Raw genomic sequence first — 57,671 nt, 5'->3', positions numbered from 1 at the left:
AACTCAGCTACTATTTCTGCAGATAAAATGAATGTAGTTTACAGAGGAGTTGTTAACCCAATTTCAGTATCATTTGCAGGTGTTGCAGATAATAAAGTTGTAGTAAGTGCTCCAGGATTATCTTCTGCGGGTAAAGCAGGAAAATACAATATGAGCCCGGGTACAGGAACTGAAACAACTATTGTTGTAACTGGAACATTGCCTAATGGTTCTACTGTTTCTGATAAGAAAACTTTTAGAATTAAAGGTATTCCAAGTCCAACTGGAACTATTAGAGGAGAAATGGGTGTTGTAAAAGGACCTAAATCAAATCTAGAAGTAGCAACGGTTGGCGCTAAATTAGTTGATTTTGATTTCGAAGTTGGATTAGATGTTGTTGGATTTAATTTAAAAGTTACCGGACAACCTACAATTGTTGTTTCTGGCAATAAATTAAATGCACAATGTAAATCTGTACTTTCAAAAGCAGGCAGAGGTGATCAAGTTACTATCTCGGAGATTAATACTAAACTCGTTGGAGCGGGTAGTTATTTATTACCAAGAACAGCTCCGGTAATTTTTGAAATACAATAAGTAAGTAGCTTTGATTTACATGTAACTCATTAATAGCTATAAAAAAACTCCAATTTTCATTGGAGTTTTTTTGTGCTTTTATTTAAGCTCTTTGCGTCTGCAACGCACTCTTTTTCCTTTGTATAAATATAAAAGTAAAGAGTATTCCCAAAATCGCCATTCCTACTCCTATTAAATTTGGAGAAGCATAATTATATCCTGCAATTAAAGGTAATCCCCCTAAAAAAGCACCTAACGCATTTCCTATATTAAAGCTTGCCTGAATTGCCGCCGAAGCAATCATTTCGGCGCCAGTTGCTGTTTGAATCATTAACATTTGGATTGGTGCTACAATCGAAAACGAAACACAACCCGTTAAAAACGTCAGAAATAAAGAAGCGTATTGATTATACGAGAAAGAATAAACCAAAAGTAAATCTATCGCCATAACAAAAAGCAACGTTATTATTATTGTAGCCGGAGAGAATTTATCGGCTAGTTTACCTCCAATAAAATTTCCGATTACCATTCCCAATCCTGCCAAAATTAAAATATAAGGAACACTTTCTGATGAAAATTTAGAAACATTCGTAAGCAAAGGTGCGATGTAACTAATCCACGCAAACAAACCTCCGGAACCAATTCCTGTTATTGCAATAATTAACCATGCTTCGGTTTTCTTAAAAAACTGTAATTGAATTTTTATACTACCATTTTTATTAGACTCTAAATTTGGCATCCATAAATAAATAAAAAGAAACGTAAGTAATCCAATTATAGCAATAAGCACAAATGTATAACGCCATAAAAAATGATGACCTATATAGGTACCAATTGGAACTCCGATTAAATTAGCCAGTGTTAACCCGGCAAACATTATAGAAACTGCTTGTGCTTCTTTACCTTTATCGGCTAAACGACTTGCAACAACTGCTCCAACTCCAAAAAAGGCACCATGAGGTAACCCCGAGAGTAATCTCGAAGCAAATAATATTTCGTAAGTAGGTGCAATAATAGAAAGTGCATTAAATGCAGCAAGCATAATTGCTAGAATTAAAAGCATTTTTTTTGGTGGATAATTTCTGCCAAGAATTACTAATAATGGAGCACCAATTACAACTCCTAAAGCATATGCCGAAATTAAATATCCAGCCACAGGAATTGTAACTTTCATATCCAAGGCAATGTCTGGCAACAAGCCCATCATCACAAACTCTGTAATCCCAATAGTTAAACCGCCCAATGAGAGCGCAATAAGACTTTTTTTCATTTGATTTTTTAAAGAAAAGGAATAAATTTTCTATGGGACAAATTTACTTCTGATGAACACAAAATAAATTGTATATTTACGACATAAACTTGTACATATAAAGCAATGCCGAAATTAAATCAATTCAAAACTCTTGTCATAGATGAATTTGAAGAAGAAAAATTTCATCTTCCTTTTCATAGTCATACCTATTATGAGATTATTTACATCATGAAAGGCTCTGGAATCCATCATATAAACAAAAATTTACTTCCTTACAAATCAGGTGATTTATTTGTAATATCTCCAGACGACGAGCATTATTTTGATATAAAAAAATGCACCCGATTTGTATATATAAAATTTACCGATAATTATTTTAATTCTAATAAAAGTCTTTTCTGCGATGATTTATTACTCAATACACCCGAAGGATTTATGCGGGACAAACTACTTAAAGAAACAGTCCTGAAATTAGACGAGCCTTGTAAAACAATTCTAAAAAATACTATAGAAAACATTACAGCTTATAACAGTAGAATTGACGTAACAACATCGCCAATTGTATTTTATCAAATTCTTTCCATTTTTGGGTTAATCAAGGAAACAATACGCGGCATGAACCTACAGATTAAAGGAAATCATATCGATAATGAACAAATTACATCCTATATTCATCAGAATATCTATTATCCAAAATTAGTTCAGATAAAAACAATTTCGGCTCATTTTAATATAGCCCAAACCTATTTTAGTGCCTATTTTAAAAGAACATTCTCCATTAGTTATCGTGACTACATTAATAATTTAAGAACAACATTAATTGAGAAAAGAATATCCAATAACCAAATGCCTATCAAGCAAATTGCCTACGAATTTGGTTTTACCGATGAAAGTCATTTATCAAATTACTTTAAGAAAAGAAAAAACATGAAGCCTACCGATTTCAAAAAGTTGTAGAGTTATTTTTTTTACTATTTTTGTTTAAAATTTTTCAGATATGAACAGAAAGGGCTGTCTTCCTCCACCAAGAATTTAATAACTAACATATGTTGTAAACTATGTAGTCTTTGGCCGATTTATTTATTGGCAGTTTGGCTATGCTTACAACTCACTTTATTTATTAATTCTTAATCCTCGTCTTTAGAGACAGGTAGACAATTCTTATGAAAAAATCATATTTGGTATTACACTTCGCTGTAATGCTCGCTGGCTTTACTGGTATATTCGGTAAGCTTATATCCCTTAATGAAGGGCTCCTAGTTTGGTATAGAGTATTTTTCTCTTCTATTATTTTATTACTAATTGTAAAATTATTCCGGATATCAACGAATATTAAGTTGAAAGAAAAAATTGATATCGCAAAAATCGGGATACTTATCGCAATACATTGGGTATTTTTCTATGCCAGTATCAAGTACTCAAACATTTCTGTGGGTGTAGTTTGTTATTGTTTGACTAGTTTTTTCACAGCTATTTTTGGCCCTTTAATTAATAGACATAAATTTAGTATGTCAGAATTAATGTTAAGCGTAATTACATTATTGGGTATCGCCTTAATTTTCCATTTTGATTCATCGTATCAATTAGGAATAATGCTGGGTGTAATATCATCGGCTCTAGCGGCGCTTTACACCATATACAATGAGAAACTGGTAAAGAGCTATGACAGCAGACTCGTTAATTATTATCAAATGATTGGAGGAACGATAGGTCTGGGGATTTTACTTCCCTTTTATCTTCATTTTTTTCCTGTACATAGTATAATCCCAAGTTTAAAAGATACTTATTACCTCATCTTACTAGCGTCCTTTTGCACCGTTGGACTCTACGTATTGTTTGCTGAATCTTTAAAACACATAGCAGCATTTACTGTGAATTTAAGCTTTAATCTTGAACCTGTATATGCAATTATACTGGCATTTATATTCTTTAATGAAAGTAAGGAACTGAATTTATCTTTTTATATTGGTTTATCATTTGTTATGATATCTGTATTATTACAAACCTTGATTTCTTTTAGAAAATAAATTAAAGATTCTTATAATTTATTCTAATTATCATTTCAGTAAAATCCCTTTCGGCGTAGTTCGAAAGGGGTTTTTAGTATAAACTAATTCAATTTATTTTTTAATAAATGCTATTAACATTTAACTAAGCAAAAAAAGCGAATAACCATTATGGTCATTCACTTTTTAAGTAACGTGGATTGATATTTTTTTTGCTAATGTATTGAATATTAAAAGACATAAAAATCCCTTTCAAGCTTAATTTTGTGATTTTACAAACAGTACACTAAACGATTATATTTAGGTAACATTCTCTTAAAAAAAAACTGCCCTCTATTACCTATACTTGCAACTTCTTATTTAATCCCAAAAGCATAATGAAGAAGTCCTTGGTTTATTTTTTAATCCTATTATATGGAATTTCAGTTCGGTTGACTGCTCAAAACGAATTAAAAGGATTACAAATTGCTTTTCTTGCCGATGTTCATTTACAAGATTTATATGGAACATTATCCAATACTGATTACAAAGGATTACTAAATCCTAAGAATGGCAAATACACACTTATACGAACCATGGATGCGCAACTGCATTCTACACGAATTTTTAACGAGAATTATTATGCTTTCATAGCTGCACTGGATGATATTGCAAAGCGAAACATAAAACTTGTAGCACTTCCCGGCGATTATAGCGACGATGGACAACCAATTCACGTAAAAGGTTTACAAAAAATCCTCGATCAATACACCGCCAAATATGGTATTGAATTCTTTATTACAACTGGAAACCATGATCCTGTTGGTCCATTTGCACAAGAATCGGGTAAGAATGATTTTCTAGGAAACGGTGGGAAATCGCAACCTATTTTTAGCCAAAGAGATTTATATCAATCCAATAATACACTGGAACTTCCTGTTGTTATAAGTCCGGATATTGCCAAAATGGGATATCTCGGTATCACCAATTATCTTAAAGATTTTGGTTTCTTCCCTAAGAAAAATTATAAATTTTGGGCAACACCATTTACAACCTATTCACTAGAGAATTATAGCTATGATAAAGCTGTTGAAGCTGCTGTGTTATCCAATAGAAACTATGAAGTCGCACCTGGCTATACTGTTCCCGATGTAAGTTATGTGGTCGAACCTATAGAAGGACTTTGGTTATTGGCAATTGATGGGAATGTATATATTCCAAAGGAAAATGCTACGGCTGATCCTAAAGATTCCAAAAATTATTCGGAAGCCAGTATGGGATATAACAATGTTCTTTCTCATAAAAAACATTTGGTAACATGGATACAGAAAATAGCAGAAGAGGCCAAAAAAAAAGGCAAAACTTTAATAGCTTTTAGTCATTTCCCAATGATTGACTTTAATGATGATGCCTCTGCAGAAATAAAACAATTTATGGGGGCAGATAAATTTCAATTAAACCGGGTACCACAAGAAGAAGTTGCGCAAACATTTGCAAATGCTGGGCTTAAGATTCACTTTGGAGGACATATGCATATTAATGATACGGGATTACGCAAAACAGAAAAAGGCAATACACTTGTAAATATACAAACGCCTTCACTGGCTGCATATATCCCAGCTTACAAATTACTCACCATAAAATCATCCGATAAAATCGAAATAGAAACTATACCCATCAATAATGTCCCACGTTATGATGAACTCTTTGATTTGTATAAAATGGAATATAATTTTTTAAAGAGTCAAAACAAAAAAGATATTTGGAATTATGATATTCTAAAAACAAAAAACTACCATGATTTTACCGATTTTCATTTGAAAGAGTTAGTTCGTTTGCGTTTTCTATCGGATGATTGGCCAATTCCTTTCAAAGATTTTCTTCTTTCTACTTCAGGCAATGAGTTGCTGATTTTGGCAAATATCGAATCGAATAAAGATTATGATTATATCCTTAAAAACAGAAATGAGTTCAAGAAAGAATGGGCTTCCGCCAAAATAAAAATGAATGCTTTTTTAAAGAAAAATAATCTGAAAGAAAGTGATTTTAAAAAATGGACTGGTTTTGATTTTATTGTAGATTTTTACCGCATTCGTAGTGCCGACCAATTGGCATTTATCGATATCGGAAAAGAGAGAATGAAACAATATCAATTACTATCGAGAACTTTTTTTGAAAACCATAAAGACGAAAATCAAATAAGTGAAAATTCAATTCAGCAAAAATTGAGTCTTTTCTTGATCATCTTTAATAAGTTTTCTAATAGTGATCCTGCCAATCATTTTCTCATCGATTTACAATCAGGCACACTACAGGACTTGAAATAGTTTTATCATTGGCATTAAAAAAAATTAAGTTTTTATACTTAAATCTTAATGATGAAAACAAATTTATTTTATAGCATTTTTAAAAATAGAATCCAATATGTGTTGGCATACAGAGTTACTTTCTATTTTATCAACTAGAACTGTTTTACTCACGAATATGGGCTTATCTGCATCATTTTCGGGAATACATCCGTGAGAGCCATTAACCAATGTAGCGTCAAGCGGAATGACATTCATAAGGGTACGGAATCCAAGTTTTTTTCTAATTAATTTTAAAATAATTCGCGGCAAGATAAATTTCTTTTTAGGGTCAAGAAATAGCTCCACAGGGTCGTAACCCGTTTTTTTATGAATTTCTACAGTCCGTGCAAAATCGGGGGCAGCATTATCGTCCAACCAATAATAATAAGTAAACCAACTATCCTGATTCGCAACAAGTACAAGATCGCCTGCGCGCTCATGGTTGAGATGATGTACTGTTTTTCCTGCGTCATCCAATACTTTTGCTACTCCGGGAATTTTTTCAAGTAACTCTTTGAGCTTTGGAAGATCATTTTTATCTTTTACATAAATATGTGTTATCTGATGATCAGCGAGTGCAAAAGCGCGACACTCGCCTGTATCTAATAATTCTAATCCCCGTTCTTCCCTTATTTGCAAATATCCCAGCGTGCGCAGCAATCTATTAATATGGATCGGATTTGTAACCTTAGTAATACCATACTCGGATAAGACAATAATCTGGACTCCATTACTTTCATAAAATTCAATTAAATCCTTACATACTTTATCTAAGGCTTTTACATCTTTATCTATTTCAAGTGATTTAGGAGTGTACTTTTGGCAGCAATAATCTAAATGAGGTAAATAAATTAAAGTAAGCGTAGGATTATACCATTCATAAACCAGTTTTGATGCTTTGGCAATCCATTGACTGGAACGTATTGTTGTTTTTGGACCCCAAAAATCAAATAGCGGAAATACCCCTAGTTCGCCTTGTAAGCGATCTCTTAAATTGGCAGGTTTCGAGTAGGAATCTGGTTTTTTCTGTCCATCAGCCCAATATTGTGGACGTGGCGTTACTGTATAATCGGCATCTGAATACATATTGTACCACCAAAACATATTGGCACAAGTAAAAGTGGAATCCATTTTCTTTGCCAGATCCCATATTCGTGGTGATTGTATTAGTTTATTTGACTGTTTCCACATTTTTACTTCGGCATCACTCCTATCGTACCATCCATTACCTACAATACCATGTTCTGAAGGCCATTTCCCGGTTAAATAAGTAGTTTGAGCCGAACAGGTAAGAGCAGGAAGTACAGGTTCAATAATACTTAAATGCGCATTTTTTTTTAGCCATTGGTGCAAAAAAAGTTCTGAATCCTGAAGTAAAGTAGTCGTAAGTCCCACTACATTAATAACGACTGTTTGTTGCATTTTTTTGGTATTAATATGTCTTTATTTTTATTTTGTGATAACCTCAACTCCTTTTAGACAACACTTACTTCATCGGTTACTTTATCCATAACCCATTTTAATTCCCTCTCGATCGATTCGGTTAAATCTGCTTGCAAATGAGCAGGGAGAACTTGCCATGTATAGGTTTCTATTTCTAAGTGCTGCGTAAACTCTTTTTTGCGCCAGCTTTTCAAAATATCAGTAATATCATTTTGCGTAGATTGTAATAGTTGGTAATCTTCTATAAATATTGGTACGTGAAAATGTGTACGAAGCTCCTTAAAATCGGTACGTTTCATTGCTTCTATTCCTTTATTTAAATCATTAAACTTGAGCAATTCCCCACTTGTGGTTTTAATTACTGCCTGATGTAAATAAGTAGGCTCATCAAAAGTACGCAGACATTGCTGAAGTTCATCAATAGATATAGTTGCAGAAGTAACGCATTTAAGAGCAGCACTAATTTGTAATTTTCCAATCTTTAAACCGTGGTCTTCCATTTTTTGAAGTACTTCTTCGCTCTTTTCAAAACCTATTGCAAAATGGCAAACATCATAACAAAGCTGTATATGATTACGCATATACTCTCTGGCTTGCAATAAGCTACAAGTAAGAGTAGAAGCCAATAATGTAGCTCCTTCTCTGAGTAAATAATCTTCAAAAAAAGCAATATATTCATCACTGTTTTCGATTATACCATCGGGTTCCGGTTCAATATCAAGATGCATTATTATATCTTTGAATTCATAAAACCCTACCAACTGCGCAACAACAGCTACTAATTGTTTTGTTGCTATTTGCTTGGCTTTTATCAGGCTATCTTCTGTTATGTACCAATGTTTATAAGAAAGTGGTGAAGTCGAAATTCCCCCTTCTATACCTGCTGGCAGGAGTTCTCCCAGAATAGTAAAAAGTAACTGAGTATACTTTAATCTATCACTACTTGTCCAGTCCGGCAAATGAACTTTATCCTTTACTGGCTCATTATGAAAATTCCCGTATGGAAATCCATTTAGAGTAAACACATACATTTCATTGCGCAACAACCACTTTTTAAAAATCAAAAGGTTATTATTCTGTATTAATTCTGTTGCTGCTTGGTACGAAAGACGCAAGCCAATACCAAAAGGTTTATCCGGTGATACTTCTTTCTTGAGAGGAATGCAATAAGTTACAATACTTTCAAAAACAGCTTGCCAAGATTCACCTGCATGAATATTGGTACAATAACTTAGATGACAATTTTCACTAATTAACATACTTCTGTATTTAGTAAACAAAATGAATAAAGATATTGAACCGATTCGGCAATTAATTCATTACTAAGCGAATGTACTTCTTCGCCTGTACCAATATCACTTAACAACATAATTGTAAGCTGACCGCCAAGATGTTCTCTAAACTCATCTAATCCTTTTATAACGGCATCAAGATGAGTATCAAGAATAGGATGGGTTATGGCAAAACCTAACGCTAAGAAACATTTTAAGATTCGATCCAGACTCGGTTTATCAATTTTATGGGATAAAAAAGAATAAGTCACATCTAGCGCTATACCTATTGCTACGGCTTCTCCATGCGTAATTTCATAATTCGTAAGTTGTTCCATTTTATGTGCAGCCCAATGTCCAAAATCTAGAGGGCGCGAAGAACCTTTCTCGAATGGATCTCCTTTTTTAGAGATATGGTCGGTGTGTAAAGCGGCACAACGAATAATGAGTGTTTCCATGACCAGAACATCTCTATTATTGAGTGCTTGCGTATTGTTTTCTATCCAATCGAAGAAAGATACATCCTTAATAAGAGCTACTTTTATGGCTTCGGATATACCTGATCTCCAATTGCGTTCATTTAAAGTAGTCAAAAAATCAGAATCATTGAGTACAGCATATGGTGGAGCAAATGTGCCCAGAAAGTTTTTTTTGCCAAAATAATTCATACTATTCTTCACCCCGACTCCCGAATCATTTTGAGATAAAACTGTCGTAGGTATTCGGATAAGGCGCACTCCACGATGCGCAATTGCAGCAGCATAACCCACTGCATCGAGTACAGCCCCTCCTCCAATTGCTATAAGAAAAGAATGCCTGTCTATCTTGTTATTATTTATTAATTGCAATACTGCTTCGATATAATCCGGATCATTCTTAACTTCCTCTCCTCCCTGAATTATAATCAGATTGGCTTCGGTAACTTCAAATTGATACTGATTAAAATAATTAATAATCTTACTAATTAATTGATTTGTACAATCAACAACTCCGCTGTCAATTACAATTGCTATTTTGGGTTGTTGAAAACCAGGTTCCTTTTTAATCACATCAATAAGTGATGAATTGGTTACATCGAATATCGAACGACTAAAAATAATGTCATAATTAAATGACACTTGGAAATTTTGCTGAAGTAGGTGTTGGTATTTCATTTTCGGGGAGGTTTAATCAGGTGACTGCAAATTTTTTGGATAATAGAATGGATAATGGCAATAAAGCCAATACTAATAGCGCGAAAAATAATCCTGCTGAACCTGCTACATAACTAGCATTAAGCGGAATTAATGACAATACTCCTGTCTTAACAGCCTTTTGTATTGTAGCTGGTTGGTTGTAGATGAAAGCTTTGTATTTTGCAAAAAAATTAATTCCGTACCAAAAAAGAAGAAAGGGTAATAAAATCCAAAATCTAAATCCTAGTAAGTGTCCTATATAAACAAATAAAACAACTACTATAGCATCTAGCAGTAAAGCAACTAGTATAGCTGCTTTGTTATTTCCGGATGCCTCCTTTTTGGCAGTAAGTGTAATTGCTGCAATAAATAAAATGGGAATAATACCAATGTACCAATAATTAAAAACAGCATCATTGCTAATACTCATCCCTAAAAGCAAATTACCTCCTCTGCAAAGTCCCATATTTAAAGGTCCTACAATTGGATAATGTTTACTTATCTTATCATAACTAAGGGCCAAAAAACTAATCATAAGTGCCAAAATACCACTAAGAACTGATACTATAAAGGCAAGTCCAATTCCCATTATCAGCATGAAACATCCTAGCAAAATTGCTTCTTTTTTACCAACCAAACCGCGAGGAAGTACTCTTTCGGGACGGTTTATAGTATCTGATTCTAAATCGAAAATATCATTAAATACAATCCCTCCGCCATATAAACCAATGGTAGAAAGTACTAATAATAAAAGATCAAGTATAAAATGACTACTATTAGTATCAAAAATTAAGACTCCCGAAATAGCAATACCCGCAAGAATATCTGTCACTGCAGTAACGATATTTGCAGGACGCAATAAGGTTAATAAATAAAATAATTTGCTGGACATTTAGTTTTCGATAATAATATTCGGATATACAATTTCCTTGGCTTCTTGACCTCTAAGAACACTACTTCCTTCAAAGAGTGAATCTTGTGTAACTGTCATTTCATTTTTCCAATCTTCTTCATGCATTTGACCGCTTTGAGAATAAGCTGTAAGTGCATTTTTATAACAGGTTAAATGCACATCTTCTTTGGTAATTCCTCTTTCCAGCATTAAGGCAGCTGTTTTAGGAACAGATAAAGGATCGCTTACACCCCAATCGGCAGAACTATCTACAATAATACGCTCGGAGCCATATTGTTTTACAACCTCAACCATACGTTCATTACCCATCTTGGTATTTGGGTAAATTGTAAAAGCTGCCCAATATCCCCTATCCAAAACTTGTTTGGCGGTTTCTTCGTTATTGTGATCTATTACTACCATATGAGGAGCAATTCCATGTTCTTCCAACACATCCATGCTCCTAATGGTTCCATTTTTTTTATCACGGTGCGGTGTATGAACCATTACCGGTAAATTAAATTTTAGTGCCAGCTCAATCTGTAATCTAAAATATTTATCCTCGGCTGGTGTTTGATCATCATAACCGATCTCGCCAATGGCTACAACTCCTTCTTTTGCCGCAAATAGAGGTAATAAATCCATTACCTTTTCTGCAAGAGCTTCATTGTTTGCTTCTTTAGAATTTAAACCTATCGTACAATAATGCTTAATCCCAAATTGTGAAGCCCTAAATCTTTCCCAACCTACCAAAGTGCTAAAATAATCCTTGAATGAGGAAGCTTCTGTACGGGCTTGCCCTAACCAAAAAGCAGGTTCAATAACTGCCACAATACCAGCGGCACGCATAGCTTGGTAATCATCAGTTGTTCTGGATACCATGTGAATATGTGGATCTATATAATACATAATATTAAATTTTTAATTGTGAATAATATTGTCTTCCTATTTCATCCCATGAGATGTACTTATCAAGTAATGCTTCATTGGGAATTTCATTCTCATTATAAAACGAACTTTCTTTTAACGTTTTTATAGCAGCTTGCTTTGTTAATGTATCTCCGTTATGTATAGCATTTACTAAATCGGCTGCTATTTCCTGATTTACATAACCAGCAACCAATCTCCATATTTCGGGTGATACTAATCTCCCTGCCGACCAACGCTCGTGGATGTAATCGTGTACTATTAAGGCTAATTTCTCGTTTTTTCGTAAGTCTAAATCAATGATTTGATACAATGGACGTCCCATAAAAACAGCTTTTAAAATCAATTGATTCCAAGGGTCAATCGGCAAATATTTTGCTGCAAAAGGATTTGCTAATGCGATAGCATCAAAAACAGCAACCATATTGGTTCTTATTCCTTCCTGAACCATCAAGACAAAATCAGGAGCATTCTTTAAGAAAAACAATCCTTTATAAAGACATACAAGCTCTTTAATAGCTGCCATCTCTGCCAGGTTTTTTAATATTTCAATATTTTGATGTGCTGGGAGATGGATCATTAGTAAGCAGCGACAAAGTTGCTGTAAGTCCCAATTACTCTGCGTAAAACCAGGATATAATTCTTCAAGTACTACCTTTTCCTGCGAGGTCCATTCGGGAATAATGAGAGAGATATTTCTGGAGATTAATCCAAACGTCTGGAAAAACTGTGTATTGTTTTCAAAGGCAATATTGCTTTCAAACCAATCCAATTCGGATCCAGAAAGCTTACTCTGGATTACTGTTTTGATTATTTCTCCAGAATCTGTTTTGATTGATGTTTCTATCATTGCTCTTATAACTTTACTAATTACACTTTCATAATATTTTACTTCAAAATATTTTACTTCAAAATATTCTCTCGAATTACCAAAGAATTATTATCCAGATCTCTAAAAAAGAAAAACTGGTCAACATATCCTTTATCGGAAATATTAGAAATAATTATTTCTCCATCTATTACATCAATTACTACATTCTGGCTTTTAAAATAATCCAGCGTTGCTTCGATATCATCTACAATAAAAGTAGGTGCAGTTCCAGTTTCCGGCAATGGATAAAAAGGCACATCAATATCTTTATACAAGCCCAGCATAAAACTATTCTTGTCTTTGGGATCTAAATACAATTGTATAAAAGACTCTGTTCCGTAATTTCCGTCTGAATTAAGTGTGTATTTTTCATCAACCTTAAATCCTAGAATTTCCTCGTAGAATTTTTGAGATTTAAGGATATCGCTCACCGATAATTTAATGACTACTGTTTTTGACTTGAATTTCATATAAGTTAAATAATTACTGATTTTTATGCTGTTGTGATAAATTCGTATGTTGGCCCAATAGTATATCCTTCTTTTCCTGGAAATGGTGTTTCAGCTAGTTTTTGACACGTTAATCTTAAATCAAACATAACACCGATTGTATTATTAATATAATCAGGCTCACCATTAAAAGTTCGGTGCAATCCATTTAGTAAATCACTATAAGAATTATTAAATATATCCACCTGCCTTCTTTCTTCTGAACCTTCAGGCAACATGTGGGATTTAGTATTAGGAAACATAGGTTGTACGTTATTTGCATCAAATGGTATAGCTGGACCGCTATAGGAATAACCATGTGGAGCATTTGGATCTATTACTAATTTTTTACGAAGGTATAACTCCTGAAATCTATAATAATGGGCTATTTCTCCTTCTTCATCTACTGGTGAAGTTGATGTTCCTTCTCCTTGTTCAATAATAATATTGATGGCGTTTATTGCATCTTCCTTGGTATGTATAGGATATAATAAATTTGAGTCGAAAAAATTAGAAGTAACTTGTCTTTTTGGATCGCCAGGCAATATTTCCGGAGCTATTTCTTCTATTTTTTGTTGTATAGCCTGATAAAATTCTCCAATAGTTCTAAACGTTGGCAAAGCATTAGCTTTAAAACTTTTACTAAGATCTAATGGGTCTTCTGGTTCTTCTATTTCCATAAAGACATTCTTCACCAAATCGGGAGAATATTTCTCTATACCGACAATTAAGCCTTTACTTATACCCATAGGTAAATGTGTCGGGTAATCTGGTACAAAATTAGGGTTTGATATATGAGGTTCTCCTCCCAATGCATTCAATATATTTGCTGCTATGCTCATGTGCAGCATTTCTTCAATAACAATAGAGTGAATAACACTTCTAATAGCAGTTTCGGTGTTGGGTTTAAACGAAAACAATGCTGTTAGATAAGGAGGAATAGTAGCGTGTTCTAGTTCGATTGCATTTTGTAACAATGGAAAAAGATCTTCTAACTTTTCAGCATTGATTACAGCATTTACAAATTTAGGGCTTATTTTTAGCATGATTTTATAGTTTAAAATTCAAATAGGTTCTTAATTTCAGGGCTACTAAAGTTTGAACCATTTTTGGCTCTTACTGCGTCTTTTAATTGTTTTTGATAATCCGTTAAAGGAGTAGCTTTGGCTTGCAAAAGTTCTTCTGCAAGATTTGCATCGACCACCTTTTTTTCTGTTGATAAAACAATCTGTTCATCAATTATGGGATTATTAAGCCATTTTAAAATAGTCAATCTCTTATTTTCTGATAAATCACGGGTTACAGGCATATAAATAGGGTCATGAATATCTCTATCAAATGCAAAAATTAAGAGATCTTTTTTAGCTATAAGCGCATCTGGATCGCTAAAATCGATGAAAAACTTACTCATGATTGGATATAAATTTGCAAACTGAATCATTGTAGGCTTAATATCTGACCAAACAGGGGTATTCGGAATTTCATAATGATCCCTTAGATGTATCGCTATAAAATTGTCTGGCATTACAGACCCCGAAGCTGCATCTATTGGTACGTTAGTTAGCTGATAATCTAAAGTATAAATCTGGCCATCAAGATATTCTCTAGGACAATTAATACTATTTCCAGTTAATTTTAATATTGCTAGACCATTATTATCGGTGACAATAGTCGTGTCAAAGGTCAAACCTGCTGCAGGATAGTTATTACCTGGTATATCGCAAATAGGTGGTTGATTATCCTTTTTTGGAGATACTGCCGTAGGTGGTTCCTGAGTAATAGTTATGTTTTTATTTTGCAGAGGTACCCCAAACTGATAGGCATATAATCTCACTTCATTTGTTTGGTTTGTATCTAAACGCTGTACAAAATTATCGGCTCTTATGACTATACCATCAATGGCTTCTCTTGCAATAATTGAATACATATTATTTATAGAAGCTCTTCCTAGTAATAATAATTGATTATCTTCTAGCGCAGAAACAACGTCATTAGATAGATTATTAAAATCTAAAATAGCACTAGTGGTATTAATCCAGTCAGCTCCTTTTTCATACTCAACTTCACCAATAAATAGAACGTCATTACCAGTTACCAGATTAATTGAATCACTAGCAGAAAAAGTAATACTTTTTTTACTAACTGCTAAAACTAAATTAGTATTTAGAGAAATATTCCCCATTGAATCTGATATAGGAAACGAACTTCCCAGATCAATAGAGAGTCTTGCATTTTTCTTATCAAATAGAAAATTTGAGGCCCCAAAGAAAATAGGCTGTTGTGTTTTTGGATTATCATTTGGTGCATCCCCAATAATACCATATAATCTTCTAGCAGGAGCAAAAAGTTTAGGTTCATTTGTAAACCAAGGTCCTAGACCTCCTAATATGCGCCCCAAAGAAAATCGACCATCCTTAGCATGATTGTAATAATATCCAAATGCATTTAAATTGATACTTAGTTTATTTTCTTGAGTTTTACTTTTTAATGCCATCAAAAAAGGTGAGCTATGTGCCAAATCACCCCAAACTACATCTTCAATAACAGATGTCCATGTACCTCCAAAAGGTTGTCCATTAACTTTGCCTCCTGTTTGCTGACGCATTTGCAAATTTCTAAAACCTGTAGGGTCAATTTTTCCTTCAAGTAGTAATTCATTCTTGGCAGTAAGTATTCTAAATGTTACTCCCCAAAGTTGTGAAACCATCTGTTGTTGTGGGTCTAAATCGACCATTTTTCCAGAATTTCTTCCTTCAGCACCACAAACTATTTGACCAATAATATCATCCAACAAAGGATCTGATGTACTAGTACCATCTTCTCCAATAATTTGTTTTACATGACAATCCTGAAAACCAAAAGTAGCACCACCTTCAGGGTTCCACCAACCGTTAGCTGCTATTTCTGTCTTCGGTTTTTGGTATTTTGATTGAAAGGTACTATTGTTGTAATGCTGTGTATCATTGTTGACCGTGGAGACATCTGAAATAAAATCTCCTGAAAATGTAAGACGAGGGACGTTTAGATATGACATATTAATATTTTAAGTTTATAAATAATTCGGTAGTTTCTTTGCGGGGGCAATTATGTAAAAAATATAATTTCTTATTTAACACTTTACACAACTCAAAATTAACAAGTTAAATATTAAGAAAAACAAGTACAAATACCTGTTTTTAAGTCACTCAAGAATATTTATTTGTAAAATACAAAAGGGGCTTGTTCGTAAACAGCCCCTTTATTTAATATCAAAAAAAGTCATCTCCTATTTTTACTGTGAGACGACTTCTATATTTTTATTGCTTTTTTTCTTCAAAGTTCTCCAATTCTTTTTTAACCTCTTCCAATAGTTGTTTTTCAGATGGAAGATATAGCCCATACTGACTCGCTACTATATTTTTTTCATTTTCCGGCAGTGTGAATTTAACCACCCCATCATTTTTATTTGCGCAAAGTAAAATCCCGATAGTTGGGTTTTCATGTGGTAGTTTTTCTACCCTGTCGTAATAATTCACATACATCTGTAATTGTCCAATATCCTGATGAGTGAGTTTATGTGTTTTTATCTCTATGATTACAAAACATTGTAGTATTCGGTTGTAAAAAACCAAGTCTGCAAAAAACTCATCACCCTCAATATGAATTCGTTTTTGCCTTGTTACAAAAGAAAAACCATTACCCAACTCTAATAAAAAATCTTGCAAGTGTGTTATAATAGCTTGTTCTAAATCTTTTTCATAATATGATGATTCCCTTTTTAGCCCTAGAAATTCCAAATACATTGGATCTTTTATAATATCTCTCGCATCAGATGGTTGTTTCTCATTTCTGGCAACTGCCAAAACATCATCTCTATCACTACTCATTAAAAGACGTTCATATAAACTACTATTTATCTGACGTTCCAATTGTCTTGAAGTCCAATTATTCTTCACACTTTCAGCAATATAAAACTCTCTTTTATCATGATTATCAATCACTAAAAGCATTTTATACTGTGTCCAACTCAATTGCGTCCGCAGTGCGGACGCAATTGAAAATATACGGTAAAATTGTCTGTAACGTTCTAATTGTCTTATTGAAAAACCACTCCCATACTCTGGTTGCAATTGTTCTGCAAGAAATTTTATTAGATATGTTCCGTAATCTGCTCTGTCTTTTCCTTGTTGTTCCTCTTCAAAAATGCGCTTGCCAATATTCCAATACATTATAGTCCGCTCATTATCAACAACTCTAATTGCTTTATCTCTCGCAGTAGCAATAATAGATTTTATATCGGGTATTAAGGATTGATTTTGAAGCATATTGAAAATGTAATTATAGATTAATAATATAATCTACAAACATAGTCAAAACCCATAAAAAGAAAGAATAAAACTACAAATAATACGTCTTATTTTCCATGACCATTTATAGGATTTATCCTTTCATAACTATCGTCATCAAACCTTATTTGGTAAGGAGAATCAAAGAATGTACTTGGCAAATAATAATCTGTAGTAATAATTTGTGCTCCAGAATTTTTTGCAGCATTAAAGCGGGTATAATCATTGGCACGAGCTTCTTTGGTATCACCATCGGCACGCGTACGAATTATGTATCCTTTCTTTACTAATTCTGGAATCATTTTGTCTTCAGGGTCATTCCTGAACATTGCAGCAGCTTCCGGCTTACCAGGATCGGCATTTATAAAAGCGACACGCCCTTTTAAAAAGGGGTGATTTTGTGCATACAAATCTCTTTTATTATTACTGTCATCCAATAGAAACATAAACCTACCCTTTCCCTCTTTTAATGTTGGCCAGTTATTATGCAAAACAGCTTTTTCTAATGTTTTGTATTTACCTCTCACCATATCCGGAGTAATTACTTTATCTGCTCCTAGAACACTTAAAATTACTTTATCCAGTTCATCAAATAATTGTGGAGTAAACATTTCCGGTTCCGTTCCAAATAGATTTACTTTTCCATCCTTAGGCTCTAAAGTTATAAAAACAGGAACATGATTAGGATTTTCATCGGACCATTTTTTTAATTCCTGCAAGCAAATTACAAATGTAAAACACGAAGTTCTAAAGTCTATATCCATCATGTGAAAAACCTTAAAACCAGGTTGTTGCATTACTCCATCAGGATCATAAGGTGAAGTAGATTTTGCTATATCCAAACCTTTGGGATGTGCATACTTACCACCTTTACTATCTGCATAAACATCTATTTCTAAGTTTCGTAACCCTTTATTCAATTGTTCTGTAATAGAGATATGTTCATATTCTAAACCGTTCAAGGCATGTGTGGAATCTTTGCTTTGCAAGACCTTAAATAAATCTGGTTCGATAGCTTTTCGGTAACTATTATGAGATCCTATTACCTGTAATTTATTAATTGTTAAGTTATCATTTTGGGCATTGACTTGAGAAATTGCAGTAAAGCAAATTAAGAATAGAAATGTAGAAATTGATTTCATGAGAAATTATCGTTTTTTGGAATAATTTGAAGTTGGTATTAATCGGCTAAATTAAATTCTGCTAATTATAAGTGTGTTATTGCAAAAAAAAGAAATCGCAACCGCAGTATCATATTTACACAAAAATATTTTTATTAAGCTATTACTTAATTTAAAAATAACTTTTAGGAAAAATACAATCGATCTACATTTCATTCTTTTACATTTAATAATACCATGCTTCTGTAGAATGAAAGACCCTAAAAAATTTGAAAAAACATATACCGAATATTGGGAAAAGCTAAATTCTTTTTCATACAAAATGACTCAGGATAAGGACCTAGCGCAAAATATTGTTCAGGATGTTTTTATTGATCTTTGGGAAAGGAAACAAGAACTCGATATAATCTCCATTGAAAATTATTTGTTCCGCGCTGTAAAAAACCAAATTTTCAAACATTATCAAAATAATCGATTTGATAAAACCATCCTCGAAGACAAATTCGAAAATTATCTTATCGAAAACATTACTTCTACAGATCCCGAATTAATCGATTTACTCCATATTCTTTTGGATAAACTACCCGAAAAAAGAAAGCAAATTTTGCTAATGTACAAACTTCAGGACATGAATATTGATCAGATAGCAACTGAACTTCAATTATCTAAGCAAACCGTAAAAAATCAAATTTCGGTAGCATTAAAGCAATTGCGTTTTGAGTTAAAAGATTTAACCTGGTTAGTGATTTACCTCCTGTTTTCGGCTTAATCTTTAGTATAACCTTCTGTTAACATTATCATAATATTTTACGATAGTACGATTTCATATTTCTGGTACTTATAGATAATAAGACCAATTATGATCAAGAAAACAAAACACAGTTTAGAATATCTTATAGATAAAAGTTCCAAAAAAGAAACTACAACTGCCGAAGAAAACCTGTTACATAATTTTGCACAATCAGAATATGATAATTCCGAATGGGAAACTTCTGTTATGGGAATTAAAGAGCAAGTTTCAGAAAAAATATATGATAACATCAAGAATCATATCAATCAAGATAAAACGTTCAGTATATATCTTAAATATGCTATTGCGGCAAGTATAGCATTGCTAATAGGTTTAGGAGTCTATTTTAAGCCTTCTCTGGAAAATGAAAAATTACTTACACTTGAGACTACTACAGTTTCAGATTCTATTAAATTAAAAGATGGTTCTATCGTTTATCTGGCAGCCAATTCTATTTTAGAATATCCGGTTCAATTTAATGGAAGTCAAAGAAAAGTATCCTTACTAAAAGGAAATGCATTTTTTAATGTTGCAAAAGATCACAAACATCCTTTTATAATTAGCTCCGGTGAAATTACAACGAGAGTTGTTGGAACATCATTTCACATTCAGTTATCCCAAGACAAATGCAGTGTGATTGTGGTTACAGGAAAAGTAAATGTAACATCCAAGAATCAGAGCGTTGATTTAAAACCTAGCGAAGAAGCATTATTTGTCGCAAATAACCTCACTAAACATCAAGCAAATTCTTCTTTATTAATTAATTGGTACAAGGAAGATGTTACTCTAGACAATGTAACATTAAACGAGGTAATTACTTTACTGCAATACAAATACGGAGTAGTATTTAACCTGAAAAAAGGAGTCTCAATAAATACAAAATTAACGGTATATGTAGAGAAAGAAGCTTCTCTGGAGGATGTCCTTAAGCAAATTAATTATATAACAAACCTAAAACTAGAACAACATGACAGAACTGTAACAGTAAATTAAAAACAAAAAACGCAGTTGCTGGAACAACTGCGAAACAATTATTAAGTATCCTTAAACAAATAACTTAAATCATGTATTTTAAATTTACACTAAAAAAAATCTTCTTTTTAGTCCTGGCATTATTGTGCTTTCAAACGGGACAAAGTAAAGAAAAGTTGCTTACAAATTCAAAAATAAAAAATAATTTAGAGAAGGCAACACTTGTTTCTATTTTTTCAAAATTAAGCCAGAAAACCAATTATAAATTTAGTTATGGTGAAGCAATAATAGCCGATCAAACTATTTATACAATATCCTACAACAAAGAATCTCTTGAAGTCGTTTTGAAAGATTTATCTCAAAAAGCCGATTTTAGCTATAGCATTATTAATAAATTGGTATTAGTTAAAAAAGCAGCAATTACTACTAAACACGCATTTATAGACCAACCTGTAAAAGGAAAAATAACCGATGAAAAAGGATTGCCAATTCCTGGTGTATCTATTCTCGAAACTGGAACAAAAAATGCTGTATTAACCAATTTTGATGGTGGCTTCGAGATCAATGCCAATACTGGAAATACTCTTACGATTACTTGTATGGGGTATAAAACCAAAATTGTACCGGTTGCCAGCATTATAAATATTCAATTAGTCCCAGATGCTGCCGAGCTTAACGAAGTTTTAATTGTAGGTTATGGAAAACAAGCCAAAACGGATGTTACTGGTGCTGTTACCCAACTTACCGCACAAAGCTTTAAGCAAGGTGTTAATATATCAGCAGATAATTTACTACAAGGAAAAGTAGCTGGTGTGCGTGTAGTTAATTCTAGTGGTGAACCTGGAGCAGGTATAAATGTTACGATTCGTGGAGTTGGTTCTATCCGAAGCGGAAGCACACCTCTTTTTGTTGTAGATGGCGTACCATTGTCGAATGATGATGTAAGTCCATCGGGAACAAATGTTGGATTTGGAAGTTCTGCTCCCAAAAATCCTTTAAACTTTCTTAACACAAGTGATATCGAATCGATCACAGTTTTAAAAGATGCTTCGGCTTCGGCAATATATGGAGCAAGAGGATCAAATGGAGTTGTTATCATCACAACCAAAAAAGGAGCTAAGGGTGATGCTACTTTTACTGTAGATTCATACATGGGAGTTTCAAGTGTAATCAAAAAATTAAATGTGTTATCGGCAGATCAATATAGAGGAGCAATTAAAGATCCTGCATTTGATCATGGCGGAAACACCGATTGGCAGGATGTAATATTTAGAAGCGCAATTACAAGTAATAATTCATTGGCATTTTCTAAACAATCCGAAACAGGAAATTATTATGTTTCTCTTGCCAAAATGGACCAACAAGGTATTATCAATCAAAGTAATTTTGCACGTGTATCGGGTAGAATTAACGCAGCCGAATCGTTTCTGGACAACAAACGTTTAAAAGTAAAAGTAAATCTTACTGCCAGCCAAACCACCGATAATGGGGTTCCTACAAGTGATGATGGAGGTTCTAATGGGCAATTGGTTATCCATACATTAATGGCAAATCCTACCAGACCCGTTTTTGATAAAGATGGAAAATATACCAATTTTAATATGAATGCACATTATAATCCTGCTTATTTATTGAGTATTTATAATGATGAAACACGTACTTTACGTGTACTTGGAAACTTAGAAACATCTTTTAGAATTGTTAATGGATTGGAATACAAATTAAATCTAGGTGTAGATCGTTCCATGTCCGAAAGAAATACAACCATCTTCCCTAACTTAACCGATTTAAATCCAAAAGGAAAATACGTTCAGAGTAATCTGGAATCTAAGAACTCACTTATCGAGCATTATTTAACCTATAATCTATACGCCGAAAAACATAAATTAGAAGTACTTGGAGGTTTCTCTTATCAAAAATTTGAAAGATCCGGAACTAGTTTTAGTATTGATGGAATTGCCGATAAAAACTCTGGAGTATTACCCGAAAACAATCCAGGTTTTGCAGGAACCCAAACCGGAGTTACTGGTTATGCTCAGGAAAATGAACTTCAATCTTATTTTGGAAGAGTAAATTATACTTTTAATGAAAAATATCTTTTAACAGCCTCGATGAGAGCCGATGGTTCTACGCGTTTTGGCGATAATAATAAATATGGTTATTTCCCATCATTTGCATTGGGATGGAACATCTCCAAAGAAGGTTTCCTTAAAGAATCTGCAACTATCGAAAACTTAAAACTAAGAGCGAGCTGGGGACAAACAGGAAACCAGGAAGTAGAAAATAAAATTACAAAGGCGAGTTATGCTTTATCTCCTGGAGATGGATATTACCTTTATAATGATTTAGCATTAGTAAATGGTGTTTCGGTTAGTCGTACTCCAAATCCGGATCTAAAATGGGAAGTGGTAACACAACTTAATCTTGGAATTGATTTTAGTTTATGGAAAGGAAAATTATACGGAACTCTGGATTATTTTAATAAAACCACAACCGATGCAATTCTTAATATCCCTTCTCAGGCATTAAGCCCTACAACAACTGTTTGGGTAAACATAGATGGAAAAATCGTTAATAAAGGTTTTGAATTTATGTTAGGATCTAAAATTGTCGACACCAAAAATTTTTCCTGGTCGATAGATGCCAATGGTGCAACTCTTAATAATAAAATTAAAGATTTACCCGTTTCCGAAATTTTATCCGGTACAATCTCTGGTCCTGGACAATCGGGTGTAAACGCGAATATTTACAAAAGTGGTTATGCTGCCGGATCATTCTACTTATTAGAGCATATTGGATTTGATGATAAAGGCGGAAACATTTTTAGAGATACCAATGGAGATGGGGTTATTAATAGTAGTGACCGTGTTATTATCGAAGGGGCATTACCTACTTTTTATTATGGTTTTAACAGTCAGATGAGCTATAAGAATTTTGATTTTTCATTTTCTATTATCGGTCAAACCGGAGGTTATTTATTAAACAATACAGGATTAAATGCTTTGAATATAAACAACCTTGCTTCGGACAGAAACGTGGCTACAGGATATTATCAATCTGGTGCAAATCCTGCAAACTCACCTCAATTATCGACGCTTTTCTTAGAGAAATCGGACTTTTTACGACTTAATACTGCTCGCATAGGATATAATATCAATACCAAGCAAATGAGTTGGCTACAAGGATTAACGCTTTATGCTACAGGTCAAAATCTATTTACAATTACAAATTATACAGGTTATGATCCATTAATCAATAGTCCAAAATCGAATGGTGGAAACCAATCTATAGGAATTGATTACTCTAGTTATCCTAGTTCCAGAACTTTTAGCCTTGGTGCAACTTTAAAATTATAAATCATGAAATTAAATAAATTTTTCAGTATCAAAATTCTTACTGTAATTTCTTTTGCCTTATTATTCTCTAATTGTACCAATCTGGACGAAGTTGTACTTGATGAAGTACTTGGAGACGATGCATCAAATCCTGCCGGAGCACTTGCTGCGGCATATGATCGTTTAGGCGACGGAACATTTGTAGACCACGGAAACGTATTTGCTCTACAAGAATACACTACCGATGAAGCCATGTTGCCTACACGCGGAAGCGACTGGGGCGATGGAGGAAAATGGCGTTCTATGCATGAATTTACGTGGGCTCCCGATAATGCAATTGTTACCGATAACTGGAACAATATTACCAATGGTATTACAAGATCTCTTACTGCAATTAAGTCAATTAGTGCCAGTAATATACCGCAAAAAGAGCTTTTTCTTGCTGAAGCAAAAGGGCTTTTGGCTTACTATACTTACACAACCCTAGACCTATTCGGGCAAGCACCATACAGAGATCCTTTTACTCTTAATGCTCCGTTACAAATATTTAAAGCAGATACAGAGATCGATAAATTAATTACTCAGGTAGAAGCACTTATTCCTAATCTTGCCGATTTAGGTCAACAATCTACTCATAACGGACGTTTTACAAAACAAGCCGCTTATGGATTATTAAGTACCATGTATTTAAACAGAGCTGTTTTAAAAGATCGTTATAATACTGGCTCAAGCTTTAATTTTATGGAACCAGCTGTTAGTGGAACCGGAACCGATATGGATCGGGTAATTTACTACACCTCATTATTAATCGACTCTGGGAGATTTAAACTACAAAGCAATTATTTCAAGAATTTCTCTATGGATAACTCCAATAGTTCAGAGTTGATTTTTGCCGTAATCCAGAAAATAGATTATATCCGTAACGGAAGTAACTCCTTTGCTTATGTATCGATGGAACGTAACCAAAGAACTTCTCCTGCCAACAGAGGAACTAATGCTGCATGTATGACTCCTGAGTTTTATTACAGCTGGAATAACAATCATGATGACCCAAGATACCACCGATATGTACAATACAGTGATGGGACATGGTTCATGAACGATGCTACAACAACTAGCGTACCGGCATCCGATTTTGTTCCTAAAAGCGCAGCATTACCTTGGTTTCATTTTAATTTTGGAATTATGGAAGGACCACAATATGGACCTAAACTTTTATCAAATGGAAAATTCGAAATGACTGCCGATAATCGCATCAAAGTATCTCCTTTGGTTATGGAAAAAAGTACTACTACCCCAATGAATTTTACACCCGAACTTAACTTTGATAATGCTTCACTGGCAATCCTGGCACAAAATCAAATCAATCGCGGAGTTCGTGTGTTTAAATACGAATTTGATCCTGAGGAAGGAAATAGCACCAGTAATGTTGATATTCCATTGTTTCGTTTAGGAGGAATTTACACCATGCGTGCCGAGGCATATTTCCGTAAAGGAGCAACAGGTCAAGCCCTTTCAGATATTAATACATTGCGTACCAGTAGAACAAGAGAAGCATTATTTGGTAATGTTGCAGGAAAGGCAATTACAGCGCTGGATGCAACAATTTTATTCAATGAGTTAGGTTACGAAAACTATTGGGAATTAAACCGTCGTCCACAAATGATTCGTTTTGGACAATATGATAAACCTCGTACTGCAAAACCTACCACTTTACCATTCCGTAGAGTATTCCCTATTCCACAATCGACTATGGATGTAACCAAAGAATTCACACAAAACTTTGGATATATAAATTAGTCAATAGTATATATCCCCCAAATACTACTTATGCCTGTTCATTATTTTGAACAGGTTTTTTTATTAAAAACAATTTAGCAAAAGCCGAAATCGTTAAATTTGACAAACTATATTTAATAAAAGCAGTATGAACATAGACGGACTTAATTCCTTGATTATAATTTTGATTTTTGGTTCGCTTATTTTGCTTTCTTTTCTTAAAATTAGTAATCCGTTAAACGTAAATAAAAAAGCCAATTTTTATTTCGGAATCTTTCTGTTTCTATGGGCAACTTTTTGGATTGATGAAATAACAGTATTAATAGATTATCCTAAAATTAGTGAAACAGTAAATCTATTACTGCGATTTATTCAATTTTTCACCCCACTTTTATTTTATTTTAGCATTGTAAACTTTACAACCCCAAATTACAAATTCGGTAAATCCGATTTTAAATACCTCATTTTACCCATTCTGTTTTTGGTGATTTTGCTTTTGCAAACAGCAGACAACCAAGACGATTTATCTTTATTCCGCCTTATTTCGATACTGCTTATGCTTGTACAATCCCTTTTTTATGCGATTGCCTCTTATTTAAAAATTAGAAAACACCAAAAAAATATTCTCCTATTTTCATCAAATGCAAATGAAATAGACCTCAGCTGGTTGGAATATATTATTCTGTCTATTCTAGTGATGAGCATAATTATTAGTGTCTATAATATATTTTTCTACTCGCTGTCCCTAAATATTTTTATAAATAGTACTTCCCTAATTATAATTCTTTTTATTGCCTATTATTCTTTAAAACAAAAAGAGATTTTCCCATTCGATAAAAAACAATTGTCCGAGATAATTGCAATAAATGAACAAGAAGAATTAATAGAAATAAAGAGAAAAGTCGTTTCCGATGGAGAATTAATACAACTAAAAATGCAACTTAATAAATTAATGCTGGAGCAAAAGCCTTATTTGGATAGTGAACTAAATCTTATAAAATTGGCTAAATTGGTAAATAGTACGCCACACCAAATATCGTATGCGATAAACTCTGGCTTTAATGAAAACTTCTTCCAGTTTATCAATAAATACCGCGTAGAAGAAGCAAAAGAATTATTGGTAAAAAAAGAGATGAATAACTATTCCATTTTAGGGATAGCCTATGAATCTGGTTTTAACTCTAAAACTTCATTTAATAATACTTTCAAAAAAATTACCAACCAAACTCCGTCTGAATTCAAGAAGAATAGTTCCGGTTTATAATAACGAACGTAAAACCATTATTTCAAGACTAATTATCAATCAATTACACAAAAAAAAACTAGTTCTTGTTTATAAACACGAACATTTACAACTCTGATCAAATCTACATTTGCTTTGTAAATTATAGATTATGACAACCAAAAAAAAATCAGACAGACAATTTGTAGTAATCACAGGAGCAAGTCAGGGATTGGGAAAAGAATTTGCCTTGGAATTTGCCAAAAGAAAAATGAATCTCATATTGGTAAGTTTACCCAATCAGGGACTCTTGGATTTATCCAATGAAATAGCCCAAAAATATGACGTTAAAACAGCTACTTTCGAAACCGATTTAGCAGTTCCGGATAATGTCATCCTCTTATCAAACTGGATAAATGCAAACTTTAATGTCCATATTTTAATTAATAATGCAGGAACAGGTGGTACTAAAAAATTTATCGATGCCAAAGTAGATTACATCAATACCATTATGCAACTTAATGTGGTTGCCACATCTATCCTAACCCATCAATTATTACCTAATTTAATGGAACAAAACCAATCCTATATTCTTAATGTTTCGAGTATGGCAGCTTTTTCGCCTATTGGTTACAAGACAGTTTATCCCGCATCCAAAACCTTTATTCATTCTTTTTCAAGAGGATTATATCAGGAATTAAAAGATACCAATGTATTTGTAAGCGTTGTAAATCCTGGTGCTATGAAAACCAGTGATGAAATTACAGCTCGAATCAATAAACAAGGATTCTTAGGAAAACTAACCTTGCTGGATCCCAAAAAAGTAGCACAATACTGTATCAAACAATTATTAAAAAAAGATACCGTAATTATGGTAAACCCCATTAGCTGGGCAATATTGAGAATTTTACCAATCGGAATAAGATTACCATTAATGACACGAGCAATAAAAAGAGAAATTGGACAATGAAAAAAGTATTTGTAACTGGAATCAATGGCTTACTAGGTGCCAATTTAATAGAAAGTTTACTCAGTAATGGATTTTTTGTAAAAGGATTAATACGCGATAAAGCTAAGTTTAAGGGAAAAAATCATGCTAATTTACAAATTCATCAAGGCAATTTATTCAATGATTTAACTCCACTATTAAGTGATATTGATTTTGTAATTCATATCGCAGCCGAAACAAGTCAGGACTTAATCCAGTATACCGATTATCAGAAAATAAATTATAATGCTACTGTTCAATTATTCAATGCTGCTGTTTACTGCAACGTAAAAAAGTTTGTTTTTGTAAGCACAGCAAATACTTTAGGCTATGGTTCATTAAATGATTTAGGAAATGAGCAAAAAGAAATAAAGCTCCCTTTTACAAATTCATTTTATGCCAAAAGCAAACTGGAAGCTGAAGAATATTTACTTCAAAATAAAGATAAAATCGAAGTACTAATAATTAACCCGACTTTTATGATTGGCGCTTATGACTCAAAACCTAGTTCAGGAAAAATCATTTTGATGGGATGGAAAAAGAAAATCATATTTTACCCTGCCGGAGGGAAAAATTTTGTTCATGTAAAAGATGTTTCATCTGGAATCATAAAAAGTTTAGAGAAAGGAAAAAATGGAGAAAAATACCTTCTGGCAAATAAAAACCTTAGCTACCTGGAGTTCTTCACGAAACTAAATTTCATTACAGATCAAAATCCAATTATGATCCGAATTCCAAGACCAATCTTAATCGCATCAGGTTATTTGGGAGATTTTATCCGATTATTCAAAATAAAAACCAGTATCAGCTCTACAAACATGAAAGCTCTTTGCATCAATAATTTTTACTCAAATGAAAAATCAATAAATGAATTAGAAATAAAATACCAGCATACTGAAGTAGCTATTAATGATGCCGTGAAATATTTTGAAAAGAAAAAAATGGAACACAGGTAATACTAGACAGTTATAGTTTACAGTTACAGTCTTTCATCTTGCTTCTTTTATCTTGCTTCTTTTATCTTGCTTCTTTCATCTTTCATCTTTCATCTTTTTCCAATCTCAGAACCTTTGTACCTTTACACCTTTACACTTTAAAAAAAATCATGGAAAAACATTATTCGGTAGCAATATATCCCCCAGAACTTATTATTACTTTGGTGAAATCCATGAAAGAACAATTGGCTAATGAAATAAAATGGTTCAATAGTAAAAATTCTGTTGCTCATATTACCATCTGCGAATTTAAGGTTTCGGATACAGAAATTGAAATTATAAAAAAGAAACTAAGCCGCTTGTGTGATGCTTTGGAACCTGTAGAAGTACATCTGGAAAAATTTGACTCATATCCCAATGGTGCCTTTTTCATAACTCCTAATGAAATTTCTAAAAGCAAATTAAAACCAATTATGAAAAGGATTCAGCAATCACTTGCTATCCGAAACATGAAAAAAAGTGATGATCCCCATATCTCGATTGCAAGAAGATTACCCCCGGAAAATATAGTCATTGCAAACCAAATGTTTACCTCAATCAATATTAATTTTATATGTAATAGTATTGTTTTGAGACAATTTGATGAAGTCATAAAACAGTTCTCGGTAATCGATACATTTAAGTTCAATAGTAATACACAATCAGAATTAATACAAGGAACACTTTTTTAGTTTAATTTTTTTTTCAAACCTAAAACTCATTTATATAAATTAACTAACAACTATCAAGCAATAACCATTAACAAAATTTCGTATATTTGATTTTTACAAATCATTCTAATGAAAACAACATCAATAGACGAGTTTTACAAAAACATTACCGAAGGTTCGGATATTGAGCCTGGCTCGTTATTACCAAATGATATAAAAAAAGAAATTGGTCACTTTAATGTTTTCAATATAAAAGAACTCTGGGAAAAACTTCGTGAAAAACCTGTTATGCCTTATGATCGCAGAGCTTATTACAAAATAAGTTTGATAAGAGGGAAAAACAAAGCCGAATATGCCGATAAAGTAATTGATATTGAAAAGAATGCTATTTTATTTGCAACACCCAAGATTCCCTATCATTATGTTCCGCAGGACATCTATCAATCGGGGCATTTTTGTGTTTTTACATCCGAATTTATAACAGGAAATAAAAACGGAATAGAACTCGACGATCTTCCTATATTTAAATCAGATGGCTATCCTATTTTTCAACTTACGGATGAAGAAACATTAGAAATTGAATCGATATTCCAAAAAATACACAAAGAAATCAACTCCGATTATATCTATAAGTACGATTTAATTCGAAATTATGTGTCTGAGTTAATACATTTTGGACAAAAACTACAACCACTTACTGCCCTATATTCCAAACACAATTCAGCAGCCAGAGTTTCTTCATTATTTATAGAATTATTGGAGAGACAATTCCCTATAGAATCTCCACATCAAAGATTGGAATTAAAAACTGCCAAAGATTTTGCGACTCGTTTGTCCATTCATGTAAACCATCTTAATAAAGTACTTAAAGAAAATACAGGTAAAACTACCACCGAATTAATAAGTAGCCGATTAACACAGGAGGCCAAGATTCTACTAAAAGAAACCGATTGGAATGTGTCTGAAATTGCATACTCTCTTGGTTTTGAAGAATTAGCACATTTTTCTAATTTTTTCAAAAAACAAACTACACTTACACCATTATCTTTTCGAACATAATTTGTCATATTTGAATTTCGCAAGCATCTGATTGATATTTGCAATAAGCCCCCTTTACTTCGCTCCTACCTTTGTCTTATCAATTTAAAATAAATTTAGAGATGGAATTACAGAATAATAAAATATTAATTACTGGTGGCGCAAGCGGAATTGGCTTGGGACTTACCGAAAGATTTATTCAGGAAAACAATACTGTAATCATTTGCGGAAGACGTGAATCGGTTTTAAAAGAAGTTGCCGATAAGTTCCCCACAGTAATTACCAGAGTATGTGATTTATCAATTGAATCGGAACGAATAGAACTTTATGAATGGGTATCCAAAAATCATAGTGACTTAAATGTACTTGTAAATAATGCTGGCATACAGCAATGGATGAATGTTTCGGACGAAGATTTTTTTGAACGTGCAAAAAATGAAATAGCGACTAATATTGAAGCTCCTCTCCATTTAATCTCTCTTTTCATCAATTTAAAATCACTTACAACGATTATGAATGTAACCTCGGGGTTATCATTTTCTCCTTTTGCAAAAGTGCCTGTTTACTCGGCCACCAAATCCTTCTTCCACTCATTTACACTATCACTTCGTCATTTACTAAAATCAAAAAATATAGAGGTAGTAGAAATTGTTCCGCCAGCGCTTAATACCGATCTCGGTGGTATCGGCTTACATAACGCAGCGCCAAGCGTAGCAAGTTTTATCGAATCCATTTTCGAACAATTAAAACAAGGAAAAGACCAACTTACATTTGGATCCAGCGAAACAAGAGCCAATGCAAGTGCTGCCGATTTAAAAAAAGTATTCGATCAAATGAATGTTAATCAATAAAAATATTAAAATGACAACAAATAATAAAATAGCTTTAGTAACCGGAGGCAGCAGAGGATTAGGAAAAAACATGGCATTGAGTATTGCCAAAAAAGGAATTAATGTAATACTTACTTATAACAGTAATGAAAAGGAAGCAAAAGCTGTTGTTGCCGAAATTGAACAATTGGGGCAAAAAGCAGTTGCATTGCAGCTTAATACTGGTGGTAATATAAAAAGTTTTGACATTTTTTATGACCGAATTGCTGCTGTTCTAAAAGACACTTTCCATACAGAACGTTTTGATTTCCTAATTAATAATGCGGGAATTGGAATAAATGTGCCTTTCTCGGAAACTACCGAAGAGCAGTTTGATCAATTAATGAACATCAATTTCAAAGGAGTATATTTTTTAACCCAGAAAGCATTGCCTTATTTACAAGATGGTGGACGAATAATTAATATCTCTACGGGATTGGCGCGTTTTACAGGGCCAGGGTATTCTGCTTATGCATCGATGAAAGGAGCTATAGAAACCTTGACAAAGTATCTTGCCAAAGAACTAGGCAGTCGTAAAATCACCGTTAATGTTGTAGCTCCGGGAGCAATAGAAACCGATTTTGGTGGTGGAGCAGTTAGAGATATCCAGCAATATAATGATTATGTAAAATCGGTTACTGCCTTAGGTCGCGCAGGATTACCTGATGATATTGGTGGCGTTGTAGCATTTTTATGTACCGAAGATGCGCGATGGATTAATGCACAACGCATTGAAGTTTCGGGAGGAATGAATCTGTAATTTATTTAGCATTAGAGATTAAGTTTCTTTAAGAATAAATGCTTAGTTTTTCTTAATCTCTTAATGGTTAAAAATGCAATATATACTTTGATCTTATTTAGAAACCTCTAATCCTTCTTTAATCGTTTCCTCTTCAACAAGCGCAGATAGTTTACCTATTTTATCAGTAAGTTTTCTTTTTTTCCAATCCCCTTTTGTATAAATATATAAAGTGATTAGAGCGGTAATAATTGTAGAAGCCGGAAATGCAATCCATATTCCTATTTTGCCCAAAGTTGTATGGTGAGATAAAATATATGCCAATGGAAATTGCAATACCCATTGTGAGACCAAAGTAAGCACCATTGGTAATGTAGTATTTCCTGTAGCGCGTAATACTCCAGTTAAGCATAGCTGCAAACCAAGAAAACCCCAGGAAAGACATCCAATACGTAAATAAATGGTTCCTCCTTCTATTACTGCAGCATCATTAGGAACAAAAAAAGCGATAAGTTCAGGTGCAAAAATATAAGCGATAATTCCTAAAATAGTTAATGATACAAATCCTACCAGCGCTCCAAGTTTTGCTATCTTCCCGGCGCGAACCATATTTCCGGCACCAATATTCTGCCCTACCAATGTAGATATTGCCATAGATAAACCAAGTGCTGGTATTAATATTAATTGCACCAGATTTGAGCCTGCACCATAAGAAGCTACGGTAACAGTACCAAAATGAACTATTAAAAAAGTTATAGCAGTTATGCCCAATGCTCTCATAGATTGTTCTATAGATGAAGGAAAACCTATTTTAAAGGCTTTTTTAATATGAGGATAATCCGGTTTAAAATCTTTTAAACGCAAATGGATTCCATGGTTACCCCGAAGCAAGATTGCAAAACCTATTACGATTGCTATACTCTGGGTAAATAATGTTGCAAGGGCAGCACCTTTTACCCCAAGTGCGGGAATCCATCTCCATCCAAATATAAACAAAGGATCGAGAGCAAAATTTAGGATGACCGTAGCCAATACAATATATACAGGCAATGTTACTCGCCCTACACCTCGCATTATCGATTGAAAAATCATAAAGCTAAAGCTAAAAACCATTCCGATAAATGCAATACGCATAAATCCTAGTGCATTAACATATACATCGGGCGCTACACCTAACAAACGTAAAAAATAGGGGCTCATCCAAAAACCAATTGCTGCCAATACTATTGAAACACTTATTACCATTAATAGGGTTTGTGCTGCTACATGGTTTACCATTTTTTGATTTCCGGCACCATAATATTGTGCAATAAGTATCGACCCCGCAATTGCCAAACCAGTTCCTAATGCAATCATCAAGAAGATTACTGGAGTGCTTACCGAAACTGATGCTACTGCAGCTCCCCCCAAGCGCCCTACCCAAAAAGCATCTACAAGTTGATAAGCTGCCTGCAAAAGATTGGCAATCATTATAGGCACAGCTAATTTTAATAATGAAGTAAGTATTGGACCTTCTAATAAGGGGTTCTTTTCCATTTTATTTTATTTCTTTATATTTATAAATCTTTCGTTTTCATAGTTAACATGTCAACTAAATTAAATTAAAAAAATTACAATTTTTCTAATCGATCCGCATATCCTCTCAAAGTTTTAAGCGCTAAAGCCCGTTCTTTATTAGTAAAAACAGAAAGTACTTCATCTTCAGATTTTTTCATTAAAGCTCTAATATTTTTTGCCAGATTCATTCCATCTAAACTCAAATTAAGAATGTTTTTCCTCTTATCGGAAGTATCTTTTCTTACTTCCACAATTCCTTTCTTTTCAAGTGCATTTACACTACGCAAAATCGAAGATTTATCCCGCATTGTAATATCCGAAAGTTCGCGCTGAGATAAATTTCTTCTTTGGAGAATCATAATAATAGGAAGTTGTTCCAATTGCAAATTGACACCGGCATCATTCATTAAAAAATTGCTGTGTTTAAATATTGCACGCTTCATACGATGAATCTGAAAAACAAAACTTTCCGAAATATCATCATATGTAGGAGCCTCATCCTCTAATATAACTTTTGTATCCTTTAGCATTCAACAAATTTAATAAAAAGAGTGACATGTCAACTAATTTAATATGTTTTTCACATAGATCTGGCAAAATAAATCTAAAGTAAAAACCCGAAAATAATTCTCATTTGATAAAATCTAAAACGCTTTTAATTTAACTCAAAAGAAAGCTATTAAATAGCCTAAAAAAGTTATATAAATAATAAAATAAGCCACATTACACAAGCCTATTTAGTTCATTTTTAAATAGTTAAAACAAATTCACTTATTTTAGTTTTCATTAGGTAATTTATCTAACTTTGATTAATTTCATAAAATTTTTAACTTTTTTCTTACAAAAAAAATGAAGTATAATACACCCGAGGAAAAACTTAATGAAAGAATTAAAGAACTTTCTTGCCTTTATGATATTACCAAAACAATAGCACAATGTAACGGAATAGAAAAAGGTATTTTAGAAAAGATAATTTTGACATTAAAAAAAGCCTGGAGATTTCCAGAAGATTGTATAGTCGAAATTCAGATTAATGGATACATATTAACAACAGCTACAATCCCAAAAAAGACTGTTTCACAATACAGTCCAATATATATTAATAATGTAATTACAGGATTCATAAAAGTACATTATCCTCAACCTAAATACTTGGTTACGCAATTTCTAAAAGACGAGCAAGATCTTTTGGATACTGTTTCTTTGGAAGTTACAAACTACATAGAGAAATATAAAAATCTGGAAAGGAAAGACCTCCTAAGAAGGGCTGTAGAGAGAAAAGACCGCCTTGCGATTCTGGGAGAAATGACTGCCGGCATTGCGCATGAGCTCAATACCCCTCTTGGTAATATCCTGGGATTTGCAGAACTTATAAATGACCATACTAACGATACACAGGTTAAGGAAGATATAACCCGAATTATAAACTCGGCTATCTATTCGCGTGAAATCGTAAAGAAACTAATGTATTTTTCCTGTGAAGTCCCGCAGCAATTACAATTGCAAAAAATAAAACCTATCGTAACTGATGCACTATCTTTTCTTAAACAAAACTTTCAGAAGAAAGAAATACAATCTCAACTTGATTTTGAAGATGAAGATATCATCGCAAAAATTGATTCTATTCAGCTTACCCAAGTACTTTTTAATATACTTATAAATGCTATACATGCCGTTCCTAAAAAAAGTGTTATAAAAACAATCGTAAAAAGTGATACTAAAAATCTCTTAATAACCATTAAAGACAATGGATCCGGAATACCAAATGCAATTAAGCAAAGAATATTTCATCCTTTTTTTACCACAAAAAATATTAAAGAAGGTAGTGGTCTCGGTCTTAGCGTCGTACATAGAATAGTAAAGAATCATAAAGGAGAAATCAATGTAACGGATAATATTCCCACAGGTGCCATATTTTTAATAAAACTTCCATTATACCAATAAAATGAGCTTAAAAAAAGAAAAAATATTGATTGTTGATGATAATTATGATATGCTTAATCTTCTTCAGCGTAATTTAAAAACATTTAATTATCACACCTATAAAGCATCCTCGGTAAATGAAGCTTTGGAAGTTTTAAAACATAATACGATTGATTTATTAATAACCGATCTCAATATGCCAGAAATTAATGGCGTAGAGCTTTTAAAATTTACCGAAGAGCATTTTCCGTTAATACCCAAATTGGTAATAACAGGACTACCATCGATTGATAGTGCTGTTATTTCTATAAAATCCGGTGCATTCGATTATCTCGTTAAGCCATTTACCAATGAGGAACTCAATAGAGCAATAGAAAATTCCTTTACTAAGCTAAAAAATAAAGGCATTAAACTCCCAGCTATAAACACAATAGAAATTGAGAGTAATAATTATGCAGGAATTGTAGGTAATTCAAACCAATTAGCAGATTTAATTGAAGTAATAAAAAGAGTAAAAAACAATATGGCAACTGTTCTTATCCAGGGAGAAACTGGTACAGGAAAAGAACTTATTGCAAGAGCAATACATTATAAAGGATCATTGGCCAAGATGCCGTTTATTACAGTAAACTGTGGTGGCATCCCAGAGAGTCTCATGGAATCGGAACTTTTTGGTTATACCAAAGGGGCATTTACTGGTGCATCCGAGTCTAGGATTGGATTATTCCAAGCGGCAGCTGGAGGCACCATTTTTCTGGATGAAATTGGTACTGCACCATTATTAATACAAACAAGGTTACTTAGGGTATTACAAGAAAAAGAAATCACCAGAGTTGGATCGCAAACATCCGAAAAATTGAATGTGCGAATAATTGCTGCTGCCAATACCGATTTATATCAAATGATTCAAAAAGGCACTTTTAGGGAAGATCTATATTATAGACTTAATGTAGTTAATATAAAAACAACTCCTTTAAGAGAAAGAAAACATGACATACTTCCTATAATCGACTGTTTTATAAAAAAATATGGCAACGAATATGGCAAGCCAAATATCATAATGACCGAAAAAGTAAGCGAAATATTAATACGCTATTCGTGGCCCGGCAATGTACGAGAACTCGAAAACATAATACAAAGCATGATAATAATGAGCGATCATATTATAGATGTTCAACATATTCCCGAACATCTTAAATATCATATCTCTGGCAGAGAAACCGTCATTTTAAAATCATTAAAAGAATATGAAAAAGAACAAATTTTAAAAGTACTTGCAGCAGTTGACAATAATAAAACTCACGCTGCAAAAATTTTACAAATAGATCGTAAAACACTTAATCAGAAAATAATATAAATTAAAAACGTGTAATAATTCCTCAACTGATACGAAACTACCAAGCCAAAAGTTGGCGTTTATAGGTGTCCATTTATCATTAAATTGATTAACAGTCTATTATATTCCGCTCCCGTTTTAGGCATACATTTTGTCTTAATCTGGTTCTATTTTAACAAGAAAAGGACATTTATAAAAATAACTTTAATATAATGGCAGGCTAAAAAATTATAATAAACTCAATAAAGTAATACAATGGAAAAGAAAATGAAAAAGAAAATGAAGATGGAAATGAAAGCTGAAGTTAAAATGATTACTCACAACAAAACATTACCCAAAATTACCAAGGAAGAAATATTAAAAACAAACGAAGATACATGGGGATTTTTCTTTCTCTTCTTATCCAGATATTATGAAATAATAGACAATGGCTATTATGCTAATATTGAAAATGAATTTAATAATTCACAACATACCTTAATGGCCTATAACATATTGTATGGAGAAGTTACAAATGGTGGCTTTCTGGAATTAATACAAGATGGATATGGCACCTATATTTTTGATACACTATTCTCTGATATAATAAAAAGTTGGGGAATATCAAAAATGGCACAAAATATCAACAAAGCCAAAACTCTTTATTTTGATAATAAAACATATCTGGAAACTAAAAGAACTCCTGAGCAATATGCCGAAATGTATAAAGAGTTCCCCTATTTTAATTCTCTGGATAACGAATTTTTTCAAATTAAAGATTCCGAAACCGAAAAAATAAAATTACATATTCTAGATAGGATTGGAGACTTTGCAATTATAGAATAGTGACCCAAAAATACATCCTACACTCGTCATCAAAGATCTATTGTTTACATATAACAATCTTAAAACAAGATATTGTAGTCACAATTGCATCCCAGATTCTGCAATATTTCATCATTGTGTTATAAAAAAATTACAAAATAAAATTATTAAGAACAAACAATAATATTCTTGCTTTTTAGCAAGAGATACAGAATGCAAAAAAAATTAAACCCTTTTATATATCACCTTACTGCAGCTATAGATTACGGAATATAACTGCGTTAGGAATCATAAACAATAAAATAAAGATAAAATCATATTTAGATTATGAAAAATAACGGAATAACAATAGAAATAAAAGAATTTGAATTATTGAAAGATATAATATCAACATCACAAATCAATACTGACAAAACATACAACCTATCCATAAAGAGACTTTCAAGAGAACTTGAGTCAGCCAAAGTAGTTCCTTATAACAAAATGCCTCTGGATATTGTAAGAATGAATTCAAAAGTTACGATACAAATAGCTAGCAACATAATTAAAAACTTTCAAATAGTGATACCTGAAAAAAGTAATCTGAACTTGAATAAATTATCAGTATTGTCACCTATGGGATTAGCGCTATACGGATACTCTGTCAATGATGAAATTTCATGGCAATTTCCTTCAGGTATCAATAAAATAAAAATATTAAGAGTCGAGTAAAATAATTTATGACTCCTTTATGGTTCCACTCTCATGCTAGAAACCTAAAGGATTAACTATATAAATATTACTTTATAAAAATACCACAGTGAAAACAATTAAACATTCATACGGAGCCGACTTAGATTGGGTGGCTCCTTTTGCAAAACAACTAGAAGGAAAAGTTAATGGCAATTTCATAGTTGTACCAGATACCCTTTTTAAAGGATCAAGATATGTGCTTGACTGCGGTGATGGCATTGTAGCCTATTATGTAGATGTAACGAATAACAGAGACGTGAATTTAATTCAGAAAAACATAAGCAATGATTTTATAGGTATCTATTATAATTTAAGTGAAGGTGAAGTAAAATATTCCAGTAGTAATTTTAAACATAATGTGGGTCGATGGCAATATAATTTATTAGTCATTGATAGTTCGCTGGAAACAAATTATTTTATTAAAGCAGGAAGCAAATCCTATGTGTTATGCATTTTTATAAAAAAGAGTATGATGGCATCCTATGCCCAAAAGAACAATATTACTTTAAGAGATATAGATAAAATAACAGATCCATCCAAGAATACAATTATTAGATTTGACAGGATGAGTAGCGAAAGTTTTCACCTGATAGATGATTTGCGTAAATTAAAAGTTGGTGGGCCTGTATTTGATTTAAATCTTACAGGGACTGTCCACTTATTACTTTCTAATTTTTTCAAAAAAATGTCAAGTGTTCGAATTATCATACAAACAGTCAATGAATCAGACTTAGCGAATATAATTGCAATTCAGATGTTTTTAATTAATACCATCGAAGACCATTTTCCTACTATCAAATTAATGGCTCATAATGCAAATATGTCTGAATCAAAATTTAAGGATTTATTCAAAAAAATAACTGGCAAAACCCCGAATACTTTCTTTATAGAAAATAAACTGCTCAAAGCCAAAGAACTTCTTGAAGGAAAACAATTAACGATAACACAAGTTTCAGACAGGCTCAATTTTACAAATAACTCCTATTTCGCTTCAAAATTCAAAGAGCATTTTGGAATCGCGCCAAAAATATTTGTAAAACAATTGTAGGTATAAAAAAACACTAATTATAACTCTGTATGTCAAAATCAATGGATAATTAAATTATGTTTTAATCCCTGGCTATGGTATCTACCCTGCACAGAATAAAAAACAACATACGAATAATATTAATAATTACTGAAAATCAATTATTTAACTCTAAAAAAACTAACTTTATAGTACAAAAATACATATAAAATTGAAAACAATTGAACATTCATATAGCGCCGATTTAGATTGGGTAGCTCCTTTAGCTAGTAAGTTAGAAGGAAAAGTTGATGGTAATTTTATAATTATTCCAGAGAGTATACAATCCGGAACCAGATATTTTCTCGATTGTGGAGAAGGGATTATAGCATATTACATTGATGTGGCGTATAATAAAAATTTACACCTAATCCAGAAAAATATGACCAATGATTTCGTTGGAATGTATTATAACCTAACCGAAGGCGAAGCAACATTATCAAGTAAAAACTATTTGCATAATGTAGGTCGTTGGCAATACAACTTGTCTGTTATTGATAGTGCGTTGGAATCCAATTATTTTGTAAAAGCTGGAAGTAAGACCTATGTGCTTTGCATTTTTGTAAAAAAAAATACAATAGAATCATTTGCAAAGAAAAACAATATAAATTTTCGTGATATAGATAAAATAACCGACCCTACAAAAAACACAATCATACGATTTGACAGGATGAGCAGCGAAAGTTATCATATACTAACCGATTTACGAAAATTAAAAGTAGGAGGACCTATATTTGATTTAAACCTCATAGGAACAGTACAGCTATTACTTGCTAATTATTTAAAGAAAATGGCAAGCCATAGAATTATCATTCAAACTGTAAACGAGGCTGATTTGGCCAATATAGTAGCAATACAAATGTTTTTAATCAGTAATATCGAAGATCATTTCCCTACTATTAAATTAATGGCAAGTAAGGCGAATATGTCTGAATCAAAATTTAAAAATATATTTAAAAAAATTACTGGCATAACGCCTAATACTTTTTTTATGGATAATAAACTTCTTAAAGCCAAAGAGCTTCTAGAAGAAAATCAATTGTCTATATTACAAGTTTCGGATAAGCTTAACTTTACCAATAACTCTTATTTTGCTTCAAAATTTAAAGAACAGTTTGGAATATCTCCCAAAAATTTCATTAATCAACTATAATATTTTCAACTCTTAACAAAGATAAACAGCATATTCATCTATGAAAAACTTTACTCACTTTTACAGTTTGACTCCCGAATGGCAACATCAATTAGCCGAAGAAATAGGAGGAGAACTTATTGATAATAAAATAATTGTACTTCCAAAAACTCTGGGTCATGGACACTCCTTTTTTACTCAAATCACACCTGGTATTTCGGCATTCTTTATGGATTTTGTTTTATCAACACCTATAAAAATAAACAGACTTAAATCTGAAGATGAATTATATATTTTTCATTTTGATCAAAGTGACCAAGCCAATTTAATAAAAATAGATAACATAGATTACAAAATTGGCTCTTCTATTAATTTAGGCTTAGCAATTATAAATAATAATATTGAGAGCTCTTTTGAGCCTGCAGTAGGACAAAGAACATTAGCTTTACGTTTGCTCGTAGACAAGAAACTATTGAATGAGTTCGTAGAAAATCATCCTAGTGAAGAATTTACTAATCGAAAAATTACAATCGAAAAAAAAGCTCCTTACTACTACGACAATATCGACAGTAATAGCATATTACTAATACAGTCACTTAAGAGTAAATCTGTTTTTGATTCCTCATTTGAACCTTATTTAAAAGGTACATCTTTAAAATTATTAGGGAATTTTTTAAATAGATATTCAAACTCGGCAGCTGTAAAAAATGAAAGTACTGAAATTGAGATAGAAGCCATCGCTAAAACTAAAACATATCTACTGGATCATTTATATAACCCATTCCCATCTGTTCCTTTTTTATCTAAAATGGCAGGAATGTCACCTTCCAAATATAAAATGTTATTTAAAAAAGAATTCCATAATACCCCAAATAATCTCTTTATAAAAGAGAAAATGCTTCTTGCCTACAAGCTTTTACAAAGCGGAGATTACAGCACTTTAACCGAAGTGATTTATGAGTTAAATTATACTAAACTAAGCTATTTCTGTACAAAATATTATGATCTTTTCCATAGGAAGCCTTCACAAGATTTTATAAAAAAGATTAAGAAAAAACAGGTCGCTTCCCAATTTTCTGTTCCTTATATCCAACGAGAAAATGATATGTAGTTGAGGAGTTAATCGTAAAAGTTTTCAGTTTTCAGTTGCTTAACCGCAAAGCTCGCAAGGAATTACGCTAAGGACGCTAAGCTTTTAGTTTCCAGTCTCAGTGGTTTAACCGCTAAGTTCGCAAAATTTTAATCCTTTTAATTCTATCTAACTCTTTGCGAAAGAAACGCAGATCCCGAAACTTCGGGATCCGCGTTCTATAGACAATTTAAGTTAGCAACTCTTTGTCAAAGCCCCAAACTGCACTTTCTTGAAATCTGTTCAAGAAAAAATTAAACACAAAGTTTGCAAGGTTTTAAAAATCTGTTTTACAGCAGCAAATCTATATCATCCTCGTTACTTTATAGACAACATGGAAATCTTTTTAATTCTTGAAATCTGTGGCAAAAAAAATTAACAGCAAAGGGCACAAAGCTTTTAGTTTTCAGTCTCGGTTTTTAGTTCCAGTCTTGCATCTTGCATTTCTCCTCTTTTTTAATCTCAGAACCTTTGCCCCTTTAAACAAACATAATAAACAAAAAAAGTGGATATCAAAACGATACCCACTTTTTAAACATTCTATTTTAAATTTACAACTTACTTATTATTAAACGATATGATAAATTCTGATCGTCTGTTTAGCTGATGCTCTTTGTCTGAACATTTTACACCATCTAAACATTTGTTTAATATTTGAGTCTCCCCATATCCTTTTCCAGTAACTCTTTCTGCTTTCACACCTTTATCAATAAGATATTTAATAGTCGATTGTGCTCTCCTATCAGATAGTTTCATATTATAGTTATTATTTCCCTGGCTATCTGTATGCGATCTAATATCAATTGTCATTGCAGGATAGTCTTTTAAAAGCTGTACCACTTTATTCAATTCTTTTAGTGATGCTTTTTTAATTCTCGTTCCATTCAGATCAAAATAAATTGGTTTTAATCCAAGATTTTTTGTTAAGTCGGAACCATCTGTTACCAATTGATTATCTTCACTTGTTAAATGTGTAGCTTTAGAGTCTATTTTAAGATGTTTATCCATCATTATAGAATCTTCACCTCCAGTTACAGATATAGAATCTTTAGTTAATTCATAACCTTGTTTTTCATACATCAAAGTATAATCTCCACCAGGAACTTTCAATAAATATTCACCTGCATTATCGGTGTAAAACTCATCTACTTTTTTATTATCTGCGTCATATACTATAATCTTAACTTTTGGCAATGGATCTCCCGTTTTATCATCATAAATTTTACCAAAAACAGTAGCTTCAAGCTTAACTTCTTTAAGAGGTTCTAATTCTTTTAAGCTATAAATCTGATCATCATTAGTTCTATTAGAACTAAAAAAACCTTTTTGATTATCTGAGTTTATTGCAAATCCAAAATCATCATTACCGGAGTTTATAGGTTCTCCCAGATTTACAACAGCATAACTATTATCTTTATTTTTTATTGCTGCAAAAACATCCAATCCCCCAAGTCCCGACTGCCCATCTGATGAGAAATAAAGTTGTCCTGATTTAGTTATGAATGGAAATGTTTCTCTTCCTATAGTATTTATAGACGCACCCATATTCTTAGGTTCTCCAAAAGTACCATCTGCTTTTATTTCAACTTCATATAAATCGGTCTGTCCTAAAGACCCTGATCTATCCGAAGCAAAAATCATACTTTTACCATCTGGCGTTAATGCTGGATGCGCATTAGAATAAGCATTACTATTAATAGATAAATCTTCTATTTTATCCCAAATTCCATTTACAAGTGTTGCTCTGTAAATTTTAAGACGATTTGTTTTTGTATCATCTTCACCAAGCTTATTTCCTAAAAAATTACTTCTGGTAAAATACATTTGATTTCCATCATTTGTAATTACTGGCGTTGATTGATGAAAAACCGAATTAATTTTCCCTGTAAGTTTCTTTGGATTTATTAAATCCCCATCTGGAGTAATTGTTGCTTCATAAAGTTTAAAATAAGGTTTTCCTGTCCAGGCATCTTTATACCTCTTAACAACATTTGTATCTCTCGCAGAAGTAAAAATCACTTGATTCTCTTTATAAAATGCTGTACCATAATCTGGCATTTTAGAGTTGGCAGTAACAAGTTTAATCGAATACCTACTTGATTGTTTTTTAATATCTTTCAGGTAATCTGTACTTGGGTTTATTGCTTCTTTACCCGATTTAGTGTTAAGTTGTTTTATAACTTTTGCTGCTTCATCATAGCGTCCATTCGACTTTAAAGATTGTGCATATCTAAATAACTGTTCATTCGTAAAAACATAGTTATCTTTTAACTTGCTTATTTGATCATATGCTTTTAAGGCATTTTTATAATCCCCATTAAAGTAATAAGAATCACCTAGTTTTGCATATACTGCTGAAGAGCTATACTCTTTCTCAATTAATTTATCATACAAATCACCAGAATTAACTGATGCATATGCCAATTGATCGTATTGTTTTTCAGCTTTATTAATTAATTTAGTCTGCGAATAAGAATTTTGCAATCCTAATAAGACTATCAAAAGTAAAAAATATTTTTTCATATGTATTTTTATAATCATTATTAAAAGAATCTTGGATTTATCATTCGTTTATTAATCTTATTGAAAAGATCAAATCTCATAAAAAGCTCATGTGAACCTGAATTGTAGTTCCCTAACTTGTTCGTATCATAATCATATCCGTATCCTACTTGGATACCATCTGTAACCTGAAAACCTGCCAAGCCACTTACACCGGCATTTAAACGATATGCTGCCCCTAACGTAAATTTATTATTGATTAAAAAATTCCCAGATACATCGACTGCAATTGGAGCTCCACTAACTACTTTTAACAGTGCAGCCGGTTTAAATTTTAAGTAAGGATTAATGTCAAATACATAACCTCCTATTAAATAAAAGTGAGATCTTTGTGTAACCTGTGTCATCGCAACATCATCATTCTTATGCTTTGTGCTTAAAAATTTAGGTACAGACAAACCTACATACCAATTGTAAGTATGTACGTAAACCCCTGCCCCTACATTTGGAGAAAACTGTGATTCGGTACCGCTTAAATATCCATCTGCCTTATTCTCGACATTTAACTTGGTATAATCAATATCCAGATTTTGAAATCCTGCCGAAATACCAAAAGAGAATTTTAAATCTGTACCTGTTAAAATCGTATAAGCATAATTAAGCATCACATCGGTATTTTTTGTTGGTCCGATTTCATCACTTAATATATTTAATCCAATACCGTTACCATGATATCCTAATGGGCTTTGTATCGAAAAGTTCATCGTTTTTGGTGCGCCTTCTAATCCCACCCATTGTGTTCTGTATAATCCCATTGCACTTACTACTTCTCTTGAACCTGTATAACCAGGATTAAAAGTCATAGTATTATACATGTATTGTGAATACTGCGATTCTTGCTGAGCCGAAGCTTCAAGAATTCCTAAAAACAATAGTATTACTATGTAAAAAAACTTTTTCATTAGTTCTAATTATTTTAATTCTTTAATTTTAAAATCTTATTGATTATTGATATATAGATATCCTGCTTTTTCAATTCCTTTTTCGCCATTATTGTATTTCAATATGTAAAAATAAGTTCCTGTAGGAAGCTTCTCTCCTTTGTTTACTGTAACACGTCCATCAGAATATCCTGTAAACATTACATCACTCTCATTATATGATTTTGCTTCATATACTCTTACCCCCCAACGGTTGTATATTTCGACTGTATTATCAGGAAATTGATTAATCCCTTTAATAAGGAAGGTATCATTTATTCCATCCCCATTTGGTGAGATTGCATTGTAAACAATTACGTCAAGTGGTGTTGGTGCATCTTTCTTAACGAGTGCCATTGTAAAAATGCCATATCCGCTAACTTGCGATGTTAACAATTGTGTGTACCCGGTACCTTTGCTTGCACTCGGAAATGGATCTACTTCTCCTTTTTCATTTACCCACATACCCGAAGCATCATCCCAACGTACTATAACTATTTTTGTATCTTCATTTAGGTTAAAAAACTCAGGTGGAGTAGTAGCTGAATCTAACGTTAAGCTTAATATAATTTTATCATCTCCCTGATCCTTTGTTACATTCCAATATTCTTTATCATTAATGACCAAAATAGATTCGTCTTTTATTGAATGCTTATGCAGATCATCTGAGTTTTTATAAAAATATTGAGTCGTATATATATCACCTATATTATTACTCACAGCATGATAAGAAGGTCTGAAATAAAGGTCATTTCCAACAGGAAATTCAAACACATTATTTCCCTTTTTCTCTACTCTTCCATCAATAAAACTTAAATCACTGGCATCAGTATGACTAGCATTTTCATTAAAAACAACCTTACTGTTTTTGAGAGATGCATCTACTACTCCATTTATAAATGTTGCCTTATCATTGATTGTAATTATTGCACCCAAATGAATAGGTGTTAGTGCAGCTGTATTATCGAGAATTAGATTTTGAAAATTTGTAACTGACCTTCCCTCAATCTTTTGTTCTATATCACCTGTAAAAAAAGTTTTCCCTTTACTTGAATTGCTATAAGTTACATCTCCGTCATTATACCAATCTGCAAAAACAAATACGTTTCCGTCATTTACAAGCTTTCCAGTTTTCAAATTATCAAAATTAAAATGTATAGATAACGTATCTCCTACTACTCTCATTTCGCCTTCGTTAACAAACTTGTTATCTTCTTGTGCCTGCCCTTTTTGGCAAACCAATAAGATTAGCATAAGACTCCAAATACCAGCGGGGTATCTATCGATCGAAAACCTTGTCACTTTATATAAGTCATTTTTTTTCATACATTTATCTATATCTGTTATACAAATTGCATTTTAAATTACGGTGCAAAATTAAAGCCTTAATAAAGATGCCTTAACCCTTAAAAGTTATTGGTATATCAGAATAAGGCGAATTAACAGGAGAGAAGAGACTTGGAGAGGAGAGAAAAAAGAGGAAAGACCTGGAGAGGAAATATCTGGAGATTTGAGACTTAGAGATGAAAGATCCTGAAACTGATTTTATGCACAACACAGGTAGAGACGCACCGCAGTGCGTCTCCGCAATATACTTCCTCAATATATCTCTTCAATTTACTTTCCTCTATATATTTCCGCAACTTACTTCCATATCTTTAGAATGCCACCATTATATTATGTGTATTTATAACCCGCTGGGTGTAATTACCTTGTCTATTTGCTTTGCTTGGGTTGCAAAAGTTTCTTTTAATGCATAGAAACATAGATTTTATGTGTAAAAAGAGCACAACAAGAAATGCATTTCTTTCACATAGCTAGTCCCGATCCCGAAGCTTCGGGCAATGTCATTAAGTTAAGAGATTGAAGATTGCTTCGCCTGTTCGCACTTTCAGGCTCAGGTAACGATTGTAGATTTTTGATTTTGTGTTCATGAATAATAAGATTGTTGATTTTACGAGATTTAATACATCTGAAATCAAAAATCGTTAGTCAAAAACTGAAATCATTTTAAAATCGTTTCTTAACTTAATGACATTGCGGGACGGAACGGGATGTTTTTTAAACAAATGAAACACCTTTTTCGAGAGTACCAAAATCTACCTTTTTATGTGTTAAAACTAATTACACCCAACAGGATTATTTATAATATGTAAATAACCTATCAGGCATTTGTGTAAATAAAAAATGAGGAAACACTCGCTCCTCATTTTTACAAAAAAAACAATATTAAATAACTATTTGCCTTATAAAAAGACAAATGGAAATCTGACAAATATACCATTAACTCTTTCCTGTTTTTACTCCTAAACGGTTTTAAACTTATAGATTAAGGTATCAATTACACCAAAAAAGGATGAGAAAACCGAAGCTTCCTCATCCTACAAAAATATTATCAAAATATAAAAAACCTCAATATTAAAACTCAAAAAAGCTGTCCGACTCCTTACTCAAATACTATGTTTTTTAATACTACAAATATCCATATAGCATACAGTAGATCTTGCCCTTAAAAGTTTTAAAACACATAGAATAAGACATATTATTTTCTTCTAAACTAAAAAAACGTTCTCTGTATCACATTTTATAACATAAAAAATAAACTGTGTACACTCTTTTAATTGCATCTTCAATCCCATTCTACGCATAATTATAACAATATATTTAAAAATCAGGTATTTATACCTACTAAATAATGCTAAAAAATTACTACATTTGATAACCTACCCTCATTTCCAATATTCATTTTACTGCTAAGCAAAAATACTTTAAAGAGTTAAAATCAAATCAATAACTTCTTAAAATATAATTATGAAAACTAATTCTACACAACCTTCAATTAATTTTAAAAGTAATAATCTGTTTCAGGACACGTCAATAGACACTCCGGAAGGAATAAAGTCTATTGATAATATTTGTAAAGGAGATACTGTTTTAGCTGCTTTTGTGAAATCTGCAAAAGGGAAAATTAAATTATTCTGGTCTACCGCCAAAGTATCTTTTAGTATTGATAGCAATCCAATATCTCCAAAATCTAAGATGGTTTATATTTCTGTTTATGATGAGATAAAAAAAGACATTCTTTGTAGTTTAGACCAGCCTGTCTTACTAGCAAATGGAAAATATACTATTGCCAGAAGACTCATTCCCGGACAAGAACTCGTGAATAAAAATGGTAAACCTATTGTAATACTAAGTACCAATATTGCTCCCTACCACGGTGGCGTACATCATATCTCGACTAACTCTACATGGAATAATAATCCCGATGGCCATTTATTACTCTCTAATGGTATCGTAACTGGTGATTATATATTACAACTCTACTTTGACCAAATACCGAATCAGTTGATTGAGGAGAGGTTTTGAGATGGGAGTTGAGAGAGGCAAGAGGCAAGACTTTGAGAAAAAAGAGGATAGACTAGGAGATAATAGATGAAAGAAACAAGACTGGATCTGAAAACTGAGACTGAAACTAAAATCTCAAAGCTTAGCGACCTTTGCGGTTAAACCACTCAATACTGAATACTGAAACTGAATACTATAACTAAAAACTGAATATAAAAAATGCCCTGGACTATTCTTGAAAAACTATGGAGACAAGCTTTGGAGCCTTCCTCCGTTTCTGCCAAAAATGAAACTAATACATGGAATAAAGAGATTGAAACCCTATACCAATTGGGAATTAGCATGGAAGATACGCTACAATTTCTATACTTTGAAAAACCCAATTTTGAAACTTTTAAAAATTGGGTAAATAAAAGAAAGAAGGATATAATCACTGATTATAATGAGGTTATAGATAATGTTCTCTCGGAGGATGATCTTGAATTTTGGGATGAGAATGGCTATATTATCGTAAAAAACGTTATCTCTAAACAAGATTGTGAAGATACGCAGCAAGCGATTTTGGATTTCTTAAAAATAGATCCTAACGACATGGAGTCTTGGTATATAAGACATCCGGAACAAAAGGGATTGATGCTTAATTTTTCGGATCATGAAACATTAAACAAAAACAGGTTCTCCCCCCGAATAAAGAAAGCTTACGAACAACTTTATAATACTAGTAATATATATAAGTCTATTGATAAAGTAAGCTTTAGTCCTCCAGATACCAAAGATTTTGTTTTTACAGGAAGCCCGCTTCATTGGGATACCAGTTTAAAAAGACCTATTCCTTTTGGACTACAAGGCCTCCTCTACCTCACCGATTGTGGCCCCCATGAGGGTGCCTTTCATTGTGTCCCAGGATTTCATAATAAAATAGATTACTGGCTCGATAACCTGGAACCTGATGAAAATCCCAGAGAAAAAGCTATCAAATCTTTAGAACCTGTACCTATAATTGGTAATGCTGGTGACTTTATAATATGGAATAATACATTACCTCATTGTGCCACACCAAACCAAGGTGCAACACCCAGAATGGTTCAGTATCTTACCTATTTTCCCGATAATTTTAAGAGTGCCGAGGAATGGATTTGAGTTTCGGTATTCAGTGGCTTAACCGCAAAGTGCGTATCCCGATGCCGAAGCCTCGGGATACGCACTTTGCGGTTAAGCTTTGAGATTTTAGTCTCAGTTTTCAGATCCAGTCTTGTTTCTTTCATCTATTATCTCCTAGTCTATCCTCTTTTTTCTCAAAGTCTAGCATCTTGCCTCTCAAAATCTTGTCTCTTGAAGCTCTCATTCTTCCCTTCCTCATTATTGTTACATTTTTAAAAGATGATTATTTAAAATATACCGCTTGCTATTTCTAATAAAACAGAGCTTAACATAATATTAACTGCTAATTTTACTCTTTTTTTATAAGATTCTCTGCTTCCAAAAAGAACCGATTTGTACTAAAAAATAAGTGGTAAAGATTAGATTACCTTTTTTGGTATAATTCCGTTAGGCTTCTTTGTTCTTGAAGAAAAAAGTGATCAGGTTCAAGACAAAGCCTTCAGGACAAATGATCCTAATAAAAACAGTTACAATAGATAACAAACTAAAACAGGAAAAGCTACATCTTTCGATATAGCTTTTGCTAATTGATTTTTTAGAATCTTCTATTATAATTTACTTAATTTGATAATTAATATTTGTATTCGCTGTTGCATAACTAAATGCCCATGCAAATGTATTTGCAGCTAATACGCTATTATAAACTGTGGTACTGCGAGCGCCGCCAGCATAATCTTCTTTTCCTAGAGGTATACCGGTTGCTGAAACAGATAATGGAAAAGCTTCATAAGAAGTATCTCCAGGTACTCCAAATAAATTATACATACTACCAACATAAACAAATCCTAATTCATTATGTTTAAAAACCTCAACAGAACTATTATCACCATCCAGAGTCGCTAAAATAGTAATATTTAAAGGGACATTATTAAAAAGTGGACTATTAACATTATTAAAACCTCCAAAAAAACGATTTTTAACATTTCCAAAAGGCCCCGATAATGTCGCATCAGCGGCGATAGAAAATTTATAAAGAGGTACAGGTTTTAAATTATTACCCTCAGGGTAATTATAAGCTTTAGCCCCCATACTTGCTCCTGTCATTGAGTTTACAGCATTTGCTAATTTTGCAATCTGATCTCCCATTTCACCACCAGCTCCAACACCATATATTACTACTCCTTTTTTATTATTTATAAAATCTTTAACAACATTTAGTACATTATTATTTGATAATGTGTTCGCTGCAGCTCCATCCTGATATAATATAACATCTATTTTGTTTGTATTAATTGTGTTTTTTAATGAAGTAGCACTAGCATCGTCCGAACCAATGGTAGTTGTAAATACTTTGACATCATTAACTGCACAAGTACCACTAAGCGAATAATTAATTTTTGAATTAAGCATCGTTTTAATACCAACATCACCATTATAGAAGCCACCAAAATTAAGCAAAAGTACGTTCATTGCACGAGAACCAAAATCTACACTCTTAGTACATGCCGCACTTGTGCTGTTGGACGTTATGCTAAAAGTATACGTACTAGCATTTGTTGGTGTACCTGTAGCAGTCATAACCACACTTTGAGTTCCTGCAGTAGAAAATGTACCTGATGCAGAAAACGTTATACCGTTTTGGGTATTTGTACTCATTGTATACGCTCCAGGATAGGTTACCGTAACCGGAACCGTCATTGTATTTGCCGCCGTCATTGCAGTACCCGGCATATAAGAGCCACTTGTTGTTATAGATCCACAATTTATGGCATATGATATAGGTTGTGCCCCTACCGTAACATTTAATGCACATGAAGCTGTTGCTCCTGTAGTTCCAGAAACTGTAAAAGCTGAAACTCCTGCTGTTGTAGGCTTACCAGTACCCAATAATGTAACAGATTGCTGCCCTAAAGCAGAAAGATTAATCTCGCCAGTGGTAAAAGTCATACCATTTACCGTATTGGTAGATATCGTTGCTTTACCCGTTGCGGTAACATTAATAGGCAATACAATTTTATTGGCAGCGATTAACTGCGTATCTACCATATATACTCCACTTTGTGTTGCTGTACTACAATTTAATGCATACGCTACCGGAGCAACATTAATAACAATATTGTTACACGTACCTACTGTAGCAGCATTTGAGCTAATTGTAAAACTGTTTGCTCCAGATGCCAATGGCGTACCTGTACCTAACAACTCTACTGTTTGAACCCCTGTAGTAGTAAATGTTCCTGATCCTGTAAAAGAATATCCGTTAACCGTATTGGTGTTTATAGACCAATATCCTACAGTACCAACATTAAGACTTAATGTTAATTTATTTGCATTTGTTAAAGGCAAACCAATATTATAAGAACCTGCTGAGGCTACAGTATTACATGTTAACACAAAATTAACATCTGCTTTTGCAACAAAAACATTAGGTTTACAAGAAACCACTGTACCATTAAGAGTGATGGTTACTGCATCTCCCGCGTTTCCTGTATCGTATCCTTTATTAGGAGTACCCACACCTGCAAGTGTTAATACATAAGAACCTGCTGCAGGAAAAGCACCGTTTGTACTAAAATAGTACCCATTTGCAGTATTTGCAGATATAGTATAAGTACCCGGTTGTGTTACGGTAACAGCTACAGATAAGTAATTTGATCCTGTTAAGGCTGTACCTTGTTTATAAGTACCGTTAACAATTGCTTTGCTACAGTCTCCAGTCGAAATCGTAGCTGTAGCCGGTGGTTGAGAACCACACATACTTAACCACATTGCCTGTACCTGATTCCAATAATCGAAACATCCGGTTGTTATGTTAAAAATTAATAATCCGTTGCTTAAGTTAGCAGGTATTATAGCATCTCTTTGAGGAGTTGTTAGTCTGGAAATTAACATTCCTTTACTATTACTTTCTAGTTCTAATATAGCACCAGACTTCGCCCTTTCGGCACCGTTGGTTACTGTTCCATCTTTTATTTTTGAGTTATCAGCCTGTGCGAACACAGAACTGATACTAATCAAAAATACGATCACTGCTAAAGCGATCTTTCGCATCGAATATGCATGTATTTTCATAATCTTATTATTTAAAAATTTATATTAATCATTTTCGCATGTAAAAAACACACTAAACCATTCACAATAAAACACTTAACTATTTATTTTCAAGTAATTTCTCTACTTTTGCTAAACGCACATTCATAGCTTCTGTCGCTGCTTTCAATTCTTTGATCTCTGCTTCTTTTGCTTCCAATTGTTTGTTTTGCTCAATAATATGAAGATAAATTTCTTCCGTTTTCTCTAGTAACTGTACTGATAATTCTGACATATTAAATGAATATCCTTCTTTAGTTTTCTCCAATTCTGTAATTGGCGTTATCCCTGGCAAGTGATTGTTTTTCTTGATGTAAGCTTCTATTTCAGATAGCTGCTTAAATTTATACTCGGCTTTGATATTTGAAAAACCTTTAAAATAATCTTCAAAAACGTAATCTGCATAGTAAGTATTCACTGTCGAGATGGCACCATTTACTCTTAATTTTTCATTAGGTGCTGTAGATGGCGTTTTATATCCAATTCCTACCCATCCGTTTGTATATATAGACTCAGTATTTAATGTTGCACCTTTGTTAGTTGTTGAACTAAACCAAGGTTCTTTTACTGCAGCCGCAATATCAAGCTGATTTACTCTGTTTTTTTCATCTTTATAATCTAATGTACCATTATTGGTATTAACCACTAAACTAGTAAGTGTTTCAGCACCAGAAACCAGATCCGTTAATTTATACTCTAAAGCATTACCTGCTTCATTTGTGTAGATCAATGAATTGTTTGCTCCATTATACAGTAATGAAGTAATTGTCTCTCCTTTTGCGACAATAGTTGCAGGATCTTTCCATACTATATTACCGGCAGTATCTAATGAAGTAGCTAGATAACCTGCTTTAGGAGTAACACCATCAGTCCCTTGTACAATTTGCATAGCTGTTAAAGTAGTTTTTCCTGTAGTTTCATTAATTGCTAAATCATTTCTATTACTCGCCTGATTCCAAATATTTACAAAACCATCTTGTTTATACAAATAAGTCGTTTTTGTATTTGCTTTAGTTCTATCAGTGAACACAATCTGATTATTAACATTTGCTGAATTAATATTATTAATATCTTTATTACTCATCTCTAAATTTTGAGTAGCCGTATGATTTCCTAAATTATCACCTGGAACATTGGACCAAGCCATTTTTCCGGAAGCATCTGTAGTTAAAGCTTGGCCAGAAGTACCTACCGGTACTTTAGTTACTACACCATTTGCGTCTGCAGATAAAAGCGTATTTGCTATTAGCCCATTTTGCAAACCTTCTAAACGCAGTGGGTTAGTAGTTGCTACAACATGTAAAGCATTAGATGGTTTTGTGGTACCAATACCAAGTCCCGCTGCATTAAGACGCATTAACTCTTTAGAAGATGTAGCATCAACAGCTGAGTTAAAACTAAACGCCGGTGCTTGTAATTTCAACAAACTACTCTGTACTCCAAAACCATAAAACTGATTATCGTTATTAGCGTCCTCATACATAACAATTTTTCTATCAGAAACAGAGTTTCCTAATTGTAATTGTGCATGCGGTGTTGCCGTACCAATACCCATATTTGTACTCATTTGATAAATACTTTGGGTATTTGCAGTTGCAGCAGCTTTAGTATCAACATCAAACCAAGAAGCTTTTGTAGCAATTTTTGCAGGATCAGTCCATATTACACTCCCTTCAGCATCTGCAGACATTGCAATCTTACCTGCTACAGCAGGGGCATTATCTGTACCGTTGTTAATTTTTAAGAACCGTACACTTGTAGTACTGTTATTTTCATCAATTGACAAAAGATTTAGATTACTTTTGTTATTAGATATGTTAAATATTCCATTCTTTTTATTTAAAGAGAAATAATTAGGAAGAGATTTATTTTGATCAAATATTGCAACTGCATTCCAAACATTAGCATTTAAAATATTATCAATATTATTATTGACCATATTTAAAGTTTTAGTTGCAGTATGATTCCCTAAGTCATCTCCTTTTGCAGCAATAGTTGCAGGATCTGTCCATACTACATTACCAGCAGCATCTGATGTTGCAATTTTATTCAAACCAGCACCTGTTGTAATTTGAGCAGCAGGAGTAGTAACTTTTGTTGTTGCGGCAACATTAGCAGCCGTTACAGTACCACTTGCTGTTACATTAAGAGCACCATTAATATTTCTGGCACTCATCACTAAATCTTGTGTAGCAATGTGATTTCCTAAATTATCGCCAGTTACCGCTTTCCAAGCAGCTGAACTTGATCCATTTGAGGTTAAGACTTGTCCTGCTGTACCACCCGAAATATCCATAGTTGTATTAGCATCCATAACTTTTCCGGCACCAGTAATACTAAGTGCAGAATTTGTAGATGTAAGGTTGTATCTTGTTACTGTAGCACCAGATAATCCAGTATCTCCTTTTGCTCCAGTCGCTCCAGTTAATCCGATTAGACCTTGTACTCCAGTTAAACCTTGAATACCTTGTATTCCTACATCGCCTTTATCTCCTTTTGCTCCGGCAGTACCCTGTGCTCCAGTAGCTCCGGCTAAACCTTGAATACCTTGTACTCCAGCATCACCTTTTGCACCAGCTGCTCCAACAGCTCCAGTTGCTCCAACTAAGCCTTGAATACCTTGTGTTCCTGCATCTCCTTTGTCTCCTTTTGCCCCAGTGGATCCAATAGTACCTTGTGCTCCAGTTGCTCCAGCCAAACCTTGAATACCTTGTACTCCAGCATCTCCTTTAGGCCCCTGAATAGGACCTACATTATTAAATTTAGTTCCATCCCATACCCATAAATTTCCAGCGATGATATAACCATCTCCTATAACATTACCTGTAACAGGCAGCAAACTTTGACTATCTTTTGAACCTTTGATAGTCACAGAGGTACCATCTTTACCAACTAATCCTGTATCTCCTTTAAGACCTTGCACTCCGGTAGCTCCAACTAAACCTTGAATACCTTGTAAACCAGTATCTCCTTTTACTCCAGCAGTACCTTGTGCTCCAGCTAAACCCTGAATACCTTGTAATCCAACATCACCTTTATCTCCTTTTGCTCCAACAGTACCTTGTGTTCCAGTTGCTCCGGCTAAACCCTGAATACCTTGTAATCCAGTATCACCTTTATCACCTTTATCTCCTTTTGCTCCAGTTTGTCCAACTAAACCTTGGATACCCTGAATACCTTGCAATCCAGCATCACCTTTTGCTCCTACAGCTCCAGCGGTACCTTGTGCTCCAGTTGCTCCAGCCAAACCCTGAATACCTTGCAGTCCAGCATCACCTTTATCTCCTTTTACTCCAGCAGTACCTTGTGTTCCAGTTGCTCCGGCTAAACCCTGAATACCTTGTAATCCAGTATCACCTTTATCTCCTTTTGCTCCAGCAGTACCTTGTGTTCCAGTTGCTCCAACTAAGCCTTGAATACCTTGTGCTCCAGCATCTCCTTTAGGACCCTGAATAGGACCTACATTATTAAATTTAGCTCCATCCCATACCCATAAATTTCCAGCGATGATATAACCATCTCCTACAGCATTACCGGTATCAGGTAATAAACTTTCGCTACTTTTAGAACCTTTGATAGTCACAGAAGTACCATCTTTTCCAACTGATCCCGTATCCCCTTTAGGGCCTTCAGGTCCAATATCTCCTTTTAAAGAAGCTTTCTCATCAGGAGTAAGATTTGCAAAAGTAGATTCATCACTTCTTGCAATTCTTACCCATTTAGTACCCTCCCAGTAGTAAAAACCAGGTGTTACATCATTAATAGTAGAAGTATTGTAGATCAACAAACTTGCAACAGGTCCTGTTACAGGCCCTTGCTCTGTTGTTCTAACCAATTGAAGTCTTGGTAACAACACCCCCCTTTTATTAGAATAAACATCTAATTGAGCCGAATTATCTGGATTGTTAGTCCCGATTCCTGTTTGCGCATTGGAAACAAAAATACCTGCTCCCATCACAGCAAACGTTAATGCTATTTTCTTTTTAAATTCCATTTTTAACTTGAATTTTATTAATACTATTGTGTAACTTTTTAGTCATTTGAACACTTTTTTCTGATGTGCAAAGTTCTTTAATAGTTGTAAAAATGTTTACCAGTAAAAGTTTTTAGACTTGTAGATTAAGACATATTAAATCACACTTTAAATCATTCATTAAAAGGTAGAAAACAGCTATTCTTTCTGCTTTTCTAATTGTTGAGATTTCCATATTTGAAAAAAAAAGAAAATATTTTTCTACTAAGGAATTATGGCAAGTACATAAAAACTTTAATCTTGTTTTTTTTCCTCATCAAGCAAAAGTCATTATATCTAGTTTGATACAAATTAAGGTTTTAGCTTATAACAATTCCAATATTGATTCTCCCTCTTTTACAAATATTAAGACTGTGGTTAAACAAAATTATTGTAACAAAAAAAGCAGAGACTATATGTCTCTGCTTTTAAAATAAAATATTTAACTTTATTAGAATTTATAAACTAGCAACCATCTTACCGGTGCAACAGATTCTAACATTAATTGAACTGTACTTGCTTCTCCTAGAGTCATCTCTGTATCATTTACATCAATTATTCCGCTTGCAGCAACAATTTTTACAATCGCATTACTATCAGCATCAGTACGTTTAATATTATATACCTTTCCTATTAATACTGGATCTGTTGGAGTAGGCAATATAAAGTTTACAATTCCTGTAAAACCAACTGCATTAATTAATGTAAAATCATTTGCAAAATCTAGTGTACCACCTCCACTAACATGTGCTATTTTCAAAGCAGCTGCGCTTAGAGTTGTCCATGTTGAGTCATCCGTACCATTACTAGTTAAAACCTGACCTTTTGTACCTCCATTTACTCTAACAACTGCATCTGCATATAATATGTCTGTACCATTTGTTATAGAAATAGCTCCACTTCCTGTAAGGCTTCCTTTTAGAGGGGCATTA

44 protein-coding genes (1 of these 44 running past the window's edge) are annotated in these 57,671 nt (G+C 33.1%); 24 read left to right on the top strand and 20 right to left on the bottom strand.

From position 1 onward, the window contains the following. Positions 1-573, top strand: the 3' portion of a protein-coding gene (gene porM / locus OIU83_RS13035; protein ID WP_264206698.1) for a type IX secretion system motor protein PorM/GldM. 969 nt of this gene lie to the left of the window's left edge; only the last 573 of its 1,542 coding nucleotides appear in the window; its start codon lies beyond the left edge, outside the window; it ends in the stop codon at positions 571-573. 82 nt (positions 574-655) lie between these two features. Here the strand turns inward: porM and OIU83_RS13030 are convergent, their stop codons facing one another. Then, on the bottom strand, positions 656-1,822 hold the full coding sequence (locus OIU83_RS13030) for an MFS transporter (protein WP_264206697.1): 1,167 nt from the start codon (positions 1,820-1,822) through the stop codon (positions 656-658). Positions 1,823-1,927: 105 nt separating this feature from the next. Between OIU83_RS13030 and OIU83_RS13025 the strand changes: the two genes are divergently transcribed. The 3 genes from OIU83_RS13025 (at position 1,928) to OIU83_RS13015 (ending at position 6,116) form a co-directional block, all read left to right on the top strand. Continuing rightward, on the top strand, positions 1,928-2,761 hold the full coding sequence (locus OIU83_RS13025) for an AraC family transcriptional regulator (protein WP_264206696.1): 834 nt from the start codon (positions 1,928-1,930) through the stop codon (positions 2,759-2,761). Positions 2,762-2,967: 206 nt separating this feature from the next. Further along, positions 2,968-3,831 (top strand): DMT family transporter, encoded by an 864-nt coding sequence (locus tag OIU83_RS13020; protein WP_264206695.1) that lies wholly within the window; start codon positions 2,968-2,970, stop codon positions 3,829-3,831. A 356-nt stretch (positions 3,832-4,187) separates the two neighbouring features. Then, a complete protein-coding gene (locus OIU83_RS13015) occupies positions 4,188-6,116 on the top strand; it encodes a metallophosphoesterase family protein (RefSeq protein ID WP_264206694.1) in 1,929 nt (642 codons plus the stop codon). A gap of 63 nt (positions 6,117-6,179) precedes the next feature. Here OIU83_RS13015 and OIU83_RS13010 read toward each other — a convergent pair whose 3' ends face one another. The 11 genes from OIU83_RS13010 to OIU83_RS12960 all read right to left on the bottom strand — a co-directional run bounded on the left by OIU83_RS13010 (position 6,180) and on the right by OIU83_RS12960 (position 18,671). Then, positions 6,180-7,559 (bottom strand): alkaline phosphatase family protein, encoded by a 1,380-nt coding sequence (locus tag OIU83_RS13010; protein ID WP_264206693.1) that lies wholly within the window; start codon positions 7,557-7,559, stop codon positions 6,180-6,182. 53 nt (positions 7,560-7,612) lie between these two features. Then, positions 7,613-8,839: a metabolite traffic protein EboE gene (gene eboE / locus OIU83_RS13005; RefSeq protein ID WP_264206692.1), complete on the bottom strand. Its 1,227-nt coding sequence runs from the start codon at positions 8,837-8,839 to the stop codon at positions 7,613-7,615. Then, a complete protein-coding gene (locus tag OIU83_RS13000; protein WP_264206691.1) occupies positions 8,833-10,005 on the bottom strand; it encodes a 3-dehydroquinate synthase in 1,173 nt (390 codons plus the stop codon). The genes eboE and OIU83_RS13000 overlap by 7 nt, the downstream gene beginning before the upstream one ends. 16 nt (positions 10,006-10,021) lie before the next feature. Then, complete coding sequence (gene eboC, locus OIU83_RS12995) at positions 10,022-10,918, bottom strand: UbiA-like protein EboC (protein WP_264206690.1); 897 nt, start codon at positions 10,916-10,918, stop codon at positions 10,022-10,024. Next, on the bottom strand, positions 10,919-11,827 hold the full coding sequence (locus tag OIU83_RS12990; RefSeq protein ID WP_264206689.1) for a TatD family hydrolase: 909 nt from the start codon (positions 11,825-11,827) through the stop codon (positions 10,919-10,921). It lies immediately after the preceding gene. Positions 11,828-11,831: 4 nt separating this feature from the next. Further along, positions 11,832-12,695 carry an EboA domain-containing protein gene (locus OIU83_RS12985; protein WP_264206688.1) on the bottom strand — a complete coding sequence of 288 codons (864 nt, stop codon included), beginning with the start codon at positions 12,693-12,695 and terminating at the stop codon, positions 11,832-11,834. Positions 12,696-12,748: 53 nt separating this feature from the next. Then, the gene (locus OIU83_RS12980) at positions 12,749-13,186 is read right to left on the bottom strand and encodes a VOC family protein (protein ID WP_264206687.1); all 438 of its coding nucleotides are present in this window, start codon (positions 13,184-13,186) and stop codon (positions 12,749-12,751) included. 23 nt (positions 13,187-13,209) lie between these two features. After that, positions 13,210-14,250, bottom strand: coding sequence for a ferritin-like domain-containing protein (locus tag OIU83_RS12975; protein ID WP_264206686.1), 1,041 nt, complete (start codon positions 14,248-14,250; stop codon positions 13,210-13,212). Between the two features lie 11 nt (positions 14,251-14,261). Continuing rightward, positions 14,262-16,238, bottom strand: coding sequence for a hypothetical protein (locus tag OIU83_RS12970; protein WP_264206685.1), 1,977 nt, complete (start codon positions 16,236-16,238; stop codon positions 14,262-14,264). Positions 16,239-16,500: 262 nt separating this feature from the next. Further along, positions 16,501-17,508 carry a PDDEXK nuclease domain-containing protein gene (locus tag OIU83_RS12965; RefSeq protein ID WP_264206684.1) on the bottom strand — a complete coding sequence of 336 codons (1,008 nt, stop codon included), beginning with the start codon at positions 17,506-17,508 and terminating at the stop codon, positions 16,501-16,503. Between the two features lie 89 nt (positions 17,509-17,597). Beyond that, positions 17,598-18,671: a phosphatidylinositol-specific phospholipase C1-like protein gene (locus OIU83_RS12960; protein ID WP_264206683.1), complete on the bottom strand. Its 1,074-nt coding sequence runs from the start codon at positions 18,669-18,671 to the stop codon at positions 17,598-17,600. A gap of 229 nt (positions 18,672-18,900) precedes the next feature. Between OIU83_RS12960 and OIU83_RS12955 the strand changes: the two genes are divergently transcribed. The 11 genes from OIU83_RS12955 (at position 18,901) to OIU83_RS12905 (ending at position 32,048) form a co-directional block, all read left to right on the top strand. Further along, positions 18,901-19,419, top strand: a complete 519-nt coding sequence (locus OIU83_RS12955; protein ID WP_264206682.1) for a sigma-70 family RNA polymerase sigma factor — start codon at positions 18,901-18,903, stop codon at positions 19,417-19,419. Positions 19,420-19,509: 90 nt separating this feature from the next. Next, positions 19,510-20,433 carry a FecR family protein gene (locus OIU83_RS12950; RefSeq protein WP_264206681.1) on the top strand — a complete coding sequence of 308 codons (924 nt, stop codon included), beginning with the start codon at positions 19,510-19,512 and terminating at the stop codon, positions 20,431-20,433. A 71-nt stretch (positions 20,434-20,504) separates the two neighbouring features. Continuing rightward, positions 20,505-23,768 (top strand): SusC/RagA family TonB-linked outer membrane protein, encoded by a 3,264-nt coding sequence (locus tag OIU83_RS12945; protein ID WP_264206680.1) that lies wholly within the window; start codon positions 20,505-20,507, stop codon positions 23,766-23,768. A gap of 3 nt (positions 23,769-23,771) precedes the next feature. Further along, entirely contained in the window at positions 23,772-25,547 is a 1,776-nt protein-coding gene (locus OIU83_RS12940) for a RagB/SusD family nutrient uptake outer membrane protein (protein ID WP_264206679.1), read from the top strand. Positions 25,548-25,674: 127 nt separating this feature from the next. Continuing rightward, positions 25,675-26,790 carry a helix-turn-helix domain-containing protein gene (locus OIU83_RS12935; RefSeq protein ID WP_264206678.1) on the top strand — a complete coding sequence of 372 codons (1,116 nt, stop codon included), beginning with the start codon at positions 25,675-25,677 and terminating at the stop codon, positions 26,788-26,790. Positions 26,791-26,920: 130 nt separating this feature from the next. Next, complete coding sequence (locus tag OIU83_RS12930; RefSeq protein WP_264206677.1) at positions 26,921-27,718, top strand: SDR family NAD(P)-dependent oxidoreductase; 798 nt, start codon at positions 26,921-26,923, stop codon at positions 27,716-27,718. After that, positions 27,715-28,692, top strand: a complete 978-nt coding sequence (locus OIU83_RS12925; RefSeq protein ID WP_264206676.1) for an NAD-dependent epimerase/dehydratase family protein — start codon at positions 27,715-27,717, stop codon at positions 28,690-28,692. The genes OIU83_RS12930 and OIU83_RS12925 overlap by 4 nt, the downstream gene beginning before the upstream one ends. 149 nt (positions 28,693-28,841) lie before the next feature. Further along, a complete protein-coding gene (locus OIU83_RS12920) occupies positions 28,842-29,402 on the top strand; it encodes a 2'-5' RNA ligase family protein (protein ID WP_264206675.1) in 561 nt (186 codons plus the stop codon). A gap of 108 nt (positions 29,403-29,510) precedes the next feature. Next, positions 29,511-30,440 carry a helix-turn-helix domain-containing protein gene (locus OIU83_RS12915; RefSeq protein WP_264206674.1) on the top strand — a complete coding sequence of 310 codons (930 nt, stop codon included), beginning with the start codon at positions 29,511-29,513 and terminating at the stop codon, positions 30,438-30,440. 101 nt (positions 30,441-30,541) lie between these two features. Further along, a complete protein-coding gene (locus tag OIU83_RS12910) occupies positions 30,542-31,270 on the top strand; it encodes an SDR family oxidoreductase (protein ID WP_264206673.1) in 729 nt (242 codons plus the stop codon). A 10-nt stretch (positions 31,271-31,280) separates the two neighbouring features. Next, positions 31,281-32,048 carry an SDR family NAD(P)-dependent oxidoreductase gene (locus OIU83_RS12905; protein ID WP_264206672.1) on the top strand — a complete coding sequence of 256 codons (768 nt, stop codon included), beginning with the start codon at positions 31,281-31,283 and terminating at the stop codon, positions 32,046-32,048. A 93-nt stretch (positions 32,049-32,141) separates the two neighbouring features. Here the strand turns inward: OIU83_RS12905 and OIU83_RS12900 are convergent, their stop codons facing one another. After that, positions 32,142-33,563 carry an MATE family efflux transporter gene (locus OIU83_RS12900; RefSeq protein WP_264206671.1) on the bottom strand — a complete coding sequence of 474 codons (1,422 nt, stop codon included), beginning with the start codon at positions 33,561-33,563 and terminating at the stop codon, positions 32,142-32,144. A gap of 74 nt (positions 33,564-33,637) precedes the next feature. After that, positions 33,638-34,114, bottom strand: coding sequence for a MarR family winged helix-turn-helix transcriptional regulator (locus OIU83_RS12895; RefSeq protein ID WP_264206670.1), 477 nt, complete (start codon positions 34,112-34,114; stop codon positions 33,638-33,640). Positions 34,115-34,433: 319 nt separating this feature from the next. On the opposite strand from OIU83_RS12895, the gene OIU83_RS12890 reads away from it, so the two are divergent. From OIU83_RS12890 to OIU83_RS12860, 7 genes are all read left to right on the top strand, one after another. Further along, positions 34,434-35,528: a sensor histidine kinase gene (locus OIU83_RS12890; RefSeq protein WP_264206669.1), complete on the top strand. Its 1,095-nt coding sequence runs from the start codon at positions 34,434-34,436 to the stop codon at positions 35,526-35,528. Between the two features lies 1 nt (position 35,529). After that, on the top strand, positions 35,530-36,864 hold the full coding sequence (locus OIU83_RS12885; protein ID WP_264206668.1) for a sigma-54-dependent transcriptional regulator: 1,335 nt from the start codon (positions 35,530-35,532) through the stop codon (positions 36,862-36,864). A 234-nt stretch (positions 36,865-37,098) separates the two neighbouring features. Next, positions 37,099-37,668: a DMP19 family protein gene (locus tag OIU83_RS12880; RefSeq protein WP_264206667.1), complete on the top strand. Its 570-nt coding sequence runs from the start codon at positions 37,099-37,101 to the stop codon at positions 37,666-37,668. 306 nt (positions 37,669-37,974) lie between these two features. After that, positions 37,975-38,358: a GreA/GreB family elongation factor gene (locus OIU83_RS12875; RefSeq protein ID WP_264206666.1), complete on the top strand. Its 384-nt coding sequence runs from the start codon at positions 37,975-37,977 to the stop codon at positions 38,356-38,358. An 88-nt stretch (positions 38,359-38,446) separates the two neighbouring features. Then, complete coding sequence (locus OIU83_RS12870; protein ID WP_264206665.1) at positions 38,447-39,427, top strand: helix-turn-helix domain-containing protein; 981 nt, start codon at positions 38,447-38,449, stop codon at positions 39,425-39,427. A gap of 190 nt (positions 39,428-39,617) precedes the next feature. After that, a complete protein-coding gene (locus tag OIU83_RS12865) occupies positions 39,618-40,598 on the top strand; it encodes a helix-turn-helix domain-containing protein (protein WP_264206664.1) in 981 nt (326 codons plus the stop codon). A 40-nt stretch (positions 40,599-40,638) separates the two neighbouring features. Further along, positions 40,639-41,688, top strand: a complete 1,050-nt coding sequence (locus OIU83_RS12860) for a helix-turn-helix domain-containing protein (RefSeq protein ID WP_264206663.1) — start codon at positions 40,639-40,641, stop codon at positions 41,686-41,688. Between the two features lie 576 nt (positions 41,689-42,264). On the opposite strand, the gene OIU83_RS12855 is transcribed toward OIU83_RS12860, so the two are convergent. From OIU83_RS12855 to OIU83_RS12845, 3 genes are read right to left on the bottom strand one after another with little or no spacing between them, the layout of a single operon-like run. Then, positions 42,265-44,229 carry an OmpA family protein gene (locus OIU83_RS12855; protein WP_264206662.1) on the bottom strand — a complete coding sequence of 655 codons (1,965 nt, stop codon included), beginning with the start codon at positions 44,227-44,229 and terminating at the stop codon, positions 42,265-42,267. Between the two features lie 20 nt (positions 44,230-44,249). Further along, positions 44,250-45,170, bottom strand: coding sequence for a PorP/SprF family type IX secretion system membrane protein (locus tag OIU83_RS12850; RefSeq protein ID WP_264206661.1), 921 nt, complete (start codon positions 45,168-45,170; stop codon positions 44,250-44,252). 36 nt (positions 45,171-45,206) lie between these two features. Further along, a complete protein-coding gene (locus OIU83_RS12845) occupies positions 45,207-46,514 on the bottom strand; it encodes a gliding motility-associated C-terminal domain-containing protein (protein ID WP_264206660.1) in 1,308 nt (435 codons plus the stop codon). A 1,485-nt stretch (positions 46,515-47,999) separates the two neighbouring features. Here OIU83_RS12845 and OIU83_RS12840 point away from each other — a divergent pair. Together OIU83_RS12840 and OIU83_RS12835 are read left to right on the top strand one after the other, a co-directional pair. Then, a complete protein-coding gene (locus tag OIU83_RS12840; RefSeq protein WP_264206659.1) occupies positions 48,000-48,557 on the top strand; it encodes a hypothetical protein in 558 nt (185 codons plus the stop codon). Positions 48,558-48,755: 198 nt separating this feature from the next. Beyond that, a complete protein-coding gene (locus OIU83_RS12835; RefSeq protein ID WP_264206658.1) occupies positions 48,756-49,676 on the top strand; it encodes a phytanoyl-CoA dioxygenase family protein in 921 nt (306 codons plus the stop codon). 576 nt (positions 49,677-50,252) lie between these two features. Here OIU83_RS12835 and OIU83_RS12830 read toward each other — a convergent pair. The 3 genes from OIU83_RS12830 to OIU83_RS12820 form a co-directional block, all read right to left on the bottom strand. Then, on the bottom strand, positions 50,253-52,709 hold the full coding sequence (locus OIU83_RS12830; RefSeq protein ID WP_264206657.1) for a hypothetical protein: 2,457 nt from the start codon (positions 52,707-52,709) through the stop codon (positions 50,253-50,255). Between the two features lie 79 nt (positions 52,710-52,788). Beyond that, a complete protein-coding gene (locus OIU83_RS12825; RefSeq protein ID WP_264206656.1) occupies positions 52,789-56,721 on the bottom strand; it encodes a beta strand repeat-containing protein in 3,933 nt (1,310 codons plus the stop codon). 469 nt (positions 56,722-57,190) lie between these two features. Next, on the bottom strand, positions 57,191-57,671 hold a 481-nt coding region (locus OIU83_RS12820), incomplete at its 5' end, for a hypothetical protein (RefSeq protein ID WP_264206655.1).

This window comes from Flavobacterium shii (assembly GCF_025847235.1).
GTDB lineage: Bacteria > Bacteroidota > Bacteroidia > Flavobacteriales > Flavobacteriaceae > Flavobacterium > Flavobacterium shii.
This window is presented reverse-complemented; position numbering and strand designations above follow the sequence as displayed.

Coding starts and splice junctions, on each gene's coding strand:
- OIU83_RS12880 (WP_264206667.1), top strand. CDS start 37,099: ATGGAAAAGAAAATGAAAAAGAAAATGAAGATGGAAATGAAAGCTGAA.
- OIU83_RS12890 (WP_264206669.1), top strand. CDS start 34,434: ATGAAGTATAATACACCCGAGGAAAAACTTAATGAAAGAATTAAAGAA.
- OIU83_RS12910 (WP_264206673.1), top strand. CDS start 30,542: ATGGAATTACAGAATAATAAAATATTAATTACTGGTGGCGCAAGCGGA.
- OIU83_RS12955 (WP_264206682.1), top strand. CDS start 18,901: ATGAAAGACCCTAAAAAATTTGAAAAAACATATACCGAATATTGGGAA.
- OIU83_RS12985 (WP_264206688.1), bottom strand. CDS start 12,695: ATGATAGAAACATCAATCAAAACAGATTCTGGAGAAATAATCAAAACA.
- OIU83_RS13030 (WP_264206697.1), bottom strand. CDS start 1,822: ATGAAAAAAAGTCTTATTGCGCTCTCATTGGGCGGTTTAACTATTGGG.
- OIU83_RS12970 (WP_264206685.1), bottom strand. CDS start 16,238: ATGTCATATCTAAACGTCCCTCGTCTTACATTTTCAGGAGATTTTATT.
- OIU83_RS12940 (WP_264206679.1), top strand. CDS start 23,772: ATGAAATTAAATAAATTTTTCAGTATCAAAATTCTTACTGTAATTTCT.
- eboC (WP_264206690.1), bottom strand. CDS start 10,918: ATGTCCAGCAAATTATTTTATTTATTAACCTTATTGCGTCCTGCAAAT.
- OIU83_RS13020 (WP_264206695.1), top strand. CDS start 2,968: ATGAAAAAATCATATTTGGTATTACACTTCGCTGTAATGCTCGCTGGC.
- OIU83_RS13010 (WP_264206693.1), bottom strand. CDS start 7,559: ATGCAACAAACAGTCGTTATTAATGTAGTGGGACTTACGACTACTTTA.
- OIU83_RS13000 (WP_264206691.1), bottom strand. CDS start 10,005: ATGAAATACCAACACCTACTTCAGCAAAATTTCCAAGTGTCATTTAAT.
- OIU83_RS12965 (WP_264206684.1), bottom strand. CDS start 17,508: ATGCTTCAAAATCAATCCTTAATACCCGATATAAAATCTATTATTGCT.
- OIU83_RS12840 (WP_264206659.1), top strand. CDS start 48,000: ATGAAAACTAATTCTACACAACCTTCAATTAATTTTAAAAGTAATAAT.
- OIU83_RS12915 (WP_264206674.1), top strand. CDS start 29,511: ATGAAAACAACATCAATAGACGAGTTTTACAAAAACATTACCGAAGGT.
- OIU83_RS13025 (WP_264206696.1), top strand. CDS start 1,928: ATGCCGAAATTAAATCAATTCAAAACTCTTGTCATAGATGAATTTGAA.
- OIU83_RS12925 (WP_264206676.1), top strand. CDS start 27,715: ATGAAAAAAGTATTTGTAACTGGAATCAATGGCTTACTAGGTGCCAAT.
- OIU83_RS12835 (WP_264206658.1), top strand. CDS start 48,756: ATGCCCTGGACTATTCTTGAAAAACTATGGAGACAAGCTTTGGAGCCT.
- OIU83_RS12960 (WP_264206683.1), bottom strand. CDS start 18,671: ATGAAATCAATTTCTACATTTCTATTCTTAATTTGCTTTACTGCAATT.
- OIU83_RS12900 (WP_264206671.1), bottom strand. CDS start 33,563: ATGGAAAAGAACCCCTTATTAGAAGGTCCAATACTTACTTCATTATTA.
- OIU83_RS12855 (WP_264206662.1), bottom strand. CDS start 44,229: ATGAAAAAATATTTTTTACTTTTGATAGTCTTATTAGGATTGCAAAAT.
- OIU83_RS12895 (WP_264206670.1), bottom strand. CDS start 34,114: ATGCTAAAGGATACAAAAGTTATATTAGAGGATGAGGCTCCTACATAT.
- OIU83_RS12905 (WP_264206672.1), top strand. CDS start 31,281: ATGACAACAAATAATAAAATAGCTTTAGTAACCGGAGGCAGCAGAGGA.
- OIU83_RS12850 (WP_264206661.1), bottom strand. CDS start 45,170: ATGAAAAAGTTTTTTTACATAGTAATACTATTGTTTTTAGGAATTCTT.
- OIU83_RS12830 (WP_264206657.1), bottom strand. CDS start 52,709: ATGAAAATACATGCATATTCGATGCGAAAGATCGCTTTAGCAGTGATC.
- OIU83_RS12930 (WP_264206677.1), top strand. CDS start 26,921: ATGACAACCAAAAAAAAATCAGACAGACAATTTGTAGTAATCACAGGA.
- OIU83_RS12945 (WP_264206680.1), top strand. CDS start 20,505: ATGTATTTTAAATTTACACTAAAAAAAATCTTCTTTTTAGTCCTGGCA.
- OIU83_RS12920 (WP_264206675.1), top strand. CDS start 28,842: ATGGAAAAACATTATTCGGTAGCAATATATCCCCCAGAACTTATTATT.
- OIU83_RS12860 (WP_264206663.1), top strand. CDS start 40,639: ATGAAAAACTTTACTCACTTTTACAGTTTGACTCCCGAATGGCAACAT.
- OIU83_RS12980 (WP_264206687.1), bottom strand. CDS start 13,186: ATGAAATTCAAGTCAAAAACAGTAGTCATTAAATTATCGGTGAGCGAT.
- eboE (WP_264206692.1), bottom strand. CDS start 8,839: ATGTTAATTAGTGAAAATTGTCATCTAAGTTATTGTACCAATATTCAT.
- OIU83_RS12875 (WP_264206666.1), top strand. CDS start 37,975: ATGAAAAATAACGGAATAACAATAGAAATAAAAGAATTTGAATTATTG.
- OIU83_RS12990 (WP_264206689.1), bottom strand. CDS start 11,827: ATGTATTATATAGATCCACATATTCACATGGTATCCAGAACAACTGAT.
- OIU83_RS12935 (WP_264206678.1), top strand. CDS start 25,675: ATGAACATAGACGGACTTAATTCCTTGATTATAATTTTGATTTTTGGT.
- OIU83_RS12845 (WP_264206660.1), bottom strand. CDS start 46,514: ATGAAAAAAAATGACTTATATAAAGTGACAAGGTTTTCGATCGATAGA.
- OIU83_RS13015 (WP_264206694.1), top strand. CDS start 4,188: ATGAAGAAGTCCTTGGTTTATTTTTTAATCCTATTATATGGAATTTCA.
- OIU83_RS12885 (WP_264206668.1), top strand. CDS start 35,530: ATGAGCTTAAAAAAAGAAAAAATATTGATTGTTGATGATAATTATGAT.
- OIU83_RS12975 (WP_264206686.1), bottom strand. CDS start 14,250: ATGCTAAAAATAAGCCCTAAATTTGTAAATGCTGTAATCAATGCTGAA.
- OIU83_RS12950 (WP_264206681.1), top strand. CDS start 19,510: ATGATCAAGAAAACAAAACACAGTTTAGAATATCTTATAGATAAAAGT.
- OIU83_RS12825 (WP_264206656.1), bottom strand. CDS start 56,721: ATGGAATTTAAAAAGAAAATAGCATTAACGTTTGCTGTGATGGGAGCA.